This window comes from Wolbachia endosymbiont (group A) of Clivina fossor (assembly GCF_964026865.1).
Taxonomy (GTDB): Bacteria; Pseudomonadota; Alphaproteobacteria; order Rickettsiales; family Anaplasmataceae; genus Wolbachia.
Genome location: NZ_OZ034707.1, coordinates 1,095,757 through 1,153,427 on the forward strand (window position 1 = coordinate 1,095,757; position 57,671 = coordinate 1,153,427).

Annotated in this window: 42 protein-coding genes, 2 tRNA genes and 2 pseudogenes (2 of these 46 only partly in view); 27 read left to right on the forward strand and 19 right to left on the reverse strand. The window is 34.7% G+C overall.

The features are described 5' to 3' along the window. From virB9 to AAGD99_RS05515, 4 genes are all read right to left on the reverse strand, one after another. Window positions 1-516, reverse strand: partial view of a P-type conjugative transfer protein VirB9 gene (gene virB9 / locus AAGD99_RS05500; RefSeq protein ID WP_250295789.1) — the 5' portion only. The gene continues 285 nt to the left of window position 1, outside the view; 516 of the gene's 801 nt are visible here — the first part of the coding sequence; the start codon lies at window positions 514-516; its stop codon lies off the left edge, out of view. Continuing rightward, complete coding sequence (locus AAGD99_RS05505) at window positions 503-1,183, reverse strand: virB8 family protein (protein WP_264731475.1); 681 nt, start codon at window positions 1,181-1,183, stop codon at window positions 503-505. The genes virB9 and AAGD99_RS05505 overlap by 14 nt, the downstream gene beginning before the upstream one ends. Before the next feature lie 72 nt (window positions 1,184-1,255). Continuing rightward, on the reverse strand, window positions 1,256-2,338 hold the full coding sequence (locus AAGD99_RS05510) for a GTP cyclohydrolase II (protein ID WP_253309361.1): 1,083 nt from the start codon (window positions 2,336-2,338) through the stop codon (window positions 1,256-1,258). 31 nt (window positions 2,339-2,369) lie between these two features. Next, window positions 2,370-2,457, reverse strand: a tRNA-Leu gene (locus tag AAGD99_RS05515). Window positions 2,458-2,647: 190 nt separating this feature from the next. Here AAGD99_RS05515 and AAGD99_RS05520 point away from each other — a divergent pair. Continuing rightward, the gene (locus tag AAGD99_RS05520) at window positions 2,648-3,913 is read left to right on the forward strand and encodes a metallophosphoesterase (RefSeq protein ID WP_341822828.1); all 1,266 of its coding nucleotides are present in this window, start codon (window positions 2,648-2,650) and stop codon (window positions 3,911-3,913) included. Window positions 3,914-3,940: 27 nt separating this feature from the next. Here AAGD99_RS05520 and dnaA read toward each other — a convergent pair whose 3' ends face one another. Further along, a complete protein-coding gene (dnaA, locus tag AAGD99_RS05525; protein WP_253309363.1) occupies window positions 3,941-5,323 on the reverse strand; it encodes a chromosomal replication initiator protein DnaA in 1,383 nt (460 codons plus the stop codon). Between the two features lie 326 nt (window positions 5,324-5,649). Between dnaA and AAGD99_RS05530 the strand changes: the two genes are divergently transcribed. Continuing rightward, complete coding sequence (locus AAGD99_RS05530; RefSeq protein WP_341822829.1) at window positions 5,650-6,408, forward strand: glutamine synthetase; 759 nt, start codon at window positions 5,650-5,652, stop codon at window positions 6,406-6,408. On the opposite strand, the gene AAGD99_RS05535 is transcribed toward AAGD99_RS05530, so the two are convergent. Beyond that, window positions 6,391-7,005 carry a hypothetical protein gene (locus AAGD99_RS05535; protein WP_341822830.1) on the reverse strand — a complete coding sequence of 205 codons (615 nt, stop codon included), beginning with the start codon at window positions 7,003-7,005 and terminating at the stop codon, window positions 6,391-6,393. The two genes, AAGD99_RS05530 and AAGD99_RS05535, sit on opposite strands and share 18 nt — an antisense overlap. Window positions 7,006-7,180: 175 nt before the next feature. Between AAGD99_RS05535 and AAGD99_RS05540 the strand changes: the two genes are divergently transcribed. The 5 genes from AAGD99_RS05540 (at window position 7,181) to ubiA (ending at window position 15,527) form a co-directional block, all read left to right on the forward strand. Further along, window positions 7,181-10,255: an efflux RND transporter permease subunit gene (locus tag AAGD99_RS05540; RefSeq protein WP_341822831.1), complete on the forward strand. Its 3,075-nt coding sequence runs from the start codon at window positions 7,181-7,183 to the stop codon at window positions 10,253-10,255. Between the two features lie 88 nt (window positions 10,256-10,343). Continuing rightward, entirely contained in the window at window positions 10,344-11,906 is a 1,563-nt protein-coding gene (gene nusA, locus AAGD99_RS05545) for a transcription termination factor NusA (protein ID WP_341822832.1), read from the forward strand. Window positions 11,907-11,915: 9 nt separating this feature from the next. Then, window positions 11,916-14,240, forward strand: a complete 2,325-nt coding sequence (gene infB, locus AAGD99_RS05550; RefSeq protein ID WP_341822833.1) for a translation initiation factor IF-2 — start codon at window positions 11,916-11,918, stop codon at window positions 14,238-14,240. A 9-nt stretch (window positions 14,241-14,249) separates the two neighbouring features. Further along, on the forward strand, window positions 14,250-14,666 hold the full coding sequence (locus AAGD99_RS05555) for a ribosome-binding factor A (protein WP_164225054.1): 417 nt from the start codon (window positions 14,250-14,252) through the stop codon (window positions 14,664-14,666). A 3-nt stretch (window positions 14,667-14,669) separates the two neighbouring features. Next, window positions 14,670-15,527: a 4-hydroxybenzoate octaprenyltransferase gene (gene ubiA, locus AAGD99_RS05560; protein WP_341822834.1), complete on the forward strand. Its 858-nt coding sequence runs from the start codon at window positions 14,670-14,672 to the stop codon at window positions 15,525-15,527. A 1,360-nt stretch (window positions 15,528-16,887) separates the two neighbouring features. On the opposite strand, the gene AAGD99_RS05565 is transcribed toward ubiA, so the two are convergent. Continuing rightward, complete coding sequence (locus AAGD99_RS05565; protein WP_341822835.1) at window positions 16,888-18,309, reverse strand: hypothetical protein; 1,422 nt, start codon at window positions 18,307-18,309, stop codon at window positions 16,888-16,890. A gap of 131 nt (window positions 18,310-18,440) precedes the next feature. On the opposite strand from AAGD99_RS05565, the gene AAGD99_RS05570 reads away from it, so the two are divergent. Then, a complete protein-coding gene (locus tag AAGD99_RS05570) occupies window positions 18,441-19,718 on the forward strand; it encodes an APC family permease (protein WP_341822836.1) in 1,278 nt (425 codons plus the stop codon). A gap of 8 nt (window positions 19,719-19,726) precedes the next feature. Here AAGD99_RS05570 and AAGD99_RS05575 read toward each other — a convergent pair whose 3' ends face one another. Beyond that, entirely contained in the window at window positions 19,727-20,170 is a 444-nt protein-coding gene (locus AAGD99_RS05575) for a hypothetical protein (RefSeq protein ID WP_341822837.1), read from the reverse strand. A gap of 140 nt (window positions 20,171-20,310) precedes the next feature. Between AAGD99_RS05575 and AAGD99_RS05580 the strand changes: the two genes are divergently transcribed. From AAGD99_RS05580 to dapA, 12 genes are all read left to right on the forward strand, one after another. After that, window positions 20,311-21,327, forward strand: coding sequence for an aspartate-semialdehyde dehydrogenase (locus AAGD99_RS05580; RefSeq protein ID WP_341822838.1), 1,017 nt, complete (start codon window positions 20,311-20,313; stop codon window positions 21,325-21,327). A 681-nt stretch (window positions 21,328-22,008) separates the two neighbouring features. Continuing rightward, window positions 22,009-23,023, forward strand: a protein-coding gene (locus AAGD99_RS05585) for an IS630 family transposase (RefSeq protein ID WP_341822214.1) whose coding sequence is annotated in 2 segments (ribosomal slippage) — window positions 22,009-22,473 and window positions 22,475-23,023 — 1,014 coding nt in all. Because the reading frame shifts where the segments join, the coding sequence is not laid out codon by codon here. Window positions 23,024-23,238: 215 nt separating this feature from the next. Continuing rightward, the gene (locus tag AAGD99_RS05590) at window positions 23,239-23,976 is read left to right on the forward strand and encodes a hypothetical protein (RefSeq protein ID WP_264735927.1); all 738 of its coding nucleotides are present in this window, start codon (window positions 23,239-23,241) and stop codon (window positions 23,974-23,976) included. Window positions 23,977-24,167: 191 nt separating this feature from the next. After that, window positions 24,168-24,458, forward strand: a complete 291-nt coding sequence (locus AAGD99_RS05595) for a GIY-YIG nuclease family protein (RefSeq protein WP_253309210.1) — start codon at window positions 24,168-24,170, stop codon at window positions 24,456-24,458. Window positions 24,459-24,692: 234 nt separating this feature from the next. Beyond that, window positions 24,693-25,700: a tRNA (adenosine(37)-N6)-threonylcarbamoyltransferase complex transferase subunit TsaD gene (tsaD, locus tag AAGD99_RS05600; RefSeq protein WP_264731506.1), complete on the forward strand. Its 1,008-nt coding sequence runs from the start codon at window positions 24,693-24,695 to the stop codon at window positions 25,698-25,700. A 313-nt stretch (window positions 25,701-26,013) separates the two neighbouring features. Continuing rightward, a complete protein-coding gene (locus AAGD99_RS05605) occupies window positions 26,014-27,759 on the forward strand; it encodes a type I secretion system permease/ATPase (protein ID WP_341822839.1) in 1,746 nt (581 codons plus the stop codon). Window positions 27,760-28,082: 323 nt separating this feature from the next. Continuing rightward, entirely contained in the window at window positions 28,083-29,522 is a 1,440-nt protein-coding gene (locus tag AAGD99_RS05610; RefSeq protein ID WP_253309206.1) for a hypothetical protein, read from the forward strand. Window positions 29,523-29,526: 4 nt separating this feature from the next. After that, the gene (locus AAGD99_RS05615) at window positions 29,527-30,135 is read left to right on the forward strand and encodes a hypothetical protein (RefSeq protein ID WP_182184030.1); all 609 of its coding nucleotides are present in this window, start codon (window positions 29,527-29,529) and stop codon (window positions 30,133-30,135) included. A gap of 4 nt (window positions 30,136-30,139) precedes the next feature. Next, window positions 30,140-30,955: a hypothetical protein gene (locus AAGD99_RS05620; RefSeq protein WP_253309204.1), complete on the forward strand. Its 816-nt coding sequence runs from the start codon at window positions 30,140-30,142 to the stop codon at window positions 30,953-30,955. 110 nt (window positions 30,956-31,065) lie between these two features. Further along, a tRNA-Arg gene (locus tag AAGD99_RS05625) sits at window positions 31,066-31,139 on the forward strand. Window positions 31,140-31,206: 67 nt separating this feature from the next. Then, window positions 31,207-31,680 carry a single-stranded DNA-binding protein gene (ssb, locus tag AAGD99_RS05630; protein WP_096616007.1) on the forward strand — a complete coding sequence of 158 codons (474 nt, stop codon included), beginning with the start codon at window positions 31,207-31,209 and terminating at the stop codon, window positions 31,678-31,680. Between the two features lie 9 nt (window positions 31,681-31,689). Beyond that, window positions 31,690-32,601, forward strand: a complete 912-nt coding sequence (gene dapA / locus AAGD99_RS05635) for a 4-hydroxy-tetrahydrodipicolinate synthase (protein ID WP_341822840.1) — start codon at window positions 31,690-31,692, stop codon at window positions 32,599-32,601. On the opposite strand, the gene AAGD99_RS05640 is transcribed toward dapA, so the two are convergent. Then, the gene (locus AAGD99_RS05640; RefSeq protein ID WP_341822841.1) at window positions 32,588-32,920 is read right to left on the reverse strand and encodes a hypothetical protein; all 333 of its coding nucleotides are present in this window, start codon (window positions 32,918-32,920) and stop codon (window positions 32,588-32,590) included. The two genes, dapA and AAGD99_RS05640, sit on opposite strands and share 14 nt — an antisense overlap. 620 nt (window positions 32,921-33,540) lie before the next feature. Continuing rightward, window positions 33,541-35,538 (reverse strand): NAD-dependent DNA ligase LigA, encoded by a 1,998-nt coding sequence (gene ligA / locus AAGD99_RS05645; protein WP_341822842.1) that lies wholly within the window; start codon window positions 35,536-35,538, stop codon window positions 33,541-33,543. Window positions 35,539-35,767: 229 nt separating this feature from the next. Here ligA and gltX point away from each other — a divergent pair, with 229 nt between their 5' ends. From gltX to AAGD99_RS05665, 4 genes and pseudogenes are all read left to right on the forward strand, one after another. Continuing rightward, window positions 35,768-37,090, forward strand: coding sequence for a glutamate--tRNA ligase (gltX, locus tag AAGD99_RS05650; RefSeq protein WP_341822843.1), 1,323 nt, complete (start codon window positions 35,768-35,770; stop codon window positions 37,088-37,090). Between the two features lie 163 nt (window positions 37,091-37,253). Next, window positions 37,254-37,802 (forward strand): annotated as a pseudogene (locus tag AAGD99_RS05655) (Rpn family recombination-promoting nuclease/putative transposase); the annotation flags it as partial. A 427-nt stretch (window positions 37,803-38,229) separates the two neighbouring features. Continuing rightward, the gene (ltrA, locus tag AAGD99_RS05660) at window positions 38,230-40,017 is read left to right on the forward strand and encodes a group II intron reverse transcriptase/maturase (RefSeq protein ID WP_341822236.1); all 1,788 of its coding nucleotides are present in this window, start codon (window positions 38,230-38,232) and stop codon (window positions 40,015-40,017) included. Window positions 40,018-40,112: 95 nt separating this feature from the next. Continuing rightward, window positions 40,113-40,454 (forward strand): annotated as a pseudogene (locus tag AAGD99_RS05665) (Rpn family recombination-promoting nuclease/putative transposase); the annotation flags it as partial. On the opposite strand, the gene AAGD99_RS05670 reads toward AAGD99_RS05665, so the two are convergent. Genes AAGD99_RS05670 through AAGD99_RS05680 form a run of 3 tightly spaced genes read right to left on the reverse strand, consistent with a single transcriptional unit; the run spans window position 40,447 to window position 42,228 of the window. After that, window positions 40,447-40,842 (reverse strand): cytochrome c-type biogenesis protein CcmH, encoded by a 396-nt coding sequence (locus AAGD99_RS05670; protein WP_264735675.1) that lies wholly within the window; start codon window positions 40,840-40,842, stop codon window positions 40,447-40,449. The pseudogene AAGD99_RS05665 and the gene AAGD99_RS05670 sit on opposite strands and share 8 nt — an antisense overlap. After that, window positions 40,826-41,866: a hypothetical protein gene (locus AAGD99_RS05675; RefSeq protein WP_341822844.1), complete on the reverse strand. Its 1,041-nt coding sequence runs from the start codon at window positions 41,864-41,866 to the stop codon at window positions 40,826-40,828. The genes AAGD99_RS05670 and AAGD99_RS05675 overlap by 17 nt, the downstream gene beginning before the upstream one ends. A gap of 2 nt (window positions 41,867-41,868) precedes the next feature. Next, window positions 41,869-42,228 (reverse strand): ferredoxin family 2Fe-2S iron-sulfur cluster binding protein, encoded by a 360-nt coding sequence (locus tag AAGD99_RS05680; protein WP_064125547.1) that lies wholly within the window; start codon window positions 42,226-42,228, stop codon window positions 41,869-41,871. 765 nt (window positions 42,229-42,993) lie between these two features. Between AAGD99_RS05680 and murD the strand changes: the two genes are divergently transcribed. From murD to AAGD99_RS05695, 3 genes are all read left to right on the forward strand, one after another. Further along, the gene (gene murD, locus AAGD99_RS05685; RefSeq protein WP_341822845.1) at window positions 42,994-44,400 is read left to right on the forward strand and encodes a UDP-N-acetylmuramoyl-L-alanine--D-glutamate ligase; all 1,407 of its coding nucleotides are present in this window, start codon (window positions 42,994-42,996) and stop codon (window positions 44,398-44,400) included. Window positions 44,401-44,406: 6 nt separating this feature from the next. Continuing rightward, a complete protein-coding gene (locus tag AAGD99_RS05690; protein ID WP_264329272.1) occupies window positions 44,407-45,006 on the forward strand; it encodes a COQ9 family protein in 600 nt (199 codons plus the stop codon). Between the two features lie 90 nt (window positions 45,007-45,096). Then, window positions 45,097-46,419: a hypothetical protein gene (locus AAGD99_RS05695; RefSeq protein ID WP_341822846.1), complete on the forward strand. Its 1,323-nt coding sequence runs from the start codon at window positions 45,097-45,099 to the stop codon at window positions 46,417-46,419. Window positions 46,420-46,434: 15 nt separating this feature from the next. Here AAGD99_RS05695 and rsmD read toward each other — a convergent pair whose 3' ends face one another. The 6 genes from rsmD to AAGD99_RS05725 all read right to left on the reverse strand — a co-directional run. Next, window positions 46,435-46,983: a 16S rRNA (guanine(966)-N(2))-methyltransferase RsmD gene (rsmD, locus tag AAGD99_RS05700; protein WP_341822847.1), complete on the reverse strand. Its 549-nt coding sequence runs from the start codon at window positions 46,981-46,983 to the stop codon at window positions 46,435-46,437. 120 nt (window positions 46,984-47,103) lie between these two features. Further along, a complete protein-coding gene (locus AAGD99_RS05705; RefSeq protein ID WP_341822848.1) occupies window positions 47,104-47,736 on the reverse strand; it encodes a hypothetical protein in 633 nt (210 codons plus the stop codon). Continuing rightward, window positions 47,720-51,064 (reverse strand): type IV secretion system protein, encoded by a 3,345-nt coding sequence (locus AAGD99_RS05710; protein WP_341822849.1) that lies wholly within the window; start codon window positions 51,062-51,064, stop codon window positions 47,720-47,722. The genes AAGD99_RS05705 and AAGD99_RS05710 overlap by 17 nt, the downstream gene beginning before the upstream one ends. Before the next feature lie 90 nt (window positions 51,065-51,154). Next, complete coding sequence (locus tag AAGD99_RS05715) at window positions 51,155-54,148, reverse strand: type IV secretion system protein (RefSeq protein WP_341822850.1); 2,994 nt, start codon at window positions 54,146-54,148, stop codon at window positions 51,155-51,157. After that, window positions 54,145-56,571, reverse strand: a complete 2,427-nt coding sequence (locus AAGD99_RS05720) for a type IV secretion system protein (RefSeq protein WP_341822851.1) — start codon at window positions 56,569-56,571, stop codon at window positions 54,145-54,147. Before AAGD99_RS05720 ends, AAGD99_RS05715 begins: the two co-directional genes overlap by 4 nt. Window positions 56,572-56,604: 33 nt before the next feature. Beyond that, a protein-coding gene (locus AAGD99_RS05725) for a type IV secretion system protein (RefSeq protein ID WP_341822852.1) crosses the window boundary here: on the reverse strand, window positions 56,605-57,671 show its final stretch. 1,459 nt of this gene lie beyond the right edge of the window; only the last 1,067 of its 2,526 coding nucleotides appear in the window; its start codon lies beyond the right edge, outside the window; its stop codon occupies window positions 56,605-56,607.

The following is a 57,671-nucleotide window of genomic DNA, read 5'->3' on the forward strand; positions in this document are numbered from 1 at the left end:
GTCTGTAGTATATTGCATTTGAGTAGGTAAAGAAACCTCATCTAAATCAACATCAAATTCACCTTCTTCTTGAGGATAATAAAAACGTACTACGTAAGATATATCCTTTTCAGCAGAATAATCGTGACCCACTTTCTTAGCATCAGTATCTGGGTATTTATCGTAGTTTGGCCTTGAGATTAAATCAAAAATGTAATTTCTTTTTTTAGTTGTTGTAATAATCATGTTAGTGCGACTACTAACTTCAAATGGCATGATAAGCAATTTATTGTCATAAGGATTAATTTTCCAACTTGATGCATCACCAACAGCGATATTTTTAACTTTTTCTCCTTCCGCAAATTCAATATAAGAATAGTAACCCTGACTAAAAACCACCGTAAATACTTCATTAGGGCTATACACAAAAGTCTTTATTCTACTATCTACAGAAATAGGCTCATTATAATTAATGGATGCGTTTAAATTGCCACTTACAAGTAAAGCTAAAACTAATAATATCCTATACATATTCATCATCTACTCTATATGAAATAACTTGAAATCCTAATGGGTTAATATATCTTTGCTGATCATCCATTTCAAGCGATGCATATCTATATGACATAATAACTATCTTATTTTTTCTTGTGGAACTTCCATCTTTCCGTATAAATTCCACAAAAAACCTCACCTGAAGAGCATCGTTACCCAATTTTTGAATTGAGCGAATTTTAAATTCACTTTTGGTATCTGAGTACAAATTAAAAAGATCATCCATATTCTGTGATCCTACATAATTTCTAAATTCATTATACACATTAGGTGAGGAAAACAACCTTACCTTTGTATAATAGTTATAATTATAATGATATGGATCAAAAACCTCCCTTGCTTTTATATACTCTGAAATAAAATAATCGTTTAGCGCTTCATTTGCAGAATATTGTTTTACTGTGACAGGATCAACCAATTGCACTATTCCTGATTTCTTGTCAATTTCTATAACAAATGGCTCAATAGTGCTACTTGTACTAATTTTAAATATGACTAATATGCTGATAGAGATCGTTGCTAATAATATTAATGCAAATAAAAGTAGAATATTCCTTTGAGCAATAACTGTGCTGTAGCGGTTTGAATTCCAATCTATATCCTTATCTAAGGATTCAGTATTTTTTTCTCGCTTAAAAAATCTTAGCATTTTAGTATTCCTAAAAATCTTAACTTATGTTAATAAACATAGCAAATTAACAAAGTAGTTACAACAAAAAAGCTAAAAAACTCTTAATCTATGGCCTAGCTTACCAAACTTTGTCTCCATATATGAATCGTTATATTTATTACGTTCCACAATAAGTGGTAGACACTTTGTAACTCCTATACCACTACTTTCCAATTCTGACAATTTCCTATCATTGTTTGTAAGTAATTGGATTTTGTTAATGTTCAATTTATTAAGCATTTTAGCTGCAACAGCAAAACTCCTTTCATCATCTTCAAAACCTAATATTCTGTTTGCATCAACAGTATCAAGATTATGTCCTCTTTGCACACTGTACGCTCTTAACTTATTAGTTAAACCAATGCCTCTTCCATCTTGCATCAAATACAATATAATACCACTTCCAGAGTCAGCTATCATTTGAATTGCTTGATGTAACTGACTTCTGCAATCGCATGATAAGCTATCTAACAAGTCACCCGTATAGCACGAAGAATGAATTCTTACTAATGGTTCGCCATCTTTATCTGGATTGCCAATGATAATTGCATGATGTTCTCTTCCACCACTTTCTGTTCTATAAGATATGATATTTACTTCTTGAGTCTGTTTTAAAAATAATGATGTTTTGCACACTTCATATACATCCTGATTTTCTTGAAAATTATTTATGAATGACGTGTCCAGTGCAATAACGTCATTTTTCTCGCACCAATTTCGCATTTCATGGTTATTCTCAAAAGTCATATCAGCCACTAACGCGTATGGCAATAATTCTGAGAACTTAAGCAAGGCAATAGCACATTCATCTATTGTCTTTGAGCATTGCAACTCTCTTATGCAATCTTCCTTTGAACAGTTTATTAAATGGAGCAGTTCATCAAAATTATTCACCAACAGACGTTTGCTGTTATGTTCTTTATTCTGAGATATGTATTTTACCTTACTTGAAGTTAAAGTAACATATACATTACTTGATATAAGCTTGTATTGATTAAATAAATCTCTTTCTAAAGCCTCAGCAGCAGCAAACAATAGGTAATTACTTTTATCATATATTACAATTGGCCGGCCGCGCCTGATTTCGCTGATAGCTCTTTCTACCTTATTGCTACTCTGATTTCCTATAAACATTTTTACCCATATTAAGCAGCTATGAAAAAACTGGTGCGGCCGAGAAGACTTGAACTTCCAAGGCCTTATGAGCCACAGCGACCTCAACGCTGCGTGTCTACCAATTCCACCACGGCCGCACTATATTCTAGTTTTTATATAATTATTTTAAATTATTTAATCATTTTAGAATTTTTCATCTAGAGTGTCAATCTGATACTAGAATAATTTAGAAATTACTTGTATAATTTGATTATGAATTTTGTGATTATAAATTTTAATCATTTAAGACAACCTTACTACTAATTTTTAACTTAGGTTTTTATACAAATGAATGTAGCTAATATCTTTATTTTTTTAGCTCTCTCTCTTATAACTAGCTTTCATTTCGTCCATGCACAGATATTATACACATGGTCTCAAGTTATCCCAGAAAATAAATTAAGCATACGTGCAATTACAGACAATGACATGTGTCCCATTGTTTATGTCGATGGCGAGGAAATAGAAATGCTGAATCGCAGCTCAATTAACAATGGTGATCATAACGAAACAGTTTGTGAACTGACAGTACAAACAAGTGCCAAAAACATTAGTATTGAGGATCTACGAGTTCCTATATTACCAGAAAAGGTTAATAAAATTGCTTTTATTGGTGACACGGGTTGTAGAATAAATATGTTATTTCAGCAGGAATGTAATTCGGTAGATAGCTGGCCTTTAAAAAAAAATTTAGATTCAATCGCCCTTCATAAACCAGATTTAATTATCCATGTTGGTGATTATCATTATAGACAAACAAAATGTAGAAATACAAAAAAGTGTGGCGATATTTATGGATATAATAAAAAAGCTTGGTACGCTGATTGGTTTGAGCCTGCAAAGGATATTTCATTACAATCCCCTTTCCTTTTTGTTCGTGGAAACCATGAGAGTTGTAATAGAGCTTATGAAGGATGGTTCAGGTATCTAGATTCATACCCCTTTTCGTCTGAAAAATGTGGAAACTTCGTTTCTAGTTGGTCCTTAGATGCTGGACCGATGAAATTTTTTATCTTCGACTCTTCATCCGGTGAGGATATTTTTACAACCCAAAGCACAATTGATGCTTTTGAAAGGCAATTTGATAAATTGATACAAGATAAGCCCACGTGGTTTTTAACTCATAAACCGCTTTGGAGATCTCCAAAAAAAGAATTTTTGACATTAAAAAGCCATGGTAATCTTACACAAATTGAAGCTTTTGGAGATAAATTTCCAAGCAATGTCACTACCATAGTTTCTGGCCACATTCATATAGCCCAGATTTTATTAATGGATAATGTTCCAGACCAGATTATAGTTGGAAACGGTGGTGCATTATTACACGCTCAAGATCAAGAGCCTGTTTATCAAAATGTAGAATTTGACTATTCAAATGGTAGAAACTACTTAGCACACGAGGTTAGAAACTTTTTCGGTTTTGGCTTTGCAATACTAAACTTAGATGATCACAAATTTACCTTCTATAATCAACACAATAAGGAAATGTATTCTGCGAAGCTAACAGAAGATTTTAAACTTAAACGGATTAAAACTACAGTCGATTCATTTTAGGACTTGTTATTAGCTATTTTAACAACGCTACTTAAACATTTTTTTTAATCGATTGATTTCATCAGCAAATTTTGAGTCGGTCTTTATAAAATTTTCTACTTGTTTTACTGCATGTATAACGGTAGCATGGTCTCTGCCACCAAAGTTTCTCCCAATATCTGGTAGGCTTTTTTGCGTAAATTTTTTGGCAAAATACATAGCTATTTGTCTTGGCCTTGCAAGACTGCGAAGTCTTCTATTGGATTGCATATCTGCAACCTTTATATTGAAAAATTCAGCTACTTTCTTTTGTATTTCTTCTATTGTGATTGACCTATGATTTGACCTAAGAAGATCGATTAGGGTTTCACTAGCTGATTCTACCGTCATACTTCTTCCAATTAATGAGGTATGGGTAACCTTATTTAATGCTCCTTCTAATTCTCTTATATTAGATTTTATGTTCCTTGCTAAAAACTCTAGGACATCTTTCGGAACATACATATTCATCTGCTCCACTTTTGCCTGCAATATACCAAGCCTTAATTCAAAAGTTGTTTCATTAATATCTGCCACCAACCCCCAACCGAGTCGTGATCTTATTCTTTCTTCCACTCCATCAAGATCACTAGGAGACCTATCAGCTGATATAACCAATTGCTTATTTTGGTCTATCAATGCATTGAAAGTGTGAAAAAATTCTTCTTGTGTACTATCTTTACCACTGATAAATTGCACATCATCTACCATCAATACATCTACTGATCTAAATTGCTCTTTAAATAACATAATATCTTTGCTTCGCAGCGCTGTAATATATTGGTACATGAATTTCTCTGCTGATAAATATACTACTTTTCTTTTTTCTGATGGGGAATTGACTATGTGCCAAGCTATAGCATGCATTAGATGTGTTTTACCAAGTCCCACTCCACCATATAGAAACAAAGGATTGCTGCCTAATATTGGATCTATAGATTCTGCCACACGCTTTGCCGCCGTAAATGCTAATTCATTTGGCTTTCCCACTACAAAATTATCAAAGGTGAACCTTGGATCCAGCGGCGAACCAAGATTATGATTACTTTCCTCTCTGTTTTTTAGTATAACATTAAAATTTGAATTCCTTTCCTCAATTACTTGAATATCAATAGAACGTATGCTTTTATCTTCGCTTTGCCATAATGATAATATTTTTTTCATGTAATGAACTGTAATCCACTCTTTTATAAACCTTGTTGACACGGATAAAAGAACTTCCCCATTTCTGCTACTGACAAATTTTAGCGAACTCAGCCAGCTGTTATATGTTGCTTCTCCATAAAGATTATAAAGACAATTTTGGATTTTTTCCCAAGTAACATTGTGATCCGTTACTGTAATAATCTGATCAAAAAACATAGTAGAAACCTTAGGGCTAGTTAAGTTCATATACCATACCAAGAAAAAAGCAACAATTAGAAAAATATAAGATAATCAATAGCTTACTGCAAAATGAAAAGCTAATACTACTTAATACATACTAAAAATTATGGTGATTTTTTGATGAGTTGTAAAGGGTATAAAAACACTAAAATTGATCATTTTTATTTCAAAAAAATGAAAAATTTGTAAATGTCGCTTGTATCGAGGATTAGAAGCATGCTATTAAAAATAGTAATACATTATGTATAAATAAGATGTTAAATTTACTGGCAAATAAGTAAAGTATTCATATAAATATAGCTAACCTAATATAGATTTACTGAAGCAAATTTATGATTATATTAAGTAATTTGAGTTGTCATGCTGTATTCGGTATTGAACTAGAGTTTTACATTGAAGGAATAGAAAAAGAATATTTATTTCTGAATAGCATCAAAAATAAAATAGCATTTCTTGAATTTTCTTGCGAGAAGGAGAATTCTACACATCAATATGAGATAAAAAGTGGTTGTTATACGAACTCCGACAATTTAATTAAGCATTTTGAGTTAGCAAAACAATTACTTACTGAAGTAGTACAAAAACTTGGTGGGAACGTTTCTTTTAAAGCAAAGCCTTATTTGGATAGAGCAGGCAGTGCATTAAATGTGCATGTTAATCTCGTGAATTCAAATAACGATAACTTATTTTATATCAATGAGCAAAAGTATAGTGATTATTTGATTCATAGTATTGGCGGATTATGTGCAATGATGAAAAAACATATGTTGTTTTTTGCTCCAAATGATGATTCATATTTAAGATTTCAGTACCCGGATATTCACACTCCAACTACGATTAGTTGGGGAGTAAATAACAGAACTGCTGCGATAAGAATTCCCTATTTTGGCAACGATTCCAAAAGATGCCGCCTAGAGCACCGTGTTCCTGGAGCAGACTGTAACCTTGAAAAAGTACTCACAGCAATAATTGAAGGTATAGTTTTTGGTATAGAGAACAAAACTGCTCCGCCAAATAGGGTCTACGGCATTGCATCTGATTCTCAATATAAGATGGAGAGCTTAATACAACAACTACATGTTAAACCCTAACCCGTTAAACCCCTTTGCTGGCCGTTCTAGCACTTCCCTCACATCATTATTTACCCCATGCTGTAATAGCCACTCTGCAGGAGATAGTTTTCTCTCAGGTTTAGATTCTATACTAATATTTGCACTTGGTCTTTCAGGAAGTGGATTACCAAGCGCATCCATGTGTTTAGGTAAAGGTTCCATAACAATATTTGTATCACTAGAAACGGAATGACTATCTTTAGTATCAGCGCTTTTAGAAAGTGAATTACCTTTGAAATCCATATGTTCAGGTAGTCCATTTTTCATTTCTTCTTGTGCTCTTTTATTTTTTAATTCTTCTGCTAGCTCAGCTTCAGTTCTTTTTGGTTCTTTTACGGATATTTCCGTATCTTTTTCTTCACCTTCATCTTCTGAAACACGAGTAATTTCAGCTTTAGTTCTTATTTTATGAATCAGCAAAAGTAATAAGTAAGTAACTGCAGCAGCAGAAACGATAATGGCTATCTTTGCGGCAATGTGGATTGCTGTTAAAAATATTAAAGCTGATAAAGCTCCAGCTAATCCAGACACAATAACTTTTCTCTTGCCTTTTGTTACATTTAAAATTGCCACCATAATAACCTCTCAAATACTGTTCTAGAATTATTATACAGAAATTTTCTTATACTTGCAATTTTGCGAAAATTTTAATTATTTGCGTAAAGTTTTAAAGCTATACAAGGATTAATTAATATGCAACGTATCTCGACTATAATATTGTACAAACACACATATTTAGTTAACATTCAACATGCAGAGCTTACTCATAGAGCGAAACAGGGCGGTGGTATTATTACTTATAGTAATTTTTATCTTCGGTTCATACGTTTATGTAAAAATGCCAAGGGAAAGTAACCCTGATATACAGATTCCTATAATCAGCGTGTTTGTTGGACTTCCTGGGATTTCTGCTCAAGATAGTGAAAAGCTATTAGTGCTGCCTATAGAAAATGAACTAAGATCCATCGAAGGTGTAAGAGAATTGAGAGCTTTTGCAACTAATGATGGTGCTCACATGATACTCGAATTTGGAACAGAGTATGATAATAAAGAAGTGCTCGATAATGTCCGTTCAAAGCTTTCAAACATAAAATCGAAGTTACCTGTTGAAGCGGAATCTCCGATAATCAATGAAATAAACTTGAGCTTATTTCCGATACTCAATGTCGGCTTAATTGGTAATTTGCCAGAAAGAGCCTTAACTGAAATAGCACGCAAGCTAAAGAAAGAAATAGAATCTCTGCCAAATGTTCTCAAAGTTGAAGTGGCAGGTATGCGTAAAGAAACAGTGGAAGTTATAATTGAGCCCACAGTTCTAACAAAATATAACATTCAATCAAACGAAATATTCCAAGCTATATCAAGCAATAATAGACTAGTGGGAGCTGGGTCACTGGAAAATGATACCGGTAAATATTCGATTAAAATATCAGGGTTATTAAAAGATATAGAAGATATTATGAATATTCCTATTAGATCTCAAGGCGATGCAGTTTTGAGAATCAAAGATATAGCAAAAGTATACCCTAGGTTTGAGGATCACCAAGGGTTTGCTCGCATTAATGGATTACCTAGTGTCGTGCTAGAAATTTCAAAACGTAACGGAAAAAACATAATAGACACAGTAAATCAAGTAAAATACTTAATGGATAAGGCAAAAGATCAATTACCTGAAAATTTAAAAGTGGTGTACTTAAATGACCAGTCAAAAAACGTCCGCGATGTGCTTGATGACTTGGAAAACGGCATAATATTCGCTGTGTTGTTAATATTGATCATAATGATGCTTTCTATGGGAACAAGGATTGCTATTCTTGTGGCACTCTCGATACCCGGTTCCTTTCTCATTGGGATAATAGCTCTTTACTTTATGGGCATAACCTTAAATATCGTTGTGCTCTTCAGTTTAATCATGGCTGTTGGCATGCTGGTTGATGATGCAATTGTGATCAGCGAATATGCCGATAGAAAGATGATCTGCGGAATGGACAAAGTAGAAGCCTTTCACACTTCAGTTCGTGATATGTTTTATCCGGTTCTATCATCGACGTTAACTAAATTAGCAGTGTTTTTTCCTCTATTATTCTGGCCTGATACTGTTGGTAAATTCATGCAGTACATACCAATTACAATAATTCTAACTTTGACTGGATCGCTCATTATGGCTTTGGTTTTTATACCAACACTTGGTGCAATATTTGGTAAGCCTTCAATAACTTCAAAAAAAGAAATAAAAAAAATGAGTGCTATAGAAAGTGGTGAGATAAAAAATGCTGGGCCTATAATAAGAGCTTACATACGCATGCTAGAGAAGGTTTTAGATCATCCTAAAAAATTCATATGTGCTACTGTATTCGTCCTGTTTTCATTTAGTGTGCTGTACTTTACCTTTGGTCCTGGAGTGAAGTTTTTTCCGAAAGTGGATTCAGATAATATTTTAATCAGTGTTAAAGCAAAAGAAAGCTTATCAGCCAAAGAACGAGATTTGATACTAAAAGAAGTGGAAGAACGCATTTTGAGCGTTGAAAAAGAAATTCATGTTTCTTATGCTAGATCAGGAGCATTTTCAGACAACGTTATCGCCAGAATTCAACTAGAACTTATGGATTGGCGCTTCAGGCGCAAAGCTAAGCACATATTAAACGATATAAGGAGCAGTGTGCAAGACATGAAAGGAATAATAATTAATGTTCAAGAGGAAAAGTCAGGACCGTCGGCTGACAAGCCAATACAAATTAACCTCAGCGGAAGTGCATCCAATCTGAATTTAGCAGCAGAGAAAATTCTAAAAATTATGGACCAACCTTCATCCGGGTTTATAAATATTCAAGATAGCAGATCAGCACCTGAAATAGAGTGGAATATGAGTGTTAATAAGAGTAAGGCTACAAGTTCTGGAGTAAGTGTTGCAACCATTGGTGATTTTATAAAGATGGTTACAAATGGAGTGTTGATTGGAAAATATAGACCAAATAACACGGATGAAGAAATCGATATTGTACTCCGTTTCCCCAGAAGGGACCGCAACATGAAGACTATAGATAATCTTTTTATCAATACAGTTAATGGCCCGCATCCTATGAGCAACATAGTAAAATATGCTCCCGAAAAAAAGGTAAACAAACTAAATAGGATTGATGGATTACGTACAGTGACAATTTCCGCTGATGTGGATACTGGCTATCTTGTTAATGAAAGAGTAAAGTTTATTCAGAATTCTATTGCCCAGGATTGGGACAAGGGAGTAAAAATTGATTTTAAAGGCGACAAAGAAGATCAACAAAAATCAGGAACATTTTTGTTAAAGGCTTTTATATTAGCAATTACACTAATGATATTGGTATTAGTGACACAGTTTAATAATGTATACCATACATTTATCGTAATGACAGCAGTGTTTTTATCCACAACATGTGTGTTTTTTGTTTTCTTTCTTATCCAACAAGTTTTCGTAGTTGTTATGTGTGGAGTGGGGATAATTGCTTTGGCAGGAATTATAGTAAATAATAACATACTATTGCTTGATGCCTTTCATCACCAAATTAAGGTACACAAAAATGACATCAAGCGATGTGTAATAAACGCTGCAATTTCTCGCGTTAGGCCAATATTGCTTACCGTTGCAACCACAGTTCTTGGTTTAATACCGATGATTACCAGGTTAAATATCAATTTTTTTACGCTACAAATCACATATGATGCTCCATCAAGCCAGTGGTGGGTTGACATTTCAACAACCATAGCAAGTGGAATATTGGCTGCAACGGTCTTAACTTTATTCTTTACTCCGGCGTTGCTTGTCATACAAAGACATGAAAAAACTTGACTTAAATTAGCAATCATTTAACATTTAAGATAGCGTTCTTTGCCCGTTGAAGCTATAATTATAACTAATTACATTGGATTTATTTATTATGATTGCTAATCGTAAAAGCAGTGTTAAGCAGAAAAGTAACAAGAATAACATAGTTGGAAGCCTTGATGTAATAAAAACAGCAGGAGAACTTTCACTTCAAAAAGGTTTAGATTTTAATGTTGTAATAAAGGCACTAGAAAGTGCTATAGAAGCAGTGGCTTATCAAAAATATGGTAGCAAAAGTAAAATTGTAGTTAATATAGATAGAAATACAGGCAAAGTTACTTCATACAGAAAACTAAAAGTTATTGATGACGAATCAAATGAAGAAGAGAACACTGAGTATGAATCAATTAAGCTGACACAAGCTAAATTAATAAAAGGAGATGCAAAAGTTGGAGATATTGTTAGTGAATTGCTCTCTCTTAACACTGATCTTGCTTCAGCAAGGATTGCCCAGCAAAAGATTGCTCAAATAATTAAAGATGAAGAGTCAAAAAAGCAATATGAGGAATTTAAAGATAAGGTGGGAGAAATAAGGTATGGTATTGTTAAACAAGTAGAATATTCAGATCTTATTATAGACATAAATGGCACTAGGGCATATTTTCCATTGCGAAATTTGACCGGTGGTGAATCATTTCGTGAAGGCGATAAGGTTAAAACTTACATACAGACCGTTAAGCGCTCTGATGATGGACGTCAAATTATTCTTTCTAGGACTCATGAAGGCTTTTTAGAGGCATTATTAAATCAAGAAATACCAGAAATTGCTGACGGGTTAGTAACAATTAAAGGTATAGCTAGAGACGCCGGCTCAAGGTCTAAGGTTGCTGTTTTCTCTCCTGACAAGAACATTGATCCAGTAGGTGCTTGTGTTGGAGTTAAGGGAGATAGAATAAAAACTATTATACACGAATTAAATGGTGAAAAAATTGACGTTATAAATTACTCCTCAGATTTGGGTCAATTTGTTATTAAAGCCATTACTCCTGCAGAAGTATCGAAGGTTATTATTGATGAAAATGAAAATTGCATAGAGTTAATAGTTGCTGAAGATCAATTGAGTTTAGCTATAGGAAAAAAGGGCCAGAATGTAAGATTAGCTTCAGAGCTTGTTGGATGGAAAATTGAGATATTAAGCACTCAGCAAGAATCAGAAAGGCGAAGTAAAGAACTTAGTCAATGTTCAGCTTTATTTGCTGAAGCTTTAAACTTAGAAGAGATTATGGGTCAGCTATTGGTAACAGAAGGTTTTTCAAGCGTAGAAGATATATCCAACGCTTCAATTAAAGAGCTTTCTTCAATAGAGGGCTTTAATGAGGATATTGCAAACGAACTTCATAACAGAGCAAACAAGCACCTGAAAGCAGAAAATGATAGAAAAATAGAAGAGCTAAAAAGTCTAGGTATGGAAGATGATGTAATCAATTTAACTTTATCAATAGACAATAAAATTGCTCTTAGTAAACATGATATTAAGACTTTAGAGGACATAGCAGATTTATCAAGTTATGAGTTTTGCAGCATACTCTCTTCCTCAGCTGATAGTAAAGAAAATCTAAAAGATACAGTAGACTCAATAATCATAGAAGCACGTAAAAAGCTTGGGTTAATATAATAAAATAATATGAATAATGAAGATATCAGTAATAAAAAATTAACGCTCCAAGGCTTAAGCAAGCTTAAATTAGACCTCAATTTAAACTCTTCAGCTAGCCCAAGTACTGGAGCTACAATAGTAAAAAAAAGAAGAAAAAAATCTCATGATGCAGAAGAACATAATTTATTTGACGAGAGTAAATTAGGTTCTTTAACAGAGAAAGAACAAATTTTCCGCATTAATGCTGTGCAGAATGCTGCTTTGCTGAAAGAAAGAAATCAGAGAGAAGAAAAAGAGAAAACAGCAAAAGAAGACAGCAATAAAGAGATTGACGAGAAAAATGAAGCGGACACTTTATCTAAAGAAATAAATAAGAAAGTTTTAAGTAATACTCACTTAGTTGAACTAAGAGAAGATAATATTGACTATGAGAGCGACGATAAAAAGTCTTCTAAAGTCAACAAAGATATATATTCTAAGCATTCTAAACTGGTAATTGCACAGGCAATAGATGAAAAAACTGAACAACCCCCTGTATTTAAGCAAAGATTTGGTATAAGAAGTAGAAAGTCAAAGTTTACTAAGGGTAAAAATATATCAAGAGAAGTTATTATACCAGACAAAATAACTATCAGGGAGTTATCTGTTCGTATGGCAGAAGATAGCAAGAGTGTGCTAAAAATGTTCAAAGAAGAAGTCGGTGAGAGTTATAGAGTAGATGATCTGGTGGATCCAGATATAGCATCCGAAATAGTGGAAAAATTTAATCATACGGCTAAACGAGTGAGCGATACCAACAGAGAAAAGGATTTATTTTTTATAGAAGGCAGAGAAAGCCTGCCTAAAAAACCTAAACCACCAATCGTCACTTTTATGGGACACGTCGATCATGGTAAAACCTCATTGCTCGATGCATTTCGTGAATCTAATGTTGCAGAAAGAGAGTCAGGTGGCATAACTCAACACATAGGTGCTTATCAAATAACGACAAAAGATAAGCAAAAAATTACTTTTATTGATACACCAGGACATGAAGCGTTCACTGCGATGCGTGCACGTGGTGCCAATATTACTAATATAGTCGTAATAGTAGTTGCAGCTGACGATGGAATCATGAAACAAACAGTTGAAGCAATAAATCATGCAAAAGCAGCAAATGTTTCTATTATAGTTGCTATTAATAAAATTGATAAATCTGAACCTGGTGATGTAGAAAAAATAATTAATAGTTTGCCTCAATATGATCTCATCTCTGAAGAGCTTGGTGGTGATATTATGATTGTGCCAGTATCAGCAAAAAAGAAAACTAATTTAGATAAACTAGAAGAGGCGATTTTGTTAATCGCTGAATTAATGAAGCTAGAAGCAATAGAAGATTGTCGAGCACTTGGATGGGTAATAGAATCCAAAATAGATAAAGCGAAAGGAATATCAGCTACATTGATAGTTGAGGAAGGAACGTTAAAGGTTGGTGATATATTGGTAGTTGGTACAACATACAGCAAAGTACGTAGTATGGTTAATCACCTTGGTCAAAGAGAAAAAGCAGCACTACCCTCCGCTCCAATTGAAATTACTGGTCTAAATGGTGTGCCAAATGCTGGAGATAAATTTGTTGTTGTAAATTCTGAAAAGCAGGCGCGTGAAATTGTTGAATACAGGCTAGAGTTGATCAAGAAAAAGAAAGAAGATTCAGACGACAATAATTTAGATATATTCAGTCGTAATAACAGTGAAACAGAAGAACTATCTGTAGTTTTAAAGTGCGATGTAACTGGTTCTATTGAAGCAATATCAAGTTCAATTGATAAACTCGGTAAAGACCAAGTGAAATTAAATATCCTACACAAAGCAGTAGGAGGGATAACAGATTCAGATGTGCTGCTTGCAGAAGCATCAAGTGCAGTAATTTTAGCTTTTAATGTAAAAGTGGACTCAAAAATAAGGGACTTGGCAAAACAAAAAGGTGTAGAAATACATATTTATAACATAATATACGAGCTCATTGACGACATGAGAATGTATTTAACTAAAATGTTAAAGCCTGTTACACGAGAGGTTCGTGTTGGTTCTGCATCTGTGAGGCAAATATTTAACGTATCTAAAGCTGGTAATATCATTGGATGTTACGTAAGTGATGGAGTCATAAGAAAAGATTCTTTAATTAAGGTAGTGCGTGGTGGCAAATTGGTGCATGAAGGAAAGTTAAAAGCACTACGTAGATTTAAAGATGATGTTAAAGAAGTAGGTGTAAACTTTGAATGCGGAGTATCACTAGAGGGTAATATCGATATTAAAGTTGGAGATATTTTGGAAGCTTATCAATTAGTGCAAGAAGAAAGGGTGTTATAGTAGATGGATATGAAAAAGGAAATTAGAAACCTAAAAATAGCATCGGTATTGCATAGAGCAATATCAAGAGTCCTAATGGAAGGTAAGGTGTTCAATAAAAATGTAGCGGTATCTGACGTAAAATTAAGTAAAGATTTGAAAAAAGCAGATGTATATATTGTGTTATCTTCATTGAATATCCAAGTAGCTGACTACTCAGATTCAGAAAAAAGTACATGGATTTCAGCATCACGCACTGGAGATCCTTCTGAGGATAATTGTGATATTAACACTGTTGTTAATGAAATGAACCAATCTGCATGGTCAATACGTAAATCTATATTGTGTTATGTTGATTTGCGATTTATACCTGAGTTAGTTTTCAAGCCTGATTTAGCGTTCGATAATTTTGTTAATGTAAGCAAAATATTACATAATCACACTTAATTAATGTATTTCAACCGTTACTTTTCATTAATGAGACTGCACAGTTTAACAGGTTTGTGGCTTGTGCTATTTCCCAGTTTGAGCGGTATTCTTTTAGCCTCAACTTCTCTATCGTATCAGGCTCTTTTTCTCCTTGTTTTATTTACTATAGGTGCATTTTTAATGAGACCTGCAGGGTGTATAATCAATGACATTTTCGATAGGGAAATAGATGCGCACGTTGAACGAACAAAATATAGGCCACTTGCAAGTGGTGCATTAAACATAAAGCAGGCTTTGGTTTTACTCTCACTGCTACTATCTATCGCCTTGGTAATTTTATTGTTAACTAATAAAACCACACTCATACTTGCAATAATCTCAATGTGTATGATAGCTACTTACCCTTTATTAAAGCGGTATGTTTGGTGGCCACAATTGTTCTTAGGGTTTACCTTCAATATGGGATCGCTCATGGGCTCAGCAGCAATAATAAACCAGATCAGTATAGAATCCTTGCTGTTTTATATAGGATGCGTCTTTTGGACACTTAGCTATGACACCATATACGCTCATCAAGATAAAAAAGATGATGAAAAACTCGGAATGAAATCTACCGCATTATATTTTGGTGATACAACAAAATCTTGGTTGAAAAGATTTTATTTAATATCTCTTATGACGTGGCTATATGCTGGTATCTTATCATCATTAAATAACATCTTTTATATTGCTCTACTTGCTGTAGGGTTCATATTTCACCGCCAATACAAAAATTTCAATCCTGACGATCCCAGTCAATGCATGTCCATATTTAAAAATAATTCCTACGTAGGGTTGCTTCTCTTTTTTGGCATCCTTTTAGATAGAATTATCACCTAGGTCTCAAGAGTTTTGGCTCTAATGAAGTCAATAAACTCAGGTAGCTCGCAGAAACGAAAAAACTTACTTGACAAACTCCGCCAGCCTCCTTATTATGATAATAAGGGTATTTATGACTCAAAACTTGTTTTTGACCTGCAGGCTCAATGACAAAATTCAGTAAAAAACTCAGGGTATTTATTGGCGGATTACATAAAATTATAGCGGCTGCATGTCTTTTTTATTTTTTCTACATTCAGCCAAATCGCGCTTATTTTAAGCGTTAGCACATTATTACAGCGCCACTTACAGTAATATAGAGTCAAAACTCGCACCACGGGGCTTCTTTTGCCTTTTTTTTCGTTTGGTAAATTTCTTAAATATCTTCTTAAATTTTATAGCTAATCAGTACTGGGATGACAAGAAAGGAGCACTGCTATTATAGAGTGAAATGAGATCCCAGTGTCAGCTACTCGGATGACATTATAGGAGCACTGGAATGATACTATTATAGAGTGAAATGAGATCCCAGTGTCACGCACTGGGATGACATTATAGGAGCACTGGGATGACATTATAGGAGCACTGGGATGACATTATAGGGGCGCTGGAATGACACCCTGACAATCGTCATCCCGCTACTTGTTAGCGGGATCTATGCTAAGAGATACCGCGAATGAATCGCGGTATGACGGTCTGCGGCGATATGACGGTTCGCGGTGGCATGACGATAACTTCGTCATCCCGCTACTTGTTAGCGCTTACTATTACCCACAAATATAAATGTTTGTTGCATAGCTCTTAATGGCATAACTTTTGCTTGAAATAACTGTTTATATGGTGCAATTTACAGCTTTTAGTTGCTAAAATTATAACTCTTAGTTTAATAATTTTAATCCAATAAGCTTTCAGGTTAATAAAATTAAATTATTTGAGTAAATACAATACTATGTTTTTATTTGTGGGTAATAGTAAGTTGTTAGCGGGATCTAGAGATACCACGGCGGTATGACGTAGGGAAACCTTTCTTGGTTAGCTACAGCAGCTTGCAAACCATTCAGAAAAGGGAAGACAAAACTATAAAAAACCATAGGCGCCAGATGGTTTTTAGCTAAAGTCAAGTGTCTGGAATTTTAGACATAGAATCCCCCATATGAACAAGATTCAGAAAAAATGCAACGTACATTGGGCAGAGATTAAGTATATGTATACACGCTGAAGAAGATACGCCACATTTTCAACTGAAATTTAGATGAAAAGTCTGCAGACGGAGATAGATTTTGAGCTCTCTAAATATCTCTAATTGTCATTATAATAAGGCTTTGAATATGCAGAAGTAATTTTTTTAGTTAAAATAAAAAAGTTTTCTGCTATAGCACTACTAAGCAGCAGAAGACCTTGCATGACCTCCAAAAAATACTTTTACTCTTTCAAGATAAGTAGGTGGTACTGGAGGAATTTCTATACCATCTATAACAGCGCTTATTGCTTCTTTTACATCATCGCTTGTAATTAACTCTTTTAATTTATGCTTTATAGGGCCTCTTCCAACATCTTGCCCATACCTATTGTAATAATCCACATATAATTCATTAAAGACAGATTGTTTTGCTTCTTCTATCAGTTTACTGATGTTGCTTTTTATTTGAGGATCCATATCATCATCAGAATAAAAATTATCAAAATTGTCCTTTAAAACTGTAATTTTTTTATTGTTACAGCTTCTCAGGAATTTTTTCGTAATACTTGGCATTCTCCCGTACACTTGAGCGTTTACCTCAACTGTAAAGTTATTTTTTGCTTCAAGACAGCTAAGCGAGTAAATAATACGATCGAACATTCCCAGAGGACATAAACCAAGTCCATCCTTTAAATTCATTAATAATAGTGAATTCACATCTGATTTTTGATTCTCAGCAGCAGCTGAAACTAAGTTTGCAGTTTGTGTGAGAGTTAGGCCAGTTTTTGATTCTTGCCAATTTGCTATACTAGAATTATTAAAGTTAAGATAATTCTGCAATTGATTTCTTTGTTCATCTGTTAACTCATCTGAGCTGTTTATATAACCTTCATACTTTTTATTGAGTGCATTTGACTGAGTTCCAAATTTCTGTTTTAGCTCCTCAGCACACTTTATAACACTTTCCTCAAAACTACTCGTGTGAACGCTCTGAATGCCAGTACCCACATCACTTACATTAAACAAAAAGCTTAGCTGTTTTACATTCAAACCCAAAGGTGAAAAGAGCCTCACTAATGGATACTTTATCAATTCAAGAAGTGCCACTGGGATTAATAATATAGTATTGATAAGCATAAGAAATATGTTAATACCTGGTGTCCTTCCGTCAGTGTTCAGTAACAGCCACCCATTAAGGGCAGATATTTTCGATGCACAGTACAAAAATGGTAATTGAATGCAATATACTAAATATATAGAGAAAAACAAAATTTTATCTTTTAATCCTATTGTTGGGTCATTATATACTTCAGAAAAAATGTTATCATCACTGTTTTCATTTTTGAAAGACTGATAGCTGCTTGTAATCTTTTCTGTAAAAATAGAAGAGAGCTTATTTATGCCATAGCATGCAGCATAGGCAGCAAGAAAAATTGCAAATGTTCCAAAAAGAGCTAATGCCTCACTTGAGGTTTTTGCAAGAAGGAATGCATAAAGTATGTCAAAAAAGAGGCCAAGTAAATATCCAGATAAAAAAGCTGCTCCAATAATAGCACAAACAGCAGCACCCATTAATAAAACATACCCACAAACAACCAAAAATATTTTTAACCTCGGATTCATAACCTTCACCTAATAATTTGTTAATATAATCTATTTTAGAAATAAATTGAGAAAAATGCAAGTTTTTATAAAGATCGATTGAAATTTCTGAGCTTCAGTTATATCGTTAGTCTATTTAGATAAAAATTATTGTGTCAAATAAAATAGGTTTTTGGGCTATTTTTGCCTTAGTGATTAGCAGCCAAATTGGCTCTGGAATTTTTATGCTTCCAATTAGCCTTGCTCCATATGGCATGTATAGCCTTATAAGCTGGGTGATATCAGGGCTTGGTGCTATATCTCTTGCTTTGGTTTTTGCCTTACTCTGCGCAAAATTTCCAGAAACCGGTGGCCCTCACGTTTATGTAAAGCATGCTTTTGGCCCTGCTGCAGCTTTCTTTGTTGGTTGGACGTATTGGGTGATTTCATGGGTTAGCACGACAGCAGTGATCGTTGCAAGTATTGGCTATCTCACTCCACTCTTTCATGGAGATATTCAAAATATACGCTTATTTTTAGAAATACTATTATTTACGATCATTACACTAATAAATTTAAGAGGTGTCACTGCTGCTGGATGTGTTGAGCTTTTATTGATGACTGTCAAAATTACCGCACTGCTTGCTATACCAGTAACGGCGTTGTTTTTCTTTGATAGGAATAATTTTATCATAAGTGAGGAAATATCAAGCCTCACGATGTCTCAAGTCCTTGCTCGCTCTACACTACTCACTCTATGGTGTTTTATTGGACTTGAATCAGCAACAGCACCTGCAGGATCAGTCAACGATCCAGCCAAGACTATACCAAGAGCCATAGTGCTTGGCACAATCTCTGTTGCAGTTATATATTTCATTAATAGCCTTGCAATCATGGGATTGATAAACGGCAATGATCTAGTTAATTCAAAAGCGCCGTATGTTGACGCAATAAAAATTATGTTTCCTGGTAATTGGCATTTGATCATTTCTATTGTTGCTTTTATTGTTTGTGTTGGCAGTTTAAATGCTTGGGTACTAGCTAGTGGACAAGTGGCCCTTGGCCTTGCAGAAGATAAACTGATGCCACAGTTCTTTGCTAAAAGAAACAAGCACGGTTCTCCTTTCTGGGGCATAACAATCAGCTCCGTTGGCACTTCAGTTCTACTAATTCTCACTTCAAGCAACAATTTTGCTAAACAGATCACATCAATTATCGACTTTTCTGTAGTTTCATTTTTATTTGTTTACCTTGCATGCAGTCTTGCTTTTCTCAAGGTTATTATAAAGGAGAAAAACTATTACAAATTTTTAATTGGCAGTATAGCAACAACCTTTTGCTGCTGGGTAATATTTGAAACTTCTGTGAATACCTTGCTGATCGCAAGCTTATTCACCGCAAGTGGCATACCCATTTATTTATTTTGGTACTGCAGAGCTCCTGCACAATAAAATAGAGTTTAACGACTTTTCTTATTGTCCACTTGTTCAACATTACCCTTCTTAAGTTTACTATCTACTTTTGCGTGTTCATCATCTACACTAGTCTCATCTTTTATCTTACTGGAGTGACCTGCTTGCGATTTTTCATATGCTTCCATGTTGTCATATATAGGGTTACTGATGATTTCTATTTTTTCAGGTGTGAAAATCCTTGCTAAAAATCTCCCTATTATTGGTATTGATCTTAAGAAATCTCTTAGCTTTGAAGATTCTTGTCTTTTATTTAGGAACTGTTGGTCTATTTTAAGGTTTCTTACACCATATTTTTTATCATCAAAATTTATTGCAGGCTTTCTTTTTTTCGAAAGAACATTTTGAGCCTTTAATCCATTGGTTCTTTCAGGCTCTTGAGGTGTAGACATTGCAGGTTTAACCTTAGTTTCATTGTATTCTTTATTCATCTTTCACTTTATTATGTAATATTACTAATATTGCATAATAATAGCTAAATTACAATTAATTGCAAGGTAAAAATATTAAAACAATTGTAAATTTTGTCAGTAAAAATATAATAGAACTTTAAAGTTAGAGGTTCATCTATATGGGATACAAAATTGCTGTTATTGGAGCAACCGGAAGAGTAGGGCGTGAGGTATTAAGCACGCTTGCTGAGTTTCAAGATGAGGCAATAGATTCTGTTATTGCACTTGCGTCGAAAAAATCAGAAGGGAAGAAGGTGAATTTTGGTAATGAAGAATTAACTGTCTTGTGCCTTGAGGATTATGACTTCGTTGGAACTAATGTAGCCATTTTCTGTGCTGGATCTCATGTTTCTGAGAAACACGTACCGACTGCAATTGAGGCTGGGTGCATCGTAATAGATAACACTTCCCATTTTAGAATGAAAGAAGGTGTGCCACTCATTATTCCGGAGATTAATAAAGAAAAAATTATGGAATATAAAAACCACAACATAATATCCAACCCAAACTGTACTACAATACAGATGCTGCTAGTACTACATCTATTACACCAGAAAGCAAAAATAAAGAGAATCGTTGCTTCAACTTATCAATCAACTTCTGGCGCAGGCAAAGCAGCAATGGATGAGCTCTATGACCAGACAAAAAAAATCTTCATGAATGAGACTAAAAAGCCCGAGATATTCCCCAAGCAAATAGCGTTTAATTGCATTCCCCATGTAGGGAAATTCATGGAGAATGGTTCTACAGAAGAGGAATGGAAAATGCAAGAGGAGACAAAAAAAATTTTAGAGGAAGATATAAAAGTTACTGCAACTTGTGTAAGAGTACCCGTCTTTATCGGTCACGCTATGGCAGTAAATGTAGAATTTGATCAACATATCACTGAAGAACAAGCTCGTGAAGTGCTAAGTGAAGCCGAAGATAGTGGAGTTTTAGTGTACAACAGGCGTGAAGACGGTGAATACATCACTCAAATTGATGTTGTACAGGAGAATGCTGTATATGTATCGCGTATTAGAAGAGACAATACTGTTGAACACGGATTAAATATGTGGATAGTGGCTGATAATCTGCGCAAAGGCGCAGCATTAAATATAGTGCAGATTCTTGAGATTTTGATAAGAGAGTATTAAGTGCATATAGAGTGCACGTACGTTGTAATTCGAAGGAAATTTGTATACCACATGGCAGCGTGTGACGCAAAAACCATGAGAGCTACAAAAACTTCCTTGACAAACTCCGCCAGCCCTCTTATCATGGTACTGAAGGTATTCAGTTATCTTCATCTGTGCAGATTAAACAGCAAAAAAAACAACGTACTTGGCGTCTTATTTTTAATTTTTCGCACTATGTGCACCTTATGTCTTCACAACATTTCTAGCTATATAAGCCGAAACGCGCTTACAAAGCGTTTAAGACAGTAGAGAACGCCAATTTGCAGGATTAGAGAGTGACAACTAGCTAACGCGGGGTTTCTTTTGCCTTTTTTTCTGCTTAGTAAATTTCTTAATGCTTATAATTTAGATTAGTTGCGGCTTAAAAGCAACTGAATCGCGGTTATTAAACGTTTAGAATAAAAAAATGCCATACTTGAAAGTATAATGTAAGTAATTAGCCAACCACGGGGCTTCTTTTGCCTTTTTTCTTCGTTTAGTAAATTTCTTAATGTTTATAGCTAAAGTAACTTAGGTTCATCGACAATCGTCATCCCGCTACGTGTTAGCGGGATCTATGCTAATACCAATTCCTAAAAATAAATAGACGAATAAAGAAAAATTTCTAAAATAGAATAATTTAAGAATTAGTGGGGAGTTATGGCAGGAAAAAGTAAAGCAATAGGAGAAGAATTATATAATAAGTGTAACCTGGAATTAAAGAAGCACGGCATAAGAGGAGAGATAGGAAGAAGATTACAGGCAATAATATCTGCAAAAGAATATGGAATAACAAAAGTTGCTCAAATATACCGAATTACTAGAACTACATTGATGAAGTGGATTACAAGATTTAAGGAAGGAGGAGTCAATGCGTTTAAAATACAACCAGGACGTGGAGTAAAGCCGAAGTTGAGCTACAAGCAGCAAGAAGAAATTAAAAATGTCATAGCAGAAGAAGGAGCCAACCTAACGGCTAAGAAATTAAAAATCATAATTGAGAAAATGTTTTCTATTGAGGTAAGTAAGTCTACAGCACATAGACTGATGCAAAAGTTAGGTTTTTCGTATATTACTCCAAGGCCTGTGCACAATAAACAGGATAAAAATAAACAAGAAGAGTTTAAAAAAAAATCTTAATGAAACTATTGTCACGTATCCCGAAAAAGAGCTATTTTTCTTCGATGAGTCGCGGTTTGGCACACATTCAAAGATTGGACACGGGTGGTTTAAAAAAGGCATTAGGACACAGGTTAAGGTAAAATTAGGTAGGCAAAACTTTTATCTCTATAGTGCAGTTAATCCTAGAAATGGAGAGAGTTCTAGCTTATTCGTACCAAACGTCAATACTGATTGTATGAATATATTCCTTGAGCAGATGTCACAATATTTAGGAACAAGGGAGGCATTTCTTGTTGTGGATTGTGCAGGATGGCATAGATCCAAAGGTTTAAAAATACCACAAAATATTACCTTAATCTATTTACCTCCATATTCACCAGAGTTAAATCCAGTAGAGCGTTTATGGCAATATTTGAAAGACAATCTCATTAAAAATAGAATATATGACTCTGTTAGTTTATTGGAGGATACTGTATGTGCATTCATTCGTAATATTACGGAAAGTTCGATCAAAACCATTTGTTCTGTGAGTTATTTGCCTACTTATTTATGAGATTTGGTATAAGAGATACCGCGAATGAATCGCGGTATGACGGTTAATTATTCCGTGACGGTATGACGGTTCGCGGTGGCATCTCGTCATCCCGCTAACACGTAGCGGGATGACGGTTGTCAGTAAACCTGAATTACTTTAGCTATGCAATGAGATTTCCTAAAAAACACTTTATAGCTCTTGAGTATAAAAAAAAATTCCTTTAATAATAAGGCATGCTAATCAGGAATTTAATCAAACAAGCGACTAAAGTAGGAAGCAGTGAAAATGCAATACGATATATTGAGTATCTCTATCAATTTGAGAAGTTTAGAAACACATTAAACCTCACTTTATCACTAATAAAGCAAAATAAGCTTTCGTTTGAAATATACCAAGAGGGATTAGTGGATATGGAAGAAGGGGTGTGTAAGACAATCAGGTCTTCCGGTGTAAATAGGTATGTTATTGTGCTGAGAAGGTCAAATCCATACATTATAGTGCATGAACTTTCACATATGGTTGAAAATGAGCTTAACTTGAGCCTAGAGCAGGAATTTCTCCATAAGGTTTACCAGGATATTGAGCAGAATTTAAGGCAAGCAAATGTTCTTGTGCAGAAAATTATTAGCCAAGTTATATTTAAGGAGATACAAGCTTATCAAACTGCAAAGTCACGCGCATCTGAATTGTTTGCACGCTATTTTGAGCTATTTGCTTGGGCACAAGAGGTTTATCCTAAGGATAAAGAATACTTAATTCGCACTCAAGATTTAAACAAAGTGTTCCTTGCTACTGATCAATGGAAAAAGAGCTGCCTGGATCCACAAATGATGGATAGAATAGATAAGGAAATCAAGGAATACAGCAATAAAACCGCCACTAAAGACGTAACCAAAGTGCAAAGCAGTTGGACTAATAAATTTTCTCCTGGGGGCAAAAAAATTAGCTCCATATTTGGAGATGATGATTAGCTTATAGTGCAGGTTTTCCTACGTCATACCGCAATTCACTCCACGACTGTACGAACGTCTAGTTTAGTGATAAAATGTATATAATTATTGATGTCATTCAAGCATTTACATTTGTTACATCAGCACTCACATTTGTCATCTCAGTCTCCTCTTCCTGTCATCCCAGTGCGTGACACTGGGATCTAAATTTTATGAAAAACTATTATATTTATATACTTGCAAGTAGACACAATAAGGCTCTATGTATAGGTGTTACGTCGAATTTAATTAAACGAATTTGGGAGCATAAGAACAAGGTTATTCCCGGTTTTACGTCGAAATATAATGTACAAAAATTAGTTTATTTTGAAGAATTTCAAGACGTAGATTCGGCTCTTGATAGAGAAAAACTTCTAAAAAGTTGGAGAAGGGAATGGAAAATCAATTTAGTTGCAAGAAAAAACCCAAATTGGTATGATTTATATTACGAAATTACTAAGTGAGATCCCAGTGTCACGCACTGGGATGACGAGAGAGGAGACCTGGAATAACAAGAAAGTGCTCCATCTCAATAGCGCAATGTTCATACGATTGTAGATTCATTCGCGGTATCTCATCAGCTAACAAGCAGCGGAATGACGGTTGTCGGTAAATCTTTTAGCTATAGAAGTTAACTTTGCAGTTAACTTCTACAGCGTTTCAAGGTATAGTTTTTATAATAAAGTGCTCGAATATACATGAAAACCATTTTAGCTGTTGAAACAAGCTGCGATGAAACTGCAGTAGCGATTGTAAATAGTGACAAGCAAGTCCTTGCTCACGAAATTCTCTCCCAAGCAGAACACAAAAAACGCGGTGGGGTGATCCCTGAAATAGCGTCACGTGCTCATATGGAGCATTTAAGTGGTCTAATAAAAAGCGCCGTGGAAAAATCTAACCTTAACTTTTGCGATCTTGATGCAATTGCAGCAACATCAGGACCAGGACTCATAGGTGGATTAATAGTTGGTACAATGATGGCTAAAGCAATTGCACATGTAGCACAAAAACCTTTTATTGCAGTTAATCACTTAGAAGCGCATGCATTAGTTATTAGGTTACTGCATGAGGTAAAATTTCCATTTTTAGTCCTACTAATATCAGGTGGTCACTGTCAATTTTTAATTGCACAGGATGTAGGTAAATATATTAAACTCGGGGAGACACTTGATGACTCGTTAGGAGAAGCATTTGATAAAGTTGCTAAGATGCTGGGTTTAAGCTATCCCGGAGGGCCATTAATTGAAAAGTTAGCTAAAAAAGGCAATGGTGCAAGATTTAAACTGCCAAGGGCGATGATAAAACGTTCTGGATGTAACTTTTCGTTTTCTGGAATCAAGACAGCAGTAAAAAACTTAGTGCAGAAACTCGAAATGAGCGAGCAAGATGTGTGTGATGTGTGTGCTTCGTTTCAAGAGTGTATTAGTGACATACTGCTGGACAGGGTTAGTAATGCGATTATTATGGCCGAATCTTTAAATATCAAAATCAATGACTTTGTGATTACTGGCGGAGTTGCAGCAAATAATTTTTTGAGAGAAAAACTGAAAGAACACATAAACTTAAACATATTTTTCCCCCCTAATAATCTATGTACAGACAATGCAGTAATGGTTGGATGGGCAGGAATTGAAAGGTTACAGAAGAATTATATAGATCCACTTAATTTTGCACCAAGACCTAAGTGGGAGTTGGAGAGTTATTAAAAGCTCTCAATTCTGAATTATAGCTAAAGTGACTTAGGTTTACCGACGATTTGAAAAACGACAAATTCGTCATTCCGCTACTCGTTAGCGGAATCTATGCCGAGATACCGCGAATGAATCGCGGTATGACGTAGGGAAAACCTTAGCTATAGGCAATGAAGGAAATATTAACTATACTTCTTTTTACCATTGTTTATATTTCCTATTTACATATATTAATATTTTATTCACTTAAAGTAAGCTAACTGCCGTTATTAATATTTTTGTAATAAAAATTGTATATGGTGCATGTAATTAAATTAAGAGGAAGATTGTGGAAATTACGCCATCAATAAAAAAAGAATTGAAGCAAAGTACTCTATATATTTGCCTAGAAAAATGCAAAAGTGCATTTTGGTTTATCTTTTGGTTTAGTGCGGGAATCAATTTATTAATGTTATTTCTACCACTTTATACCTCTCAAGTGCTTGATCGGGTGATATCAAGCGAAAGTGTATCAACACTAACTATGCTGACAATTATCACTTTATCTGCATTTGCATGTTCTGCAATGCTTGAAACTTGTCGATATTTAGCCATGGCAAAAATAGGTGATTGGATCGATAAAACTGCAACACCAGATCTGATAGTAAGGTCAATCAGGCTAACGTCAGTGCAGAGCTCAACTTCAAGTGGTGAAGCAATACGAGATCTCGGGGTAATAAAAAATTTCATTACAGGAAATGGTATATTCTCACTGTTTGATACTCCATGGTCGTTAATTTACCTTGTTGTGATTTTCATGATACACACCTCCACGGGGTTTATAGCTATTGCTGGAATCATTATATTAGTCTCTATGGCAATATGGAATGAACTTGCCACTAAACGAATATTACAAGAAACCAACGAAGAAACTATACGGAATATCAATGCTATAGATGTTGCAACAAGAAATGCAGAAGTAGTTGAAGCTATGGGCATGTCAGAATTCATAGTCTCTGATTGGTGTAAACGAAATGATCAGAATCGAGCAATGCAAATTAAAGCACAAAATCGCTCTAATGTAATTACTGGAATCACTAAGTTTTTGCGCTCAACTCTGCAAATATCAGTAATTGGAACAGGTGCATTACTTGCAATTACAGCTCATAAAACTGCTGGTAGCATCATCGCTGCTTCAATTTTAATGGGTAGAGTATTAGCACCATTTGACGCTGCGGTTCATACTTGGAAGTTTTTAAATCAGGCTAGAATGTCATATGGAAGGCTACAAAGACTTATATTAACATCGCCAAAAAGAGAGCAAACGATGGCTCTACCAGAACCTGAAGGAAAATTGGAATTTGATAGAGTATTTTTTACTCCTTATAGAAGCAATAAGCCAACAGTAAAAGGAATATCATTTATTATAGAACCAGGGGACGTAGTAGGTGTGATTGGTGCAAGTGCTTCTGGTAAATCCACTATCGCAAAATTAACTGTTGGTGTATGGAAGCCAATATCTGGTGTAGTCAGACTAGATGGCGCTGATGTATATACTTGGAATCGAGAAAATTTTGGTAATTATGTTGGCTACTTACCTCAAGATATTGAGTTATTTAACACTAGTGTCAAAGCTAATATTGCTCGCATGAGACCAGATCCAAATCCTGAAGAAATAATCAAAGCAGCAAAAATTGCAGGAATACATGAACTAATACTAAGCTTACCAAATGGATATGATACAACAATAGGAGGTCCTGGAGGAGTAACGCTCTCTGGCGGCCAAAAACAGCTTCTTGGACTTGCCAGAGCTTTTTATGGTCACACAAAACTTTTAGTACTTGATGAACCAAACGCTAACTTAGATAGCAATGGAGAGGCATGCTTAATTAATGCAATTGGCATTGCAAGAAAGCAAAATACTACTACTGTTATCATCACTCACAAGCTACCGTTATTGTCCGTAGTTGATAAGGTGATCCTCATGTCAGATGGTATCATTTACGCTATGGGACCAAAAGATGAGATTTTGAGCAAATTAGTTGCTCCATCATCAAATACCAAAGAAGATGAGCGCTCTTCAGCAAATGGTTAGTTTACTTACACTAAATTCTGTATCTGAAATAACAACTGTTCCAGTATTACTAGAAATGTTTACCATTAGAAATAATATTACAAGAATAGTAAATAGATTAATAACTCCTATTAATTAAAGTTAATCGGCAGATAGTGTATATTTCTAATTAATGAGTTTTCTTAATTTATTAATTAAATAGCTTAATATTAGTAGTGATTTTATAAAAAAATTATAATATAAATAATGTTGCTGCGAAAATTTATAACAATATTTCCCTCTAACGTTTAATGAATTTCAATAAATTGCCTTTTTAATTCTAGATAAGTATATGCTTTGTTAATATGTTTAGTTCAAAATCCAAAAGTAAGTTTATGCTTTCTATTGGAGAAGAAGGCATAATGTTACTATATTTTAAAAATAATACTTTAAATAAAAGGTATTTTGTTAAGGGCAAAAACGATAAAGCAGTTTCCGATTTAATTTCATGTCTTTCATCAGACAAAAAAGCACCTTTATACCTGGTGCTTAATCATGCAGATCAAAATTACTCGCTACAGTTTATTACAAGGGCAAACAAGATTAGTGCCTATCTATCAGCAAAAACAAAGATGGAGCATTTTTCTCGTAATAATGACATAAGTTCAGTTTTTTTGGTTGAGAAGCCAAACAAATTCAATCAAAACTGGTGCTATCTTCTTGTTTCATCAAAAGCAAAGCATTTAGTAGAATATTGGTTGAATGTGTTTATTGAGATAGGCTCCAACTTTAAGGGAATATTAATGTTTCCTATAGAAATAAGTAATATAACAAAAAAGATTCTACATAAAGATCCTAATAATTGGAAAATTATAGTTGCTGCAACTAAAACGGGAGGCTATAGACAAGTGGTTCTTAAAGAGAATAAAATGATATTTACGCGTTTAGTACCATTTACTAATGATAATTTACCAGGAATTATTGCTGGTGGAATATATCAGGAAGTGCAAGATACTATTCGATCCTTAACTAAGTTTGGGTTTGAAAAAAATAACCCTATCGACCTTTGCATCATAGTGTCAGAAGATATTAAAGCTAGTTTATCAGTCATAAATTTTTCAGAGAACAGTGTGAACATATTAACTCCATATGAGTTAGGCAAACTATTAGGAGCAGAACTAGCTATAAGTGAAAAAGATAACTTTTGCGATACCATAATTTTGTTTCACAGCTTTAAGAATAAATTAGCAGCTATTTTTAATACAAAGGAAACTAAAGAATTTTATCTATTCAATTATCTTTATTTAAACTCTCCTCAAATTTTTCTATACTTCGCTTTGGTTTTAGTTGTAATTAACGCCCTTTGTTTGCTAAATTTGTATTCAAACTTCAGTGTCGCTGATAATTTATCCGCAAAGCAGAGCACCTTAAATAACCAATTAACAAAACTTAGCCAAAGCTATAATGTAAAAAAAATAGATGAAATTTATGATTTTATTAATATCAATAATATTTTATCAAAAATAGAATACTCTCCTCTTACACAAGTTAAGTATGTAGAAAAGTTAAAAGTACCAGGTATAGAGCTTCGATCATTTGAATGGAATTATAATGAGGCAAAAAGTTATATTACCACAACTTTAAGGTTTAATTTTCGATCCGGTAAAAATATTTCCTATCAATACGAGAAACTACGAAAAAATTTAAACGATAATTTTCGTACCTATGACATTAATATTTCTAACTTACCTGCTGCTAAAGGGCAAAATCTATCTATTGATGTTGAAATAGGAGAGGCAATGTAGATTAATGACTATCTCTCAATTAAAAAGAAAAGCTACAATTCAGTTTATATCGTATTTGTTATTATCTGTTGGATTAATAGGGTTATTAACATATGTTGTTATCTATAACGAAAAGGTTTATAATAAAAACCAAATTGCGATTGATAAAATACGTTCTATTAATTTACAGATTACTGGAATTCAAAAAAAGGAAGTTGTTCTAAATAAAAACCTAGATTTATGGAAAAAAATTTCTTCTTCAAATTTACACAGTAGCAGATACATTGCAAATTTAAATTTCGAGCTTAGCAGGTTATATAAAAAGTACTATATATTAGAACCTGAAATATCAATTTCTATACCCGAAGAAGTTGAGCTCCACAACAAAAGTGAACGCACAAAAGTAATAAAAAGTGAAGTGGTCCTAAATTTAAGTTCAATCAGCGATAAGCATATTTTTTTATTTCTACAGTCTATTCCAAATCTGCCCGGTTATGTTATGATCAAATCTCTTATTTTAAACAAGCAGAGAAATATTGATGCTGCAACTATGAATCAAATTTTGAATGGTAATATGATAGAGATAGTGAGAGTTAATATAGTCTTTGATTGGTATACTATATTAAGTAGATAAGGTGATGAACATAAAGCTGTTTTTTATTTTTACGCTACTCATTTCCAATGTTAATGCATATTGCAGTTGTGAAGATATCATAGAAAGCATAGAAATTTGTAAGGAGTATTCTTGCCGACAATATATTGGCAATGAAGATTTTATTGAGCATAAAATATTAGGATTAAATAGTGGAAATTTATGCGTATATATAGAAAAACAAGGTGATGATGAAATGGTTTGTCATCATTCTCAGTATGGAATGATGATAGAAAAAAGATATTTTGAAAGTATTCTTAAAGTTGGCAATCAAGAAATCGATGATTTTATTGATATAGCAAATTTGCGTGCAAAAGAGTGTTTCTTTATTAACAATCAAAAACTAAGCTATACAGATCGGGACGATATAATAAGAGAAGCAGTGGAAAGTGACTTTGACGTTTTGTCACAATATAGTAACGTAAAAAGCATTTTTTTTGATGAAGAGCCAGTTAATAGAATGGTCAATGAAATGGAAAAGTTCAATTTACGGTCTTCAAGAGCTGCAAAAGAGGAGGTATCAGATAATTTCAACTGTAAGGTAGTGAGTTTAGACTCAATTTTATATCTTTCTTCCGATACATGGAAAATATGGGTAAATGGAAAGCTGTTTATAAATACTAAGGACTTAAAGGTGCACTCAGTCACTGAAAATTGTGTGACTTTTGTATGGGCCGTAGATCAAAAAGCAATAAAAAAGCATGCGAATGATTCTCAAAATGTATATCTTGGACATGGGAGTGTTATGTTTACGCTTTATCCAAAACAAAAATTTGACTTGGATAGCTTATCTATTAAATAATTTAGTATATAGCCAAAGTGGCTTAGGTTTACCGACAATTTGAAAAACCGTCATCCCGCTGCTCGTTAGCGGGATCTCAACATAGATACCGCGGGTGGGTAGCTATATATGCGCTTGTAGCTCAGTTGGATAGAGCGTTGCCCTCCGGAGGCAAAGGCCGTGGGTTCGAATCCCTCCAAGCGCACTTTTAATTAAATTTGACAATAGTACTTTCACATAAGATAATAAAGGGATTTATTTAGAGCATAATTATGTCTGGTGGTACCATAAACAAAGTCATATTAGTTGGTAATTTAGGAAAAGATCCTGAAATTAGGACTACACAAAATGGAAAAGAGATGGCAAGTTTTTCAATAGCCACGTCTGAAAGTTGGACTGACAAACTTTCCGGTATGCGCTCTGAAAAGACAGAATGGCATAATATTGTAATTTTTAGTGAAGGATTAGTAAAAATCGTCAAAGATTTTGCACGCAAAGGCAGTAAAGTTTATGTTGAAGGTTCTTTGAGAACTAGAAAATGGACTGACCAAAACGGTAGTGAAAGATACACAACAGAGGTGGTTCTATATAATTTTAATAGCGCTCTTACTCTCTTGGATTCGCGACCAAATTCCGATTACAAGCCAAGTGAATACAAGCAAAATGAAACAGAACAAAAAAATAAGCACGAAAGTTTTGACAACGATATAAAAGATGAACTAATCGACGATGAAATACCATTTTAACAATTTAAATTGAAATTTACATTTTTATGGACTGCTTGTGTTACTCCTTTTAATTGTAATGGGGATGACATAGATTACCGCAGTTTGCAGCGTTTACTTACAATACAAGCTGAAGCTGAAAATGGCGTAGTGTTACTGGGTAGCACAGGTGAAGGCCTATCGCTTACTGATTCTGAAAAGCGTACATTAGTTGAATTTGTATGTAAGCTAAAATTAAATACGAAAATTATAATTGGTGTACCAGGAGTGAATCTATATCAAACTCTTGAATGGCTTGATTTTTGCAAGGGTATGCCTATTCATGGCTATCTAATGACAACTCCCATTTATGCAAAGCCCGGAATTATGGGGCAGACTTTATGGTTTGAAAAGCTGCTTGAGAAAGCACATGTGCCGGCTATGTTTTACAATATTCCATCGAGAGCAGGAGTGAGTCTTCACGCTGAAACTGTACGCAACTTATCCAGCCACGAAAAATTTTGGGCTATCAAAGATTCAAGTGGCACCGTTGATACTTTAGCTCAGTATAAGAAAGTTGCTCCAAATATTGAGGTCTTTTGCGGAGATGATAATATGATATCCGATATGGCCGCTTATGGTGCGGCTGGTCTGGTTTCCGTTGCTTCCAATGTTTGGCCACATGTAGCACATGAATATGTTAAGCAATGCCTACTGTCATTCCAGCACGTAACTAGAAAAAAAACAACTCCTCAAATGACAGGAAATGACATGAAAAGTTCAACAGATATCTGGCAACAAGCTTGCAAAGCTCTATTTATTGCCAGCAACCCAATACCCACTAAAGCACTTTTGCATGATATTGGTCTTATAGAACATCAAACTGTCCGCCTACCACTCAGCACAGAAGACTTGCCTTCTGTTGAGATATTAAGGCAAGCTAATGAGATTATCTTCGGGTGAGATGATTGTCAAACATTTCAGGATACTGGTATCCTGCATCAATACCGTCAATTTCCATAGAGGTATCAGGCATTGCTTTATCGATTAACAATTTAAAAGGAATATAAGCAATAGAACCTACCACAGCAGCTAAAGCACCTATAGCTGCTGGTGATGTAAAGCCAAGAGCAACCAATCCTGCTCCTATCCCGAATCTAACACCAGTATACGCAATTGCTTGTGCTATTTCTTTTGAAGAATCCTTAAAGCCCGAAGTTGAGAGTTTTGCTATAAAAAATATTGCACATAACGATGATAATAGCAACCCAGCACCAACCATTCCACCTGCAATAAGAGGTGATAAGCCAGAAATAGAGCTTATAGCGTAATTTGTAACAATTCCATCAATAGCTCCTAAACCTGCTATTACCCCCCCCCACTATTCCACAGACTATTCCCGCTATTGCTATCGTCCCTATTGGATATGATTTAAATAATCGCTTAAGTTTTTCTGTATCTTGAAATCCACTCATAATTTCTATCTCTTTATTAACATTTAATTAAGGCTAACATACTAACACATTATAGTCAATATATTTTATACCATTCTTTCAGGGCTTTTTAATTGACTTTGAGCGCACTTTAGTCTATACAATTTTAATATCTTAAGCTATAAGACATGTCAGATCTATAGCTAAAGTGACTTAGGTTTACCGACGATTTGAAAAACGACAAATTCGTCATTCCGCTACTAGTTAGTGGAATCTATGCCGAGATACCGTGAATGAATCGCGGTATGACGTGTTGCTTGGGTCAGCTATAGGACCTGTACCAGCACCATGACCTTACCCAGAAAAAATGGAGAGAAAGAAAGGAGTTTTTTTGTGGTAATCCAATCAATCCAATTAACAGCTTGCTCATTATAGTCTTGCAACTTTGATTTAATATACAATCCAAGTGTCATTTGAACACTCCCGAACTTATCACTTTATGCCACTGGTCTTCATCTAAAATTTCTACACCTAATTCCACTGCCTTTTTATATTTGGATCCTGGTTTTTCTCCTGCAATTAGGTAGTCAGTTTTAGCAGAAAGATGTGAGCTGACCTTTGCTCCTAGAGTTTTGGCTCTTACTTTTGCCTCTCCTCTACTCATAGCAAGTAGCTTACCAGTAAACACTATAATTTTATTATTTAAAACAGAGTCACTAGAGTTGGAGCTCACAGGAAGAATTTGAAGACAAGCAGTAAGATCATTTAACATTTTGATGTTATGTTCCTTAGAAAAAAATGATTCCAAAGATTCAGCCCCTTTTTTTCCTATGCCGTCTATACCGACTAGCTCAGTATTATCTGATGACAGTTCAATCATCGAATTATACCAATTATCATAAGAAACATAATAATCTGCAAGCAATTCTGCTGCAACTTGGCCAATAAATCTAATACCTAAAGAAAATATAAACCTATCTAGAGTTATTACCCTTCTGCTTTGTATAGAATTTAACAAATTAGCTATAGATTTCTCGCCCCAGCCAGACTGTCCTTCCAGATTAAATTCATCCAATTTTTCTTCTAAAGTAAAAATATCATGGATTTGTTTTATCAGATCAAGGTCGTAAAAAAACTCTATCTGCTTATCACCAAGGCCAACAATGTCAAATGCATCTTTCGATACAAAATGCTTTAGTTTTTCTATTATTTGAGCTTTACAGGCAAATTCCTCAGGACATCTTACTGCCGCCTCTCCCTCAACCTGACGTACTTTACTACCACATTCAGGGCATACTCCAGGAAACACAAATTCAGGTGTATTTGGAAGACGAGAATCTCTGTTCACTTCAATGATCTGGGGAATTACATCTCCTGCCCTTTTGATTGTTACAATATCTCCCTCTCTTATGTCTTTACGTTTTATCTCATCTTGGTTATGCAGACTTGCTCTACTAACTAGCACCCCACCAATATTGACTGGCACTAAATCTGCAACTGGAGTTAAAACCCCTGTTCTGCCCACCTGTATAAATATCTTATTTAACTTTGTTTTTGCATAAACCGCAGAAAACTTGTATGCAAGTGCTGAGCGCGGTGCTTTGTGAGTATTCCCTAGACGATTTTGTAGTACCAAATCATTTACTTTATAGACTATTCCATCAATATCATAATCCAAGTTATAGCGACAATTATAGACCTCGTTATAGAACTTCAGCATTCCATCCAAACTACTCGTTAAGGACTGATGCTCATTTACGCAAAAACCAAGTGCCTCAAGCTTATTTAGTATTTCACTTTGACTTTTCTCTGCTCCACCAATCAAAGAATAAGCAAAATATCTAAGTGGTCTACTTGCTGTAATGTTTGCATCCAATTGCTTTAGAGAACCAGCAGCTGCATTTCGAGGATTGGCAAATTCATCGTTTTCATTTAACTTTAAAAAGTCGCTGTTACTGATGTATATTTCACCTCTTACTTCTAGTCTTCCTTGCACACCTTGCAAAAACTTAGGAAAGCCTTTTATTGTTGCAACATTGTGAGTGACATCTTCCCCTAAAAAACCGTCACCTCGAGTTGCAGCTTTAACAAATCTCCCATCCTCATAAATTGCAGAAAACGACAACCCATCAATTTTTGGCTCACATAATATCTCTATTTTATCCTCAATTAAAAACCTCTTTATTTTAGACAAAAATTTCTCTACATCTTGTTCGTCATAAGCATTCTCAAGAGAAAGCATAGGTTCTTGATGTTCCACCTTAGAAAACCTCTCATCAGGTGGAGCACCAACACTATCTTGTGTTGCATAAATTTCTGGAAATTGTGCCTCTATTTCAGCTAACTTTTTCTTCAGTTCATCATATTCAGCATCACTTATTTCTGGCTTATTTTTTTGGTGATACAAAACATTATGATAATTTATTTGATCTTGCAGTTTTTCTCTCATCTTTTCTAAGTTAGTCATGATATCAATATGATGCTACATTAGCCTTTGTCGTCAAGTTGTGAATTTTCTTGAATTTATCATATGGTCTTAATCCATCAAATATCAAAGGTGCCACAATGCTATAGCCATACTTATTCTTCTCTTGCTCAATTGTATTAGCAGATCTCACTTGCTTTAGCCGTATATTTATATAAAATTAAAATAAATTAGAGTAAATAAGTTATTATTTTACAATATTGCTATTTAAATGCTAACAAGATTCGCTCCAAGCCCAACTGGCTATCTCCACGTAGGAAACGTACGAACTGCTTTGGTTTGTTGGATGTACACACGTAATCAAAATGGAAAATTTCTACTCCGTTTTGATGATACTGACCTTCAGCGTTCAGATGTCAAATATATAAATAATATCATAGAAGACCTAAAATGGATTGGTATCGATTGGGATGCAAGTTTTAAGCAATCAGAGCGCTTTGAGCGCTATAACGAGGTGTTCTTGCAGTTAATAAAAGAAGGGCATATTTATGCATGCTATGAAACAAGAGAAGAGTTAGAAATTAAACGAAAGTTGCAATTAAAACAAGGACTTCCTCCTGTTTATGACAGAAGTGCATTGCTTCTAACTGAGCAAGAGAAAATCCATTATGAGCAAGAAGGACGAAGACCACATTTCAGGTTTAAATTGGATAGAAATGAAGTTGTTAAATGGAATGATGAAGTTAAAGGTGAAATAAATATTGCAACAAGTCACATCAGCGATCCTGTGGTAAAAAGAGAAGATGGAATTTATACATACATGCTACCTTCTGTTATTGATGACGTTGACTTTAATGTAACCCATGTTGTACGTGGGGAAGATCATGTAACTAATACCGCAGTTCAGATCCAAATGATTAAAGCATTAAAAGCGAAAATTCCTATATTTGCTCACCTTTCTCTACTACATTTTGATGATAGCAAGATATCGAAACGGAAAGGCGGGCTGGATATCAAGTCCATAAGAGAAGATGAGACTGAACCAATGGCGCTAACTAGCTATTTAGCAAAACTTGGAACATCTGATCCGATAGAAGCTCATGTTGACATACAGTCTTTAATTGACTCATTTGATATTAAAAAATTTAGCTCAGCATCTGCACAATTCAGCTTGAGTGAAGTATACAAGCTAAATAGCAAAGTTCTGCAACAAATGCCATTTGAAATGGTGCAAGACCGTTTAAATCAAATTGGAGTGGACTCCTCAGAGTTTTGGTATTTTATAAGGAACAATATAGAAAGGTTTTCTGAGGTGGCCAAGTGGTGGAAAATATGCAAATCTGATATAGAGCCTGTGATTCTTGATAAGGAGCTTATAAAAATTGCGTTCAATGCATTGCCTCAAGGCGATTGTAACGAAAATACATTATCAGAGTGGGTAAAAGCTATTCGACAGACAGTGGATATAAAGGCAAAAGACTTATTTATGCAGTTGCGTTCAGCTTTAACAGGAACAGAAACAGGACCAGAGCTCGCTAAATTATTAATTTTTATCGGCAAAGAAAATATCATTGCAAGGTTAAAAAAAAAGTGAAAATCAAAAAATTATATAGTAACCAGACTGCATTCTGTGAAAAACACGATCTTTCATTTGAGCTTTCTTCAATTTAAAGTAAATACAGAAACTAGCTATCTTCAAAAATATAGTTGAATAATTGTTAATAATAGTGTATAATTATTAATATTTTCCAAGCATTATGGCTCTTTCAAAATTTCTCGATCCTCGCAATGATTTGTGTTTCAAAAAAATCTTTGGAACGGAAAAAAATAAGAATATCCTTATTCACTTTTTGAACGATATTTTAGGATTTGCTGAGGCAAGTGCAATACAAGAAGTAGAATTCTTAAGTACTATCATGGATCCCGAAATTGCCTCTGATAAACAAAGTATTGTTGATGTTCTCTGCAAGGATTCTATTGGTAATAGGTTTGTGATTGAGATGCAACTGGCTCGTGATAAAGGTTTTGAGAAACGCGCTCAACTATATGCTGCTAAGGCTTACTCAAGACAATTAGATAAATCTGGCAACTACATTGATTTAAAGAAAGTCTTCTTTATTGCTATTTCCAATTGTAACTTACTTCCTGAAGAAGTTGGTTATATCTCTACTCATAATATACGTGATATAAAAACCAACGGCCATTACTTAAAAGATTTTCAATTTGTCTTTATTGAGTTACCTAAATTTACAAAAAGCAAAGTAGAACAGCTAGAAAGCATAGTAGATCGTTGGCTATTTTTCTTTAGTGCGACCCTGAAAGTCGTGGTTTTGTGGTGGTTAAATTCCACTTTCCCTAGACATCGGGGATAATGTATATCTCACATTTTAAAGGGTGGCAACCTTTGGGATGCAAGCATGAGATAAAAGCAGGTAACACTAAACCTCATGGTGAATCCCTGCAAACAGAGTTAGATATGATTACGAGAGGAACCTATGTTTGAATTGTCGTCAAAGCATAGTATGCGAAAAGAGGTTGAACTACGCATAGACCAAAATGGTACGAAGCAAAAGGGGAACTAAAGATTGAAGACTTTAGTTATTGATGTTCCCAGCTTCCGGCAAATAGTAGGAATCTAAGTTTAACGTGAAACGAAGCCATGGAACGGAGTAACCACATAAAAGCTCTTATATTCATAAAAATATAAGTAGGTAGCCAACCACAAGCTGCTATGTGGAAGGATTGTTTAAGAAGCTAATGCCCAAAGTAATATCTGGGATACGCAGACGTAAACACTTTAATTTGGAAGGTAAAGTGGTGAATAGTAGTGAATATGTTATGGACCAGCAAAAAGCTAGGTATGAATGGAATGGAATTCCTTGGCGAAAGCTGAAGAAATCTTCATTTAAGCTACAAAAACGAATTTACCAAGCTTCTAAATGTAATGATATCAGAAAGATGCATAATCTTCAGAGATTATTACTCAAATCAACAAGTGCAAAAACACTCGCTGTTAGGAAAGTAACACAGGACAATAGGGGGAAGAAGACTGCAGGTATTGATGGAAAGGCTAATCTTAATCAAAAAGAAAGATTACAACTATCATATTCTTTAGATATAAAAGAAAAAGCAAAGCCATCAAGACGCGTCTGGATCCCAAAACCTGGTAAGCCATCGGAGCATCGCCCGCTTGGTATACCTACTATATCGTGTCGAGCAAAACAAACACTTGTAAAAATGGCTTTAGAACCAGAATGGGAGGCAAAACTTGAGCCAAACACTTATGGTTTTAGACCTGGTAGATCATGTCATGATGCAATTGAAGCCATATTTGATGTGCTAAAACAGAAAACAGCATATGTATTAGATGCTGATATTTCTGGATGTTTTGACAATATTAACCATAATAAACTGCTTGAAAAGCTCAATACCACACCAACGTTAAAGAAAATCATAAGAGGATGGTTAAGGGCAGGCGTTATGGAAGATGGAAAGTTTCAATCCACAAAACGTGGTACAATTCAAGGAGGGACGATCTCACCGTTGCTAGCTTGTGTTGCATTACACGGATTAGAGCAACATATCAAAAAAGCATTAACAAACGAACTCTTTCAATGCATGAAAAGAAAATATGGTAGGATATCGCATAAAAATGCGCAAAAGTCTATTAGTGTAATTTTCTACTGTGATGATTTTGTCGTCATACATGAAAGTGAAGAAATTATTCTTAGGGCAAAAGTTCTAGTTGAAGAATGGTTAAAAACCATTGGATTAGAATTAAAGCCTTCTAAGACAAAAGTTTCTCATACATTAAAAATCATTAATGGAATAAAACCAGGATTTGATTTTCTTGGATTTTCAATAAGACAATATCCAACAAAAGAAAGTAAGAAAGGTTACAAATTATTAATAAAACCAAGTCGTAATTCTATAAAGCAGCATATATTTGCTATTAAACATAAACTTAGAGAAATGCGTGGGGCGCCACAGGAAGTAGTAATAAGGAATCTCAATCCAATCATTAGAGGGTGGAGTCAATATTACTCTTCAGTAGTTTCATGTAAAATCTTTAGCTCATTGGATAATACTATACATAGAAAGCTCTGGAAGTGGGCAGTCTTTAGGCACCCAAACAAAGGGAAATGCTGGATAAAAAGAAAATACTTTAAAAAGTATAATAACGATAACTGGCGTTTTATGACAAGTAACAAGATACATCTTATTATACACAGCGATCATGTTATTAAACGACATATCAAAGTGCAAAAAACCAGATCTCCATATGATGGTGATTGGGTTTATTGGGGTAATCGTCTTAGAGAAATACCAGATAAGCCATCAAGAGTAATAAAACTATTGAAGTTACAACAAAGTAAATGCGGTAATTGTAGACTATGGTTTGAAAGTGATGATATAATAGAAATACATCATAAAGACCGGAATAGACGAAACAATATGATCAAAAATTTATCTTTGTTACATGGGCATTGTCACGATGAATTACACAGGAGGTGTGCATGACAAGCACCAAATTAGAGAGAAGCCGTATGAGGCGCAAAGTCTCACGTACGGTTTTGAAGTCGAGTGAAGAGGGGCGACCTTCTTCACTTAGACAACAATATGCTGAAGAAACGACAGATGAAGATCTAAAGAAAATTGCAGAAAAGGCACCAATAATAAAGCTAGCATATGATGAGTTAGATAAGTTTCATTGGAACGAAAAAGATTTAGTAGCTTACGAAGAAAGAATAATGGATCTACGCAAAGAAGAAGCCATTCTTGAATACAGACTTGATCTTGCTGAAGAGAAAGGTATAGAAAAAGGTATAGAGAAAGGAAAAATTGAAGTCGCAAAAGCAATGCTGGCTAATAATGTTGATGTCAACACTATTGTCAAGTTTACTGGCCTTTCTATTAGTGAGATTGAAGAATTAAGTGTGAACGGTTACATTACATAAAAGGTTTAAATATACTGGACATACTGATATACTTTCGTATTAAAAAACACCCAATAAGCAGAGTTGTGAGTGGAATAAACCACAAAATGTAAGTGCTAGGTGGGGTAGTTATAATTGAATTGCCGTAAGAATTTTTTAACTCTGAGATTATCTCTTCATCTGTGTATCCATCATTGATTTTTTTACGAATTGCTTCTCGCATATCATACGCAATCTGAGATCCAGATTCAGACAATGATTCGCCAGAACATATTGGACACCTTATTATTTCAAATAAACTGGTTGCTCGTTTTTCCATGCTTTTATCTCTGAGTTTATTATCCAGAGTAAAAGCGTTTACGCCTGAGTGAAATATCAATATGAAAAGTAAACTAACTACTGCTCTCATCCTTGGTTAATTGGGTTATTTTACTGAGTTGGTTCATAAAATCAGTGGTGGATAACTTTCCAATAAAGCTTGACCCTACATCATCATCGTACTTTATTGAAAATTGAACGCTGTCATCAGTTGTTTTTTCTGATAAGGAAGACATTAATTTTTCAAACGCATCTGAAGTTTTTGAGTCACCAATCATAAACGAGATTAATTCTTTATAATTTGATATAGCCACGTTGATTTTGTCTTTAAATGAAGACGTAACCAAATTATAATTTTGCATTCCACCATCTGCAGCAAGAGAAAAATTATTACTTTGAATTAAAAATTTCTCTATGTTGAAATTAACTCTGGAAGCTGAGATGTGGTTTACAAATTCGTAATCAAATTTAGTGTCGATACTAAGGTAACTTTCAGGACTTGCAGTATTTTTATACCGATAAGTATAAAAATCAAATCCTAGTTTAGTATTTCCACTTGGTTCTTTATCGAGGTGAAATTGAATGTAATTGCTTTTATCATTCACTTCAGTTATAACACTTTGCTGATTTTCTGAAACATCACATTTTAATCCATAATCTGCGTAACGAAGTGTATCTATATAGTCTATCACGGTACTATTTTTGTTGAATCGCAATGAAGATGGTAAATCATTTAGTCTAACAACAAAGTGGCTGCTATCGTTTGTGTGGCATTTTATATTCTTTTTCTCATCACCATGAACAACAATGTTGACTTCATTGCTTGGTATGTAGATATATACTGATTTATCAAACAATCTATTTTTTATCAATAAAGCATCAGATGAGATGGTTAATTGCTTATTGGAAAATTTTGGGTTTGTCACACGGAAAATTAGGTTAGAAGGAAGTCCACTGAAATCATGTGAAATATCAAACTTTTCGTCGTTAATGTATAGTATTGCTTCAGCTAAAAGATTTTTTACCTTACATGCAGAAAAATACCAAAAACCACTATACGCTACAGGAATAAACAAAAGTAAAGAGATGATAATATAGATAAAAATCTTACGCATAGCTAATTATTCCCCTGTTTATCCAATGATATATTTCTTGTACCCCTTGGTATGGTTACACACAAACCGTCGATATCTTTTGTGATTTTTATTTGGCACCCAAGTCTTGATGTCTCTGTTAAGCCGAAGGCTAGATCTAACATATCGTTTTCCTCATCAGATATGGGATTATGCGTTTCTACAGCATCATAAAATTCTGGATCAACAATCACGTGGCATGTAGAACAAGCAAGAGAGCCTTCACATGCACCTTCAAGCAGATCTGGATCACTTCTGTGGGCTAAATTAAGCAGAGTTTCTCCCTCTGCAGCTTCATAGCTTTTCTTACTCCCATCAGGTAAAACAAAAGTAACAGATGGCATATTATTCCTATTAAAATCCTTACTAATTTCTCTGTATTCTACAGGTAATAACTAATATTTGCAAACTCTTTGCAATTCCAGTGCCTATTTTTTGTCATCCAAGTACCCCTTTCTTGTCATTCAAGTACCCCTTTCTTGTCATTCAAGTAGCCTCTTCTTATCATCCCAGTGCCCCCTTTCTTGTCATCCCAGTGCCCAGACACTGGGATCCAGAAAAGTTTGTTTGTGAATAAGCAAACTAGCATAGAAAGTAGCTGATCTTATACTAAATGAATGTTTTTGATGAGGTTGCATAGAAGCTGGATCCCAGTGTCTAGGCACTGGGATGACAAAGGAGGACAGTGCCAAGCACTGACCATTTCTGGTCTCTTAAATTGCAACTAATCTAAATATTAAGAAATTTACCAAACGAAAAAAAGGCAAAAGAAGCCCCGAGTAGCGAGTTTTGACTCTATATTACTGTAAGTGGCGCTGTAATAATGTGCTGACGCTTAGTTTAAGCGCGATTTGGCTGAATGTAGAAAAAATTTAAAAGACATGCAGCCGCTATAATTTTATGTAATCCGCCAATAAATACCTGAGTTTTTTTACTGAATTTTGTTGTTGAGCCCGCGCGGATCAAAAACAAGTTTTGAGTCATAAATACCCTTAATACTACAATAAGGGGGCTGGCGGAGTTTGTCAAGTAGGTTTTTTCGTTTCTACTGAATGACAGTTGTGACCTATGCAAGAAGTCTGTTGTAGTTTGTACGATATCTTTATAAAATGGTTCGCATAAGTTATCTAGCAGTGCAACTAAACAAATACAAAAATCAAAACGTCGCGGTTTTTGGTCTTGGTAAAACTGGTTTATCCGCCATTAACGCTCTGATAAAGAGTGGTGCAAGAATATATGCATGGGATGATCATGAAGAGCAAATAGCAAATGCAAAAATGATGTATAAAAAATGTAATTTTATTCATCCCAAGGAATACAATTGGCATGAGATCAGTGCATTGGTTTTAAGCCCTGGAGTGCCAACAGAGCCACATTGGATAGTAAAACTTGCAAGGAGATTTGATTGCAAAATAAAATCAGACATTGAGCTATTTCTTGAAGCTAAAACTACGAACCAGAAGGTAATAGGCATCACAGGAACAAATGGTAAATCAACCACTACATCACTAATAGGGCACATATTAAAATCTGCAGGGAAAAAAGTAGCTATTGGTGGAAATTTAGGCGTTCCTGTTTTGGATCTAGAAAGAGATGCAGAAATTTATGTAATTGAATTTTCCTCTTTTCAATTGGAGTTGATGAATGAAATTAACGTGGACATTTCAGCACTGCTTAATATTACACCAGACCACATAGATAGGCATGGAAGTATGGAGAATTACATAGCAACTAAATTAAAACTGATAAACGGTAGTGAGGTTGCCGTAATAGGATGTGACAATGAGATTACTGCTGACATATTCAACAAATTCACTGGAAACAAAATTCCAATCTCAGCTTCGATGTCATCCTCTTTGTCATTCCAGCCACTTCTTTTGTCATCCCAGTGCTTGGCTACTCGGATCCAGAAGATCTCGTTAAAACTAGAGAATCATAGCTTATCAGTAAGCGACGTGAAAATAAACCTAATATCCAATGCAGAAAACATAGCAGCCGCATATGCCGTATGTAAGCTACTTGGAGTAGATAGCAACACTATTATCAATGGAATCAAGTCCTTTTCAGGACTGAGGCATAGGAATGAACTGCTTGGCAAAATAAGAAATGTGTTTTTCGTGAACGATAGCAAAGCAACTAATGCAAAGTCGAGCGAAAAGGCGATCTTATCTTATGAAAACATAAATTGGATCGTTGGTGGAAGAAGCAAAAAAGGTGGAATAGAATCATTAAGCAAGCATTTCACGAGGATTAGAAAAGCTTTTCTTATTGGGGAATCAACCGAAGCCTTTGCAAACACTATGGAGAATAAAGTAGATTATGTTAGATGTTGCAATCTAGAAGATGCATTCAGATTGGCTTTTGAAGAGGCCTTAAATAGCGCAGAAGAAGTAACTATATTACTTTCTCCCGCGTGTGCTTCTTTTGATCAATGGAAAAATTTCGAGGAACGTGGTGAAGCATTTTGTAGAATGTTTGAAAATCTCAGGTACAATCACACATGCTGTTTAGTATAATGTTGCGTGGAACAAGATGAAATAAAGTTAATAATAGATAAGCTAATTAGGGTTATTCCATTTGAAGGGATAAGCGATGAAACCCTATTAAAAATTTGCACAGACCTTAATCTAGCTAATAGCTTTTGCAAATTTCAGAATGGAATATATAGCGCTTTGGAGCACATAGCAGAGGACTTAAATAGCTCAATGGAAGCTGAACTAAGAAATTCCAATTTAGAAGATATGAAAGTGCGAGAGCGGGTAAAGTTAGCTATTCAAATACGCCTTTCAAACTACGCTAAGCTACCGAATTATAGAGAACTTTTAAAAAATGTTTTATCATTCTCCGTATCACCAAAAAATACATATTTTTCTAGTAAACTTTTATACAGAACTATTAGCGCGATTTGGTATGGCATTCATGACCAATCAACAGATTTTAACTACTATACAAAAAGAGCAATATTAGCTGGAGTGTACTTAAGTACGATACTTTTTTTTATCAATGATTATTCAGAAGATTTTGCGGATACTTTATCGTTTCTTGATAACCGTATCAACAATGTCATGACATTTCAAAAATTCAAAACTCGCTTAAAAGGAATCATAGGAAATTTCTTATAAGCTTTTCATCATACTGGTTATTCATATTTATATTCTCTTGTTTTTTTTTGATCTTTATGTTAAAATAACTAAATATTCATTAACGATAAAATGAAAGTTATTTATCATACCAATAGTGATATCAAGCCAGAAGAAAATACGAAACATATAATAAACTTTTTTGGAGTACTTGGGTGTATTAAGGTTAATACTCGTAGTAAAAATCCACCTAAGGAGCAAGAAAGTAAGTTAGTTAAGCATTATTTTGACTATCCTTATTTTTCTAGAATTGTTAATCCAGAATTCTTTAAAAAAGAATTGAATGATGAAGAAAGAAAATTCAATAGGAGAATAGTATCACTATGGTTATGTTCTGCTATATTTTCTACTGCTTCTATTGTATCGTTATACTTGGCATACCAGAATCAAAAATCAAAAAAGGTACTTACAGGGTTAGCTTTTGCATCAGTAGTGCTATCAATTTTGGCTACCATATGTTTTATCGTATTTTGCCTATGGATGCTTTTTGACTTTGTTAAGAAAAGGTTCGTTGTACATAGAATCAAAAGCTTTTTGGAAAATGAAGTTAGCCCTGAGTGGATAAAGCGTTACAAAAAAGAACTTGTAGGTGACGATAAGGAAGTGGATGCAGAAGCTCACGATCAAGAGTTAGGAGAAAATAAAGATATAGAAGATATCGTGGAGTTTCTCTTGGAAAGAAAGAAAATTGTAGCGCTATATGAATTTCTAACAAACGGTGAAAAGTTAGTTCAAGCTGGAATGGCAATGGTAAACATGTTACTTGTAAAAGGTGTGCATCCAAACGATATAATTTTGGATATTAACTCTCTTGGAGGAGGAATTGCAGCAGAAGTTTTAAAAAGGTTTGAAAAGCAAGGGATTTATTTAACGCTAATTCATAGTAATTCTTATAGCTCGCTTAAGGATGCAACTAATAACTTTCCTCATGGGGTAGGGAGTTTTTTCATGAGACGGCTTCCTGCAAAATTCTTGAATTTTTGGTTTAGTCGTTGCGGATTGGAATTTAATTCACGAGAGATTATAGAGAATACAAAATGTCCTGTATTGATTGTCGGTAGGAAAGGCGATACTGTGATTCCACAGGAAATACAACTTGTTGGTAAACTGAGTGATCAATCAACTGAAGAAAGGTTAAGAAGAAATAGAGTGCTTGAACATGATCCAGAAAGAGCTTGTGAGAATAAAAATATTCACATCGATCATGAAGAACATTTGGTATGGAAAGATGGCGAAAAATATGAAAGTTATATTAAAATAAAAAGTGATTTTATTGAGTTGGCGGATAATTATCTGGTAAGTAATAACTTTAATGGAGGTTATAAGCCTGAAGAATACAAAAAAAGCCATTTCTCAGGAAAACTTGACGGAAATAGAACTGAAACCCATCAATGAAGAGTATATGCAAGTTTAAGTTAATAGAGAAAGAAAAATTATTCTTGCTATACCGTAGGTACGTTCCAAGATTATACTGAAGTTTTTATTGCACTCAAAACCTTCGTTTTTCCTAATCTCTAGAATTATCAATGCATCATCACTTAACCAGCCTGAGTGAGCTATTCCATTCAACGTTGATTCAACTAGATTGCTATTGTAAGGTGGGTCTATAAAAACTACATCGCACTTTGAAATAGGTTGTGGCAATTTGTTAGCACTGCAACAAATTAGCGTGACATTGTTCGTAATTCCAAAATCTTCTGCTGTTTTTTTAGGCAGTTGCAAATTGTAATAATCTGAATCCACCATGAATGCATGTTTAGCGCCGCGAGAAAGTGCTTCAAATGAAAAAGAGCCACTTCCGCAGAATAAATCAAGTACATTCAAGTTATAAATAGGTTTTCTTGAGGAAAGTATACTAAATATTGCTTCTCGGACAACACTCATAGTTGGCCGTGCAGCTAAATGCTTACCTGTAGTTATTTTTCTTCCGCGATATTTGCCTGCAATGATGCGTAGCATACTAAATAAGCTCCAAAATAACTAATTATTTAATACTATATGATTAATGTCAATATGGCTTTAGCAGTTTAATAGAGAGAAGCTATCGAGTCGCTTGTAAGAAAAACACAAACACAAAACTCATCCGTTATTTTTTTCTGATCTGCCTACTGCATTAATTGCTTGACCAATCTCATCTTGTAAACCACCATAATCATTTCTTTCATCATGATTTATCCCTTCAATTCTGCTTTCTAACTCCAGCTTAATTATAGTATTAATTTTATCTATGTTATCGAGAAAGCTTTTACATTCTTCATCACTATACTCTTCGCCAGATGCTTTTTTTTCAACAAATAGGTTTTTAAATCCTACTAAATCGGAATTCTGATCGGTATTCAGTACAACATTTCTCTCTACGAAGCTAAGATCTGATAGTAATAAACTAACCTCTAATAGATCTTCACTTTTAATGTTTGCAAGATTATCAAGATTGTCTAAAATATTAAACACCTTAAGCCTTTCTTGTGCAATCTCTTTGTCTTCCTTATCAAATTCAGACAATAAACTATGATTATCTACAAATTTCTCACTCAAAGCTTTATTTAATTTAGTGAGGTCGATATTGTTGTCTAGTGTGTTGTCTAATAGTAGATCTACTCTTGCCCTACGCGCATTTAAAATGTCATCGTAGTCATTTAACTTTATATTACCATCACCGTCTTGCTGCAGACCATAATAATTTAATCCTTTAAAGTTATGATTCTTCGTCATTATCACCCCTGTTATCAGCCCTTTCATTATTCTCACGTTCTGTATCTTCTCCAAAAAGTAATGAGGTGTCGTAATTTTCGCCTTCTTGATCTCTTTCTTTTTTTCTTCTAGCTCTTTCAGCACGTTTTTCTATAGCTTCCGGAGTATTAGTGTATTTTTCTGTGCCTAACTCTCGTGCTAATTCATTTGATTGATCAGACTTATTTTCCTTTAGTGGTTGATCAAGCTTGTCTTTTTCTGGTTCTCTCTTACGTCCGATAGTGTAATCATGAAGTTTTTCTAAGAAATCTCGCCTATGCGATTTTGCTCTACAGAGCAGATTACCTTGGTAACCATCTTTTTCTCCTGTACGGTGGCTAACTCCTATAGAATCAAGGCCATGCTCCCAAGTAAACTTCATAGCATCTTCTATTGTATAGCCCAAATGTGACCCTACATATCCTTTATAATAATCTAAATATTTACCAATCCTTCTATGTGTAATATCTTCTTTATCAACTCCAAATGCCCTGTAAATTTTTTCCTCAAGCTTATCAATGTCATTTTCAGGCGATGTCACAAATTTTGTTGCTTCAATAGTAGCATTTACAAGTTTACGTGGCGCATCAATAGCATGTTTCAGTACACCTCCAACTCTTGGTATCCTACCCAGTAGATTAGCTGTACCTCCGGCTAATCTGTCTGGTAAATGAGTAGCCCAACTGCCTAAAGACTCTAGTTTTCCACCAGCAAAATTTTGCCACTGCTGTTTGAATTCTTCCATTATGCCAACCAAAGGCGATGCTTCATACATTCTAGATATATTGTAAACGCTGAATCCACCACCAGCTATACTTGAGCCCATCTGTTGTACGAACTCGCGTAAGGAGAACATTAAAAATGAAAGCAAGAATAGTACAAAGATCTCTCCTGCATTGATTAAATAACCTCTCTGTATGTCTTGCACCCTTTGGTAATCGCTATTATTTTGATAATCTTTATTTAAGTCAGAGAAATTTTCCAATTTACAGCTTTTATCACTTTTAATCACCTTTTCCACTAAAGACTTTATCTCTCTTTTAAGATCTGGTCTTATGGTACCTTTTCTGTAGTCATCCACTATTTTCCTATAATTTTTACATTTTTCTTCATCTTGCTGAGGTTGACAGTAAAGCTCTGTTATTTTACTATTCATACCACCTATCTTTTTGTCTATATTGTTGATTAGTAATATAATGTTAGCCCTCTCTGATGCATGAGATAAACTATTTGTTAAGCGTACTAGATCCTTTGCACTACAGTTATTATCCACTACTATATCACTTTCCGCAATATAGTGGTCTGCTGGATTATCTTTAGTTCCAGGAATTGGATTAAAGAAAGGATAATCTATATAACGAAACCCTTTTATATGTTCACCATTTTTATCTTTAGGGTAATCCGGTGGAAGCGGGATATATCCAGCGCCTCCAGTAAATTTTATTGTACCACCTTCTCTGCTTATCTTTTCTATACCTTCTATGTTCTTATCTACGTTCAGCGGAGAAGCTTCTCCAAGAGTGTAAGGTACGAAAATTTGCCCTGGGGTCCAACCAAAGTACTGCTTATCAACGATACAAAAACCGCCAAACACCCATTTTGGAGCACATAACCTTACCTCAAACCATTTATTGTAGCATACAGTAAAACCTAACTGCCTATAAAAGGTATTCATTATAATGGAAGCCAGTAATGACAAGAGAGCAAATATCATAATCGACTGTAAACAAAAGCTGATGCAGAATTTTATCCAACCTTCAAACAGACTTTTCAGCGGTGAAAATAAAATAGAGATCAGGAACAATGGCATGATAGCTATAAGAAAAGCTATACCCATAAAACCAGAGAGAAATATTATGTAAGCATATAAGCACAGCAAGAAATATAAAACTATCCCTATGAAAATTGCTGGTATCATAAGTAAGCTTGCCCACATTTGGTAATGTAAAAACGCTGCAAACTTTTTCCAAACAGAATAAGCAAAAAACTTATTGAACATGTCCTCCATGAACCTAAACAACTTAGCTTCATCTCCTTGAGCAATACTTCCGGTGTTCATGTTGGGAGCAAAATTAGTAATTATACTTATCAGTTGTTCAAGACCTTTAACGAATAGAACGAGAAAATGATCATAGAAAAATCTAAAACTTCCAGGAGATATAAGCACTATTACTAGAGTGATTTTCATCATTCTGATGAGCATATCATGCTTAGTTTCTCGTATCATGCCAAAAAGATAAAGAAGCGATGAAATCATTACAAATAGAACAAGCAAGGAAAGAACAAAATTGTGAAAACTTGAACCTTTTTTAACTATATTCTCAAACATAGTTTGCGCAGCCGCACACTCACTACCTTTACAATCTTTATTAGGTGAGATCAATAAAGTGTCTTTTAGATAATGATAAACTTCATTGAAAAATCCAAAGGTACCTAGTTTTTGTACTCCACCCAAAAACTCAAAAGAGTAGCCACCTACATTATCTAAGTAATATCTATCTAATATTTTTACATATATTTTCCATCCCTTTTCTAACTTTACCGGATTACAATTCCTGTCCTTTAATTTAGTGCTATCTCTGTCTAAAGTAAAAAGTCCATTGGCGCCCTCTGCTGTGAAGTTATAACCTAGATGTACAGTAGGATATTGAGGATCGCGCATTAACTTTAGATTTTCGTTAGGATCATCTTTCCCCGTTTGAAACAAAAGATAAGCACCATGACCATTGGTAAACCAGCATGGAGCACCACGTGATACTGTATTTGCGCTATCATCTTCATTAATGCACTTGCACTTTACAGTGCAACTTGCATCAGGCTTACTTGAAAATTTTTGTATGCTAGGTTTATAATCATTACAAACTAAGTGAAAGTCAGGTAGACTATTATCACCTGACTTGCCTTCAAATTTAGTTGCATATTTTAACTGCTCCAAGCTTTGTAAGGTATAACTGCCTTTTTTAGATTCCTTCTTGTTATTATTACTCCAAGATGTCCATGCACCATTAACTCGCACTATTAAGCTATCTCCATTGGTTTCTAATCCAGTATCTTTCCACTTCACCACTTGGTTATGGTGGAAACCATAATTAATTTCTCCAGTTTCAGGATCAATAACTTCTCCATCTTCTGGAATAAACGCATCGTGATCGTTTGTAAAATGAGCGCTTACTGCAATAGGTTCAGGACCAAAATAATCGGCAGATATGCACCTTGGGAAAGGCATATCGTTCTTACTACAACCTGTGATCAGCACATAAGCTGCAAGAAGTAATACCCTAAACCAACATTTGCCTAAGCGTGATTGCATATCTAAACTTTTTCCAAATATAGAAATAAATTTCTAAAACTTTACTTAAAATATCTTTTTAATTAGTTACTCCATAACATCATTCATATCTTACTTCTCTCCATTTCCTTCCTTGTTTTTAGCTTTATCACTAGGATCACTTCTTATTGTTTCATCAGGATTTTTTTGCTGACCTGATTGTTTTAGTGCTTCAGGTTTAGAGCTCCCCCTCTCCTTTTTATCAGGACCTTCTTGCTTACCTGATTGTTCTGGTATTTCAGATTTAGGGCTCATGGAATTATCCTTCACGTCAACTTCCGTCCGATCTTTACCCACTTGTTGCCTAATGTTCTGTATCATACCTTGGGTGTTATTATCAAGGCCAACAGCCGACAGTATAGCTTGTGATGCGCTACCGGCAACTTTGCTAACATTTTGAGCAGCTCCCCAACCAGAGCTGAATAGTGCTTGTGCCATAGTTTCTGATATAGTAACAAAAGCTTCCATTGCATTAGCAATAATTAAGTACATAAATGCTTGGATCAGATCTATGGGCAACGCTGCAAAGTGCCCATCAGCCCTTTCTCCGGTACTGAGTGCAACATCAACATTAGTGCCAGGACTGTATCCAAGAGGCAGTATTGATTTCATCAAGCACAGATCATACGATAAGAAATTTACGCTAATTAAACATTGATAGCATGCAGAAAAATTTGTGAGATTGTATAGAACTGAATACATCAACTGATTTAAAAGAGATAAAGATGAAAATAAAATAACTGGTTGTACTGCAACGTGAGCCAGCGTTTTTATCCAGTTATCAAACAAGGGTTTAGTCTGTTGAAATAAAATAAACACGATAAACAAAGGTGTTAATGACAGTAAAAACGCTACTAGAACAGTAGATATTACATATTTAAACGTAGCGCTAATAATGCATTTTAAAAACGCAAAAGTAGCGTAGAGTATTGCCAAAAATGCAATAAAGCCAAAAGGACCAGAGAGCATCAACGATAAAAACTTTAACCAAGTTTCTCCTGTGAATAATATTCCTGCTGTCAAGTCTAAGAATGCAAATTTCCCCCCCCCTTCCCCTATATAGCCAGAAAAGCTATCAACTAAATAAGTGCTACCATCTATAAAAAGTCTGGATAAAGTTGTACCAAAAAGTTCCCAGCTTCTATCGCTAAAGGCAAAAGCTATAAATGCTATCTTGAACATTCTTACAATGAAATCAAATTTACTTAGCTGTATTGTTCCAAGCATATAGCCAACGACAGTAAATATAACGTATAGAGTAAGCAAAGCTCTTACTCCTTGAAGAAGACCTCTTGCATATCCTTTGTATGAATCTTTAACGCTGTCCCCAATTACTTCTTTTTTCATAAAACCAAATATCTTGTTTATATTTGATGAAATAAAATCATTAATTTTTCTTTTGACAAATAAAGTTACTGTGTACTTATTATTTTCATAATATTTGCCATTTTTGTCCGTAATGTCATCTCTCTCTACGTTGCTTACATCAATACCAAAATATATCTTCTTAGATTCTTCATTCTGAAAGTGTTCTCCGCTTATTACATCTAATATGGTGTACTCATCTTTTCCGTCTACTCTTTCTCTTACCACTTTAAAATCATTAGTTCCTACACCATGCAAATCTTTAGGTGGGTTATCACCTAAATATACATATAATTTTTCGCCATTAATATATTCACATGATCTAGTCACTTTAACATGGTACCCACCCCTATTAGCTTCATAGTGACCATAATCTGCTATAGCAAGCATCACACTACTACCAAGTGTTACACTTCCTATTGGATAGTCATGATTTAACCTCAGAGAAAAATCTCCAAATTCATCTTTAATTTGTGAACACACATTATCCCCTTTTGCACCCCTTTCCTTTGGAAGACATTGAATACCTTTAGCAGCATCATGATTATCAAGATCACCAATTTTTGCAACAAGAGCCTCAGCCCATGAGATATCTTCTTCAGTGTTTGATGTAAAATCAACGTTAATCTGCATGGGACCCCCTTTATTTTCTTCTATCCTCTTAAGCTTATCTTCAACTCCTTTAAGGTGAGAATACATGTCACATTTATTTCCTTTATCATATTTGCTATACCTTATAGAAGAGACACAGTTCCGTTCTTTGTCTTTATATGTATAATTCCATATACCCTTCTCGGTATAGCACACGTTCTGATAGTAACAATTAAGCTCATAAGAGCTGTACTTTTTCACCTCGTTAGAATCGCAGTTTTTTCCATCACATAATTCGTTCAATCCTATTTTAGCGCGGCGTAAATCGAGTAGCGAGCCATATATCCATGGTTCGTTGTCTTGAATATAACCTTTATTAAAATGTACCTTATTATCATATGGGGTGTAACCATTGCCAACTAGCACTTTGCTTTCCTTTGCTTTTGTTTTATCAAGAGGTAAAAATTGTATTTCATTTTTTGTACCATCTTTACCATCACAAAAAAACTCTCCCCCCTGATGTACTTCACTCACTGTAGCTTTCTTATATACAGTTTCCTTACGGTCATTTTCTACAGCTTTATAACAATTATCATCAAAATTGATGCCTTTCCCTTCTGGATTATCATAATCAATTGTTATCTTCCTGGGAATTAAGCTGAAGCTTAACTTATCACCAGGATTTACTTTAATTCCAGTGTCCACATAACGTCTATTGCTGCCAAATTCTTTACCGCCGCACAATTCGTTTTCATTTACGCCTTTTTCATCAACGCCATAATTATTAGGCACATCGTTAATATTTGCAGCTTTACTATAATTTGGTTCTAAGCCATCAGCACAAAAGCTAGCTGGCACAAGTACTTTCCTTGGATTTTTACCTTCTTTAAGAGGGCAAAAATTTACTGATCCATCGAGGGTGAATTTGATTTCCTCACCCTCACTAATTACCTGACCAGAATCAACCCAATGAATTTTATCGGCTTTATGAACTGGAACATCCACATTAACGCTGGTGTTTCTGCTTTGCAACCCAGGTTCGACACAATCCATGTTACAACCAGTGATTGTAAGACACAGTATCAATAATAGTGATCTTTTACTTATCATTGCTGTCTTCCTGGTTGTGGTATCTGAGGCGTTGACCTTTGAGTCCCTTGTGGTATTTGAGGTCTTGACGCACCTGACTGTTGAAAAGTACCTCCTCCTCTTCTTTGAATGCTTTGTTCATCTAACCCTACTGTTCCCATTAAGCTTTGTTGATATTCTTTTCCAGGTTCGTTTTGCACATAAGCACCAAACAACGAGTCAGATATTGCCGAAGAAGCTTTAACTAAAGCTTTCATAGCGTGTCCCAAAATAACAAAAGCCATCATAGCGGTAATATTAGGTGTATATTTGGAAGCATAACCATAGAAGATACAAGGGTTAAAAATCTTTAGGTTAATACTAAGTATACACGTAGAGCAGACTTCAAAATCAAATACTGAATATATGATATAATCCATAACCTGACTTATCAGTGATATAAAAATTAAAAGCACTACTGGATGAATCGCAAATCTTGCTAAATTTTTAACCCAGTTGTGAAACATCTGCCTAGTATACGCAAATAAAAGACAAATAATAAAAATAGGTGCTAAAGAAAGCAATAACGCAACTATTGCTATAGATGTAATAAAAGAAAATAAGGCATTAAAAATAGATAAGCTCACTGTGATTAAACCCCAAATCACCAAGCAAAAAGATACAATGCCCAAAGGGCCAGAAAATATAAGAGATACTATCAACAATACTGAATGCGATGACAGAAATCTATTTAACGGCAAATCAAGAAACTCAAAAACATTTGAAGTAGTGCCTCTGAAATTTGCTATTTCTATTAACTGTTTTGGGGTGTTAATAAAAATAGAAAATGCATTGTTATAAAAAAAATTCCAACTGTTGTCCTGCAGCAGCTGGGTAATAACTCCTATCTTTACGCATATAATTAGAAACTCATATATAGAAATATGAGTTAATCCAAAAAAGTAGTAAAGGGTATATAAGATTATGTATAATACTAACAGCGATATTATCGTAGATCTAATGATGTTTGTTTTGCTTGATTTTAGAAAACTTTCGTAAAGATGCTTTACAGGACTAGTATCAGAGTGAATCGCGTTGGAGTCTTTATAGCTGGAACCAAAAAATGCAGTTTTTACTTTTTCGTCAAAAAAATTATAGATTGCACTAAAAGTTCTTGTAGGTGGCTCTTTAGTTGTTAGGTTAATGCTAAACTGACCTTCATTTTTGTAATCGCAGCCATGGTCTCTTATTCCGTAATATATGGTGCCTGTTTTGTCTTTTAACTTTTCTTTTAAGCCTTCCATGTACTCAGTATCATGAACTTGGCTAATATCCACAGATATATCTCCCTGAGTTTCGTCAGGCTCACGTTCAGGAAGTTTGTCAGAGACGCTTATATATAAGCTATTCTCCAGACTATGGTTTTTTGTTACCCTAATGTTGTAACCGCCCTTGCCACCACCATCACCTAACGCAAAAATCAACTCTGAGCCTATTGCATGGTTTTTACTTATCTGATGGTCATAACTAGTACATATACCACCATCTTGCGCATTTTTAAACTTTACACCATCCATATAAACACTTAAGTGTTGAACATCAGTTTCTATTTCTGCATTCTTTAAAATGTCACTAATAGCCTCACCAACAGATTCTTTACTAACAGACTTTAAAGCACTTTTAATGGATTTACCCAGATTGCTTTTTGTAGCATTCTGTGCAAGACTAGGCAAACAAAGCTTTTCTCCACGATTATCAAGAAAGCATGCATATTTACAGGTTAGGTCTAAGATATATGTATCTATCTTGCTTGCTTGATTACTTGAAAGCGAGCTGCAGTCTATATCTTTTCCTTGTTGTTTTATAGAATTGACAATATCTTCGATCTCCTTTCTTCTTTTATCTTGATCTGATCTTGAAAAATCTGGACTCTGATATTCTTTTCCATTTTGATGCAGCCAGTATTCATTGCTTCGTATGTACTTATTAGGACATATTCCATCCTGACATCCTTCTCGATTTAAAACATGTGCAAAATACTCCTCTTCTTTCTCGCTGCACTTTTCATCAATTTTCACGTACCTGATTTTTGTCTCACTCTCTTTATCTTTACACACTTTACTTCCAATAACACTAAAGCTTATCGTATCGTCTTTTTTAAGTGCAAATGGTAATGTAACGTCATTTCTCCCAGGCCTAATTGCAAAATCTGCATACTGCTTAGGACAAAAATTAACCTTACTAGGCACTATATTAATCTCTGTTACGCTTCTTATCCCATCTGAGATGTAAACACCAGAATCAACCCACTTCTGCTCTGTTGACACTATATCTAGTTTTTCACGCAAACCTGATAAATTTTCTGGCTTAATACAGTGATCCTCCCCGCATCCAGACAATAAAAAAAGTACCACAAAACTTATGCATAGCTTACCCAAGTTTTGGTTACTTAAACGTTTAAGCATCTGTTACTTACCTTAACTAGCATCACCGCCACCTTAGTTAATCTTTTCGCTGGAACCTTTACCACTATCTCCACCTCCTCCACCAGCACCACCTCTTGCCTTCTTGACAGCCGCAGCAGCAGCTTGACCAACACCTCCAGCAGCGGCTTTGGCAGCAGATAAAGCTTTGCCCACCATTTGTCCAGGTGTACTACCAGAACCGAGTAATGCTCTATGGTTACCAGCAAGTTCAGCAGCCATGTTAGGAAGAATGTTTAAAAAGTGGTAAAAGAGGAATAACACTAGACACAACTTTAATAACTCTCCGATGAGAGAGCTGCCAAACTCCATGTATGTAAAGTAGAATAGACCAAGTATGTTGCTCTTTTTAAAGCTATAATTTTGCATCATACATGCAAGAGTAGTTTCATTTTTATCACATTCACCATCCTTCAATTTGAACCACTGTTTTTTCTTACTATCTGAGGTTTCTGCTTGTTTCTTTTCATATAGCTTATCCGATTCAAATTTCAAATTTTTAAAATATATTTTATCACATGCTATGAACATAAAGGACAAAAACGCAAAAAGGATAACCGGGTATAAGCTATAGGTAATCAACTCTTTCACCCAGCCGTCAAAATATCCTTTGGTGTGTTGGAATAAAACCATAGGAATAAACAAAGGTGATAGAATAACAATTACACTTAAAGCAACTAGAGATAAAATAAATACATAGCACAGCCACAAAATAACCATCATCATCAGAACGGCCATAAATATACAGACAAGAGCTACTAAAATTTGTCCACCAGCGAAAATAATACCAATCACCGAACCTGCAACTAACAAGACAGGAGCAGCACCAAGCAAGACTGCTAACGTTGCAACACCTCCAGTACCAATTTTGCCACCGATTCCATCTAAAGGTGCTCCTAAATAAAATAAAATTCTGCAATCAAGCCTATCCCAAGGTGCAAGGTAGCTATAATTTCCTGTACTATATTTATAATCATTAGCTTCATAATTACATATTCCTTTACTTTCAGATGAAGCTTTCAATACTATTTCTGACAAACCATTTGAGAGACGAGTTAATTCTCCATAATAATGAGACATGG

Excerpts from the sequence above, each read along its gene's own strand:
- AAGD99_RS05705 (WP_341822848.1), bottom strand. The coding sequence starts at position 47,736 with ATGACGAAGAATCATAACTTTAAAGGATTAAATTATTATGGTCTGCAG.
- AAGD99_RS05720 (WP_341822851.1), bottom strand. The coding sequence starts at position 56,571 with ATGCTTAAACGTTTAAGTAACCAAAACTTGGGTAAGCTATGCATAAGT.
- dnaA (WP_253309363.1), bottom strand. The coding sequence starts at position 5,323 with ATGAACTTAACTAGCCCTAAGGTTTCTACTATGTTTTTTGATCAGATT.
- AAGD99_RS05555 (WP_164225054.1), top strand. The coding sequence starts at position 14,250 with ATGAAAAAGGAAATTAGAAACCTAAAAATAGCATCGGTATTGCATAGA.
- AAGD99_RS05695 (WP_341822846.1), top strand. The coding sequence starts at position 45,097 with ATGAAAGTTATTTATCATACCAATAGTGATATCAAGCCAGAAGAAAAT.
- AAGD99_RS05590 (WP_264735927.1), top strand. The coding sequence starts at position 23,239 with ATGCTAATCAGGAATTTAATCAAACAAGCGACTAAAGTAGGAAGCAGT.
- AAGD99_RS05575 (WP_341822837.1), bottom strand. The coding sequence starts at position 20,170 with ATGAATAAAGAATACAATGAAACTAAGGTTAAACCTGCAATGTCTACA.
- AAGD99_RS05620 (WP_253309204.1), top strand. The coding sequence starts at position 30,140 with ATGAACATAAAGCTGTTTTTTATTTTTACGCTACTCATTTCCAATGTT.
- ligA (WP_341822842.1), bottom strand. The coding sequence starts at position 35,538 with ATGACTAACTTAGAAAAGATGAGAGAAAAACTGCAAGATCAAATAAAT.
- AAGD99_RS05610 (WP_253309206.1), top strand. The coding sequence starts at position 28,083 with ATGTTTAGTTCAAAATCCAAAAGTAAGTTTATGCTTTCTATTGGAGAA.
- AAGD99_RS05540 (WP_341822831.1), top strand. The coding sequence starts at position 7,181 with ATGCAGAGCTTACTCATAGAGCGAAACAGGGCGGTGGTATTATTACTT.
- AAGD99_RS05710 (WP_341822849.1), bottom strand. The coding sequence starts at position 51,064 with ATGCAATCACGCTTAGGCAAATGTTGGTTTAGGGTATTACTTCTTGCA.
- AAGD99_RS05520 (WP_341822828.1), top strand. The coding sequence starts at position 2,648 with ATGAATGTAGCTAATATCTTTATTTTTTTAGCTCTCTCTCTTATAACT.
- AAGD99_RS05670 (WP_264735675.1), bottom strand. The coding sequence starts at position 40,842 with ATGAGAGCAGTAGTTAGTTTACTTTTCATATTGATATTTCACTCAGGC.
- ubiA (WP_341822834.1), top strand. The coding sequence starts at position 14,670 with ATGTATTTCAACCGTTACTTTTCATTAATGAGACTGCACAGTTTAACA.
- infB (WP_341822833.1), top strand. The coding sequence starts at position 11,916 with ATGAATAATGAAGATATCAGTAATAAAAAATTAACGCTCCAAGGCTTA.
- AAGD99_RS05595 (WP_253309210.1), top strand. The coding sequence starts at position 24,168 with ATGAAAAACTATTATATTTATATACTTGCAAGTAGACACAATAAGGCT.
- murD (WP_341822845.1), top strand. The coding sequence starts at position 42,994 with ATGGTTCGCATAAGTTATCTAGCAGTGCAACTAAACAAATACAAAAAT.
- nusA (WP_341822832.1), top strand. The coding sequence starts at position 10,344 with ATGATTGCTAATCGTAAAAGCAGTGTTAAGCAGAAAAGTAACAAGAAT.
- AAGD99_RS05675 (WP_341822844.1), bottom strand. The coding sequence starts at position 41,866 with ATGCGTAAGATTTTTATCTATATTATCATCTCTTTACTTTTGTTTATT.
- AAGD99_RS05530 (WP_341822829.1), top strand. The coding sequence starts at position 5,650 with ATGATTATATTAAGTAATTTGAGTTGTCATGCTGTATTCGGTATTGAA.
- tsaD (WP_264731506.1), top strand. The coding sequence starts at position 24,693 with ATGAAAACCATTTTAGCTGTTGAAACAAGCTGCGATGAAACTGCAGTA.
- AAGD99_RS05615 (WP_182184030.1), top strand. The coding sequence starts at position 29,527 with ATGACTATCTCTCAATTAAAAAGAAAAGCTACAATTCAGTTTATATCG.
- rsmD (WP_341822847.1), bottom strand. The coding sequence starts at position 46,983 with ATGCTACGCATCATTGCAGGCAAATATCGCGGAAGAAAAATAACTACA.
- AAGD99_RS05580 (WP_341822838.1), top strand. The coding sequence starts at position 20,311 with ATGGGATACAAAATTGCTGTTATTGGAGCAACCGGAAGAGTAGGGCGT.
- AAGD99_RS05680 (WP_064125547.1), bottom strand. The coding sequence starts at position 42,228 with ATGCCATCTGTTACTTTTGTTTTACCTGATGGGAGTAAGAAAAGCTAT.
- AAGD99_RS05640 (WP_341822841.1), bottom strand. The coding sequence starts at position 32,920 with ATGGTTGGTGCTGGGTTGCTATTATCATCGTTATGTGCAATATTTTTT.
- AAGD99_RS05505 (WP_264731475.1), bottom strand. The coding sequence starts at position 1,183 with ATGCTAAGATTTTTTAAGCGAGAAAAAAATACTGAATCCTTAGATAAG.
- AAGD99_RS05510 (WP_253309361.1), bottom strand. The coding sequence starts at position 2,338 with ATGTTTATAGGAAATCAGAGTAGCAATAAGGTAGAAAGAGCTATCAGC.
- AAGD99_RS05535 (WP_341822830.1), bottom strand. The coding sequence starts at position 7,005 with ATGGTGGCAATTTTAAATGTAACAAAAGGCAAGAGAAAAGTTATTGTG.
- AAGD99_RS05715 (WP_341822850.1), bottom strand. The coding sequence starts at position 54,148 with ATGATAAGTAAAAGATCACTATTATTGATACTGTGTCTTACAATCACT.
- ssb (WP_096616007.1), top strand. The coding sequence starts at position 31,207 with ATGTCTGGTGGTACCATAAACAAAGTCATATTAGTTGGTAATTTAGGA.
- gltX (WP_341822843.1), top strand. The coding sequence starts at position 35,768 with ATGCTAACAAGATTCGCTCCAAGCCCAACTGGCTATCTCCACGTAGGA.
- AAGD99_RS05565 (WP_341822835.1), bottom strand. The coding sequence starts at position 18,309 with ATGAATCCGAGGTTAAAAATATTTTTGGTTGTTTGTGGGTATGTTTTA.